Below are 55871 nucleotides of genomic sequence, written 5' to 3' on the forward strand. Positions count from 1 at the left end.
CCCGGGGGGGGGCGGGGTGGCGGCGGCCCTGGCCGGCCCAAACGGGGCGGCGCGCGGGGGGGGGGCGCCCGGGCCCCGCGGCCGGGGGCGGGCCCGGGGGGGGCGGCGCCGCCGCGTGCCTCAGGAGCTCCGCCGCAGCTCCTTCGGCGCGGCGGCGGCGCTGCGGGCCCGGCGCGTCCGCTCCTCGCGGTTCCGCCTCCGCGCGGCAGGGCCGGTCACGTCCCGCCGTGGCCGGTGCGCGCACGGTCGAGGTCCTCGGCCAGCAGGTCGGTGTTGAGGGCCGTGCCGGTCTTGAGCCCGGCGGCCGCCGCGGCCAGGACCTGGGCGTGCAGGTCCGAGACGTTGCCCGCCACGTAGACCCCCGGCACGTCCGTGCCCCCGGTGGGCGCCGAGGGCACGTAGCTGCCGACCGCGTGGCCCTTCTCCTCCTCCTGCGCCGTGTCCAGGGCCAGGGAGTCGATGAGGTCGGACCGGACCGTGAACCGGGGCACGACCACCACGGCACGGCAGGGCACCAGGTCCCCCGAGACCAGCCGCAGGCCGGTGATCCGGTCGCCGGCCACCTCGACGCCCGACACCTCCCCCGCCACGCACTCGATGCCGAGGGCTGACAGCTGCGCGCGCTCGTCGTCGTCGGGGTCCGGGGCGGTGTGCTGCACGAGCGTGACGTCGTGGCTCCACTGCCGGAACAGCTGCGCCTGCTGCACCGCCGTGGGCCCCGTGCCCAGGACCGCCAGCGGCTCGTCCCGCCACTCCCAGCCGTGGCAGTAGGGACAGTGGATGACGTCGCGCCCCCACCGCTGCGCCAGACCGGGGACGTCCGGCAGCTCGTCGGTGAGCCCGGTGGTGATCAGCACCCGTCGTGCCCGCACGGACCGGCCGTCCTCGAGCGTCAGGACGAACCGCGGGCCGTGCCCGTCCTCCCCGCCCGCCCGCGCGGAGACGACGGTGCCGTCGACGACGTCGGCGCCGTAGCCGGTGATCTCGGCGCGCCCGTCGGCCAGCAGCGCGCCCGGGGCGTCGCCGTCCCGGCCGAGGTAGTTGTGCACGTGCTCGGCGGGGTCGTTGCGCGGGGCCCCGGCGTCCACCACGAGGACCGAACGCCGGGCGCGGGCCAGGCACAGGGCGCCGGCGAGGCCGGCCGGTCCCCCGCCGACGACGACCACGTCGTAGTTCTCGTCCATGCTGCGCTCCCTCGTCCCGGGGTCGGTCTCGGCGACGGCCCTGGGCCGCCCTGCCAACCTAGCAGTGCGGAAGCCGGAGTGTAAGCCTGCTTAGTGCCTGAGGGTCTCCCACTGCCCGTCACCCGGCGTCAAAGGGTGCCGCGTCGCCACGGTCGTCACTAGCGTGATCAGCACCGGGCCGGTGCGCCCGGCCGGCCGTCCGTCCCCGACCGAGGAGCCGTTCCATGCGCCCTCCGCTCTCCCGCCGCGGCTTCCTCGGCACCGGGGCCCTGGGTCTCGCGGTCGCGGGCCTCGGGGGTCTGGCCTCGTGCGGTCGCACCGACCACCCCACGACCCGCGCGGCGGTCGGCTACGGCCCGCTGATCGCGGACCCCGACGGCGTTCTCGCCCTGCCGAGCGGGTTCTCCTACACGGTGCTCGCCCGGTCCGGCGTGAGCCCGACGTCCGACGGCACGCACCCGTCCGACCCCGACGGCATGGGGGTCTTCGGCGGCCCCGGGGGCGGCACCGTGCTGATCTGCAACCACGAGAACAACGGCACCGAGCCGCACGCGGTGCCCACGGTGGAGGGACTCGTCTACGACCCCGGCGCGTCCGGCGGCACGTCCACCCTGGTCGTCGACGCCGATGGCCGCCGGACGTCCCAGTACACGTCGCTGGCCGGGACCGTGAACAACTGCGCCGGCGGCGTCACTCCCTGGGGCACGTGGCTGAGCTGCGAGGAGACGAGCGCGCGAGCCGGCGACGACGGCCTCACCCTGGACCACGGCTACGTGTTCGAGGTCGATCCGGACAGCCGCGAGGCCAATCTCGGCAGGTCGCCGGTGCCCCTGAAGTTCCTGGGCCGCTACTCGCACGAGGCCGTGGCGGTCGACCCGTCCACCACCCGGATCTACCTGACGGAGGACGCCGGGGACCCCAGCGGGCTCTACCTCCGCTGGACGCCGCCGTCCGGGTTCGTCCCGGGGCGCCACGCGCTGCGCGAGCTCGCGGAGTCGGAGGGCGGCGACGTCGCCGGCCGGCTGCAGGCGATGCGGTGCCTCGCGGAGGGGACCGTGGTCCGGGACCTGGCGGAGGCGACCGCCGTGGGAACCCGCTACGACGTCGAGTGGATCGACGTCCCCGACCGCGACGGGCAGGACGAGTCCGTGCGCCGGCAGTTCGACGACGACGCCGTCACCCGTGCGCACAAGCTCGAGGGGCAGTGGTGGAACGACGACGGCGTCTACTTCGTCTCCAGCTACGCGGAGGCCCCGGACGGGCCGGAGGGGGACGGCGGGACCGGTCGGACCCCGGACCGGCACGTCCACAACGGTCAGGTGTGGTTCCACGATCCGGCCGCCGGGACGGTCGTCCTGACCGTGCTCTTCGGCCTCAGGGAGGACCCGGACCTCGAGATGCGCTTCGAGCGGCCCGACAACATCACGATCTCCCCGCAGGGCGGACTCGTGCTCGCCGAGGACGGGAACGGCACCAGCCACCTGGTCGGGGTGACCGAGCGGGGACGTGCCTACGCCCTGGCCCGCAACGACCTCGACGACTCGGAGTTCTGCGGCCCCGTGTTCTCGCAGGACGGTGTCCACCTGTTCGTCAACCTGCAGCAGGCCGGCCTCACCCTGGCGATCAGGGGCCCGTGGGCGAGCCCGTCGCACCAGCCGGCCGGCTGATCGCGGCCGGCGCCGGCGCACGGTCCGGAACGGGTGGGGCCAGGAGGGCCGGCCGCCCCGGGGACGGGCTGCGCCAGGAGAGCCGGCCGGCCCGGGGACGGGCCGTGCCAGGAGGTCGGCCCGGGGACGACGAAGCCCCCCGGACCGTGTGGTCCGGGGGGCTTCGTCCGTGGTGACCCCAGCGGGATTCGAACCCGCGTTACCGCCGTGAGAGGGCGGCGTACTAGGCCGCTATACGATGGGGCCCTGCCGAGCCGGACCGCGGTTCCCCGCGACCGGCCTCGTACACTGTACCAGGTCCGGCGACCCGTTGCGGACGCCGGTCAGCGCACCGGAGCACGGGCCCCGGAGCGCGCAGACGGGAACACCCCCGGACCGTGTGGTCCAGGGGTGTTCCGCGGTGGTGACCCCAGCGGGATTCGAACCCGCGTTACCGCCGTGAGAGGGCGGCGTACTAGGCCGCTATACGATGGGGCCGTACTGTTCCGATGGAGCAGCGCTGGGATACCAGGACTCGAACCTAGAATGACGGTACCAGAAACCGTAGTGTTGCCAATTACACCATATCCCACTGTCGTCCCCGGCCCGGCGGTTTCCCGCGTCGACCGGCGCAACGCAAGAAAACTATACCGGCCTTCCGGCGGGGCGGCAAATCGGGATCAGCGGCAGTAGCGCTCCTCGAGCTCGCGGTCGATCCCCCGGCGGCGGGCGATCCCCGCCAGCGCCCGGAGGACGGGCCCGAGCCAGCGGTAGATCCCCGGCAGGTTGATGTCCGTCCACTGGATGAGCAGGGCCGTGCGCAGCAGGCTCCTCGGCCGGCCGTCCGGGCGGGCCTGTCCGTCCCGGGCGAGCCCGTACAGGGCCGCCAGGCCCTTCTCGAAGCCCTCGTGGGCGGGGCGCACCTCGAGCACGAACCGGGCCGGGGTCCCGGCCGGGTTCTTCCAGCGGAACAGGTGCTCCTCGGGCACCTCGGCCTCTCCCCCGGCGCCGAGGTCCCGCACGACGTGGCCGACCTGGACCCGCAGCGTGCCCTCGAGGACGCGCAGTCGCATCCCGGACCGGCGGTGGTAGTGGGGGCGCACCTCGCCGCCGGGCTCCACCTCGACGTGCAGCAGGGCGTGCTCACCGCCCGTCGCGGCCCCGGTCCGCAGCCACGTGACGGTGTCCCGCTGCACCGGGTTGCGGTGCTGCGGGCGTCCCGCGCGCAGCGCCTCGATCTGGTCGTCGGTCGGTTCCATCGTGATCGCCCCCGTGCTCCAGGCTACGCCGGAGGCGCGGGGTGCGCGCAGATGACGACGACGGTCCGGGCCACCGTCCGCGGAGGGTGACCCGGACCGTCGTCGCCGGGCGGACGGGCGTTCAGCCGAGCTGGGCGGCGAGCGCGCGCAGACGGGTCAGGGAGGAGTCCTTGCCGAGGATCTCGAGGGACTCGAACAGCGGCGGGGAGATCCGCCGCCCGGACACCGCGATGCGGACCGGCCCGAAGGCCAGCCGGGGCTTGATGCCCAGTCCGTCCACGATGGCCTCGCGCAGCGCGGCCTCGAGCGCGGCGGCGCTCCAGTCCTCGAGGGGCTCCAGGGCGGCGAGCGCCGCCCGGAGCACGTCGCCGGCGGAGTCCTTGAGCTGCTTGCGGGCGTCGTCGGCCACCTCGATCTCGTCGTCGCCGGCGAAGAGGAAGGACAGCAGCTCGGGGGCCTCGCCGAGCAGGTTCATCCGCTCCTGGACCAGGGGCGCCGCCCGGTCGAGGATCTCCCGGCGACGCTCGTCCAGGGGCTCCCCCAGCACGCCGCCGGCCTGCAGGTACGGGATCAGCCGGTCGCGGAAGTCCTCCGGGTCGAGCCGGCGGACGTGGGTGCCGTTGATGGCGGTGGCCTTCTTGAGGTCGAACCGTGCGGGGTTGGCCAGGACGTCGTGGACGTCGAAGTGCTCCACGAGCTGCTCCACGGTGAAGACGTCCTCGTCCGCGGACAGGGACCAGCCGAGCAGGGCCAGGTAGTTGAGCAGGCCCTCGGGGATGAACCCGCTGTCCTTGAGGTGGAAGAGGCTGGACTCGGGGTCGCGCTTCGACAGCTTCTTGTTGCCCTCGCCCATGACGTAGGGCAGGTGGCCGTACTCGGGCACGTACTTCGCGAAGCCGATCTCCACCAGCACCCGGAACAGCGCGATCTGGCGCGGCGTCGAGGAGAGCAGGTCCTCGCCGCGCAGCACGTGGGTGATCTCCATGAGGGCGTCGTCCACGGGGTTGGTGAGCGTGTACAGCGGCTGGCCGTTGGCGCGCACCACCACGTAGTCCGGGATGGACCCGGCCCGGAAGACGATCTCGCCGCGGATCATGTCCTGGAGCACGATGTCCTCGTCCGGCATCCGCAGCCGCAGCACGGGCTCCCGGCCCTCGGCGCGGAACGCCGCGATCTGCTCCTCGGTGAGGTCGCGGTCGAAGTTGTCGTAGCCGAGCTTGGGGTCGCGCCCGGCCGCGCGGTGCCGGGCCTCGACCTCCTCCGGGGTGGAGTACGCCTCGTAGACGGCTCCGTGCTCGCGGAGCCGGTCCGCCACCTGCCGGTAGACGTCCAGGCGCTGCGACTGCCGGTACGGCGCGTGCGGGCCGCCGGTCTCGACGCCCTCGTCCCAGTCGATCCCCAGCCAGGCCAGCGCCTCGAGCAGCTGCTGGTAGCTCTCCTCCGAGTCCCGCTCGGTGTCGGTGTCCTCGACGCGGAAGACCATGGTGCCGCCGGTGTGCCGGGCGTGGGCCCAGTTGAACAGCGCGGTGCGGATCAGCCCCACGTGCGGGGTGCCCGTCGGGGACGGGCAGAAGCGCACGCGCACGGGCGAGGACGGGGCGGAGGAGGTGGCCGGGGCGGTGGGCGTGTCGGTCATGGCTCTTTCGTGGATCGGTCGGGGTGCGGGCGGGCTCGTGCGGTGGTGCGGGCGGGGCTCAGCGGCGCAGGACGGTCGGCAGGACGCCGATGCCCTCGACCTCCACCTCGATCCGGTCGCCCTCGTCGACGATGCCGACGCCGGCGGGCGTGCCGGTGAGGATGACGTCGCCGGGCAGGAGCGTGAACGCCTGGGAGACGTAGGAGACGAGGAACGGGACGTCGAAGACCATGTCCCGGGTGTTGCCGTCCTGCTTGGTCTCGCCGTTGACGCGGCTGCGCACGGCGAGGGCGGAGGTGTCGAGGTCCGTCTCGATCCAGGGTCCGAGCGGGCAGGCCCCGTCGAAGCCCTTGGCGCGCGCCCACTGGCCGTCGGTCCTCTGCACGTCACGGCCGGTGAGGTCGTTGGCGGCGGTGTAGCCGAAGACCACCTCGGGCACGCGCTCCACCGGGACGTCCTTGCACATCCGCCCGACGACGACGGCGAGCTCGCCCTCGTAGGAGACCTGCTCGGTCCACGGGGGGAGGGTCACAGGGTCGCCGGGACCGGCGACGGAGGTGTTGGGCTTGAAGAACAGCATCGGGGAGGTGGGCAGCTCGTTGCCCAGCTCCGCCGCGTGGTCGGCGTAGTTGCGCCCGACGCACACGATCTTGGAGCGCGGGATCACGGGGGCCAGGAGACGGACGTCGGCGATGTCGTGGCGCTGCTGGGTGGGATTGATCCCGGTGTAGAAGGGGTCGCCCGCGAGGACGGTGACCGTCTCCTCGCCGGCGGCGCCCTGCACCGCGCCGAAGTGGATCTCGTTGTCGACCGTGAACCTGGCAATTCGCATGGGACCAGGCTATCCCACGGCCTGCGGGCGGGCGCGCGGCCCCCGGCGCCGGCGCCGGGGGCCGCGGGGGCTCAGACCAGGCGGGTCAGCCAGCCGTGCGGGTCCTCCGCGCGGCCCGTCTGGATCTCGAGCAGCTGCCGGCGGATGTCCATGGTGACCTCGCCGGGCCGGGCCGCCTCGTCGCCGATGGTCTCCTCGGCCGAGAGGAGCCTGCCGATGGGCGTGATCACGGCCGCGGTCCCGCACGCGAACGCCTCGGTGATGGTCCCGGCCTGCCAGCCCTCGCGCCACTCGTCCAGGGTGAAGCGGCGCTCCTCGACGCGCATCCCGCGGTCCTCCGCGAGCTGGATGATCGAGCGGCGCGTGACGCCCTCGAGGATCGTGCCGGTGAGCTCGGGCGTCACCAGGCGGCCGTCCTCGTAGACGAAGAACACGTTCATTCCGCCCAGCTCCTCGACCGCGTCCCCGCGGTCGCGGTCCAGGAACATGACCTGCTGGCACCCGTGGGCGTCGCCCTCCATCTGGGCCACCAGGGAGGCCGCGTAGTTGCCGCCGCACTTGGCCGCCCCCGTGCCGCCGCGCCCGGCCCGGGCGTAGTCCCGGGAGAGCCAGATGTCCACGGGCTTGACCGGACCGCCGAAGTAGTTCCCCGCCGGGGAGGCGATCACCGAGTACAGCACCTGCCGGGACGGGCGCACCCCCAGGAACGCCTCCGTGGCGATCATGAACGGGCGCAGGTACAGGGACTCGCCGTCCCCGTCCGGGATCCACTGCTCGTCCACCGAGACGAGCTCCCGCAGCGAGTCCAGGAACATCTGCTCCGGCAGCTCCGGCAGCGCCAGCCGGCGGGCGGACCGGTTCAGCCGGGCGGCGTTGGCGTCGGCCCGGAACGTCCACACGGAGCCGTCCGCGTGCCGGTAGGCCTTGAGCCCCTCGAAGATCTCCTGGCCGTAGTGCAGCACGGCCGCGGCGGGGTCGAGCACCAGCGGTCCGTACGGCTCGATCCTGGGGTCGCTCCAGCGCCCCGTGCCCTTCTCGACGTCCCCGAACCAGTCGATCTTCACCATGTGGTCGGTGAAGTTCGTGCCGAAGCCCGGATCGGCGAGGATGGCGGCCCGCACCTCCTCCGGGACCGGGTCCTGGCTGAGGCGGTGGGCGAAGGTGGTGGGCTGTGTGGTCACTGCGTCTCCCTGCGAGGTCGACCCCGTGGCGACCGGCACGCGGGGCTCAGCTGTTGTTTCCGTGCCCCAGCCTATCCCCGGAGGACGGGCGGGCCCGCTCAGGCGAGGGCGTCGAGCACGCCGTCCCCCACCTGGGCGGTGGTGCGGGTCTCGTTGCCGTGCGCGGCGAGGTCCTGCTCGACCGCGGTCTCGATCCGGGCGGCCGGTCCGGGGTGGCCGAGGTGCTCCAGCATCATGGCGGTCGCGAGGATCGCCGCCACGGGGTTCGCCCTCTGCTGTCCCGCGATGTCCGGGGCGGAGCCGTGGACGGGCTCGAACATCGAGGGCGCGGTGCGGTCCGCGTTGATGTTGCCGGCCGGGGCCAGGCCGATGCCGCCCGTCACCGCCCCGGCGAGGTCGGTGAGGATGTCCCCGAAGAGGTTGTCGGTGACGATGACGTCGAAGCGTGCCGGGTCGGTCGTGAGGAAGATCGTGGCCGCGTCCACGTGCAGGTAGTCGACGGCGACGTCGGGGAACTCGGCGCCGATCTCCTCGACGAGGCGGGCGTAGAGCCGGCCCGCGTGGACGAGCACGTTGTGCTTGTGCACGAGGGTCAGCCGCTTGCGCTCGCGGGCGGCGGCGAGCTCGAAGGCGTAGCGCACCAGCCGGCGGACGCCGTACGCGGTGTTGAGCGAGACCTCCGTGGCGATCTCGGCGTCGGTGCCGCCCCGCAGCACCCCGCCGTTGCCCGCGTAGGGGCCCTCGGTGCCCTCGCGCACCACCACGAAGTCGATGTCCCCCGGGTCGGAGAGCGGGCTGGTGGTGCCCGGGAAGAGCTTGGACGGGCGGAGGTTGACGAAGTGGTCGAGGCTGAAGCGCATCCTCAGCAGCACGTCGCGCTCGATGATCCCGGACGGGACCCGCCGGTCGCCGGGGGCGGCGCCGACGGCGCCGAACAGGATGGCGTCGTAGGCCCGCAGCTCGGCCAGCGTCCGGCCGGTGAGGGTCTCCCCCGTCTCCAGCCAGTGCTGGGCGCCGAGACCGAACTCCCGCTTCTCCACGGTGACGCCGGCCGCGGCGGTGACGGCGTCGAGGACCTTCTCCGCCTCGGCCACGACCTCGGGGCCGATGCCGTCACCGGGCACGAGGGCGATCTTCAGGTGGGCGGGGGCTGCTGCGGGCGTCGGCTGGCTCATGGCCCCAGGATAGGAGCACGACGACCCGTCCGACCACGGAGTGGACGGACGTCTCACATGGTGGACGGACGGGCCGGCTCAGGCCTGCAGCGCCGCGGGCTCCTCGTAGCGCGGGAACACCGGGACGGGCCGGGGCAGCTCCGTGCCGGCGGCCAGGGGCGTGCCCAGGGCGGTGAACAGGCGGGCCTCGCCCTCCTCCTGGCCGAGCACGTCGAGCAGCCGGGCGGCGGCGTCCGGCATCACGGGCTGCACGAGGACGCCGACCACGCGCACCACCTCGAGCGTCACCCACAGCACGGTGGCCATCCGCTCGGCGTCGGTCTTGCGCAGCTTCCAGGGCTCCATGGCCGTGAAGTACCGGTTGGCCTCGGCGACCACCCGCCAGATCCGCTCGAGCGCCCGGTGGAACTGCTGCTCGTCGAACTCGGCGCGCACCGGCGCGTAGAGCCCGGCCGCGGCGGCGAGCATGGCGTGGTCCTCGGGGGTGAGCTCCCCCGGCACGGGGACCCGGCCCTCGCAGTTCTTGGCGACCATCGACAGCGAGCGCTGGGCGAGGTTGCCGAGGTCGTTGGCGAGGTCGGAGTTGATCCGGCTCTTGATCCCGTCGTGCGAGTAGCTGCCGTCCTGGCCGAACGGCACCTCGCGCAGCAGGAAGAAGCGCAGCGGGTCGAGGCCGTACTCGGCCACGAGGGCGTGCGGGTCGATGACGTTGCCCACGGACTTGGACATCTTCTCGCCCTGGTTGAAGAGGAAGCCGTGGGCGAAGACGCGCCGGGGCAGCGGCAGTCCGGCGGACATCAGGAACGCCGGCCAGTACACGGCGTGGAAGCGGGCGATGTCCTTGCCGATCACGTGGGCGTCGGCCGGCCAGTACCGCCGGAACGTCTCGGCGTCGGTCTCCGGGAAGCCCACCCCGGTGAGGTAGTTGGTGAGGGCGTCCACCCACACGTACATGACGTGGTCCGGGTCGCCGGGCACGGGCACGCCCCAGTCGAAGGTGGTGCGGGAGATCGAGAGGTCCTCCAGCCCCGAGCGCACGAACGAGGCGACCTCGTTGCGGCGGGTCTCGGGGAAGACGAAGCCCTCCTGCTCGTAGAGGGCCAGCAGCCGGTCCTGGTAGGCGGAGAGGCGGAAGAAGTAGGACTCCTCCTCGGTCCAGGTGACCTCCGTGCCGGTGCCCGTCGAGCACCGCACCCCGTCCTCCCGGACCTCGGTCTCGTCCTCGCCGTAGAACGCCTCGTCGCGCACGGAGTACCAGCCGGCGTACTTGCCGAGGTAGATGTCCCCCGCCTCCTCCATCCGCCGCCAGATGGCCGCCGACGCCGCGTAGTGGTCGGCGTCCGTGGTGCGGATGAAGCGGTCGTAGGAGATGTTCAGGGCGTCGTCCATCTCCCGGAAGCGCGCCGAGTTGCGGTCCGCGAGCTCCCGGGCCGTGAGGCCCTCCTTCTCCGCGGTCTGCTGCATCTTCTGGCCGTGCTCGTCGGTGCCGGTCAGGAAGCGGACGTCGTAGCCGTCCAGCCGCTTGAACCGGGCCATGACGTCGGTCGCGATGACCTCGTAGGCGTGCCCGATGTGCGGGGTGCCGTTGGGGTACGCGATGGCCGTGGTGATGTAGTACGGGGTGCGGTGGGAGGAAGTCACGGCCTCCACTCTACCGACCTCCGGGAGGGTGCGGGCCCGGGCCGCCGGTGCCACGATGGTGGGGACAGCGAGCACCGAGCACCCCGGGAGGCCACCGTGCGCAGCGAGCTCTTCGCCCAGGACCACTTCGAGCAGCAGAGCCGGGAGCGCTGGACACGGCAGTCCGACCGGATGCTGCGCGTGGGCCTGGGCCCCGACGTCGTCGCCACCAAGGGCGCCATGGTCGCCTACCAGGGCCGGATGAGCTTCCGGCACGAGGGCGCCGGCTCCATCGGCAAGCTCATGAAGAAGGTGCTGACCAGCGAGGACGCCCCCATGATGCGGGTCTCGGGCGAGGGCGAGGTGTTCTTCGCCCGGAAGGCGCGCCACGTGTTCACCGTCCTGCTCGAGGGCGAGGCCATCAGTGTCGGCAGCGCGTCCCTGCTGGCCTTCGACGACACCCTGGCCTGGGACATCCGGCGGGTGGGCGGGGCGGGGCTGATGGCCGGCGGGCTGTTCAACCTGGAGCTCTCCGGCCACGGCGTGCTCGCCCTGTGCTCGGACGGCCCGCCCATGATCCTCGACTGCTCCGGGCAGCCCACGTTCGTGGACCCGCAGGCCGCGGTGGCGTGGTCGGCGAACCTCGTGCCCGGGATCCAGAACGACCTGTCGATGGGCTCGCTGCTGCGCGGGGGCTCCGGCGAGTCGTTCCAGCTCGCCTTCTCCGGCCCGGGCTTCGTCGTCGTCCAGCCCTCCGAGGGCGTGCCGGTCGTGCGGCAGGGCTGAGCCCGGTCACCGCCCGGGGCGCGCGGCGGCCGCTTCCGCCCTCGGGGCAGGGCCCGGACGCGGCGAGGGGCCGCGTCCGCACGGAGTGCTCGGCGCATTCCGTGCGGTCGCGGCCCCTCGGCCGGTGTCCCGGCACCGCTCGCGGCGGCGGGGCGGGCGCGGATCAGCGGGCGGCGGTGCCCTCGACGTAGTCGGCGTCCGGGGAGGTCCACGCGAAGAGCTTGCGCAGCTCCCGGCCGGTGACCTCGATCGGGTGGGACTCCTCCTTCTCGCGCAGCTTCTTGAACTCGGCGCCCCCGTTGTCCTGGTCCTCGATGAAGCGCTTGGCGAAGGTGCCGTCCTGGATGTCGGCCAGCACGGCCTTCATGTTCTCCTTGACCGCGGGGTTGATCACCCGGGGGCCGGAGACGTAGTCGCCGTACTCGGCGGTGTCCGAGATGGACCAGCGCTGCTTGGCGATGCCGCCCTCGACCATGAGGTCCACGATGAGCTTGAGCTCGTGCAGCACCTCGAAGTAGGCGATCTCGGGCTGGTAGCCGGCCTCGGTCAGCGTCTCGAAGCCGTACTGGACCAGGTGCGACATGCCGCCGCACAGGACCGCCTGCTCGCCGAACAGGTCCGACTCGGTCTCCTCGGTGAACGTCGTCTTGATGACGCCCGCACGGGTGCCGCCGATGCCCTTGGCGTAGGACAGGCCCAGCTCGAGGGCCTTGCCGGAGGCGTCCTTCTCCACGGCCACGAGGGCGGGCACGGCACGGCCGGCCTCGAACTCGCGGCGCACGGTGTGGCCCGGGCCCTTCGGGGCGACCATGACCACGTCGACGCCCTCCGGGGCCTCGATGTAGCCGAAGCGGATGTTGAAGCCGTGGGCGAAGAACAGGGCGTCGCCCTGCTCCAGGTTCGGGGCGATGGACTCGGCGTAGACGTGGCGCTGGACCTGGTCGGGGGTCAGGATCATGATGACGTCGGCTTCCTTGACGGCGTCCGCGACGGTGAGCACCCGCAGGCCCTCGGCCTCGGCCTTGGCCCGGGACCGCGAGCCCTCGGCGAGGCCGATGCGCACGTCCACGCCGGAGTCGCGCAGGTTCAGCGCGTGGGCGTGGCCCTGGGAGCCGTAGCCGATGACGGCCACGGAGCGGTCCTGGATGATCGAGAGGTCGGCGTCGTCGTCGTAGAAGATCTCTGCCATGGGATTGTCTCCTTGAAGCATGGGTGGGCGCGGCGGTTGCGCCGCCGCGAGGTGGTTGGGGTGTCTGTGGGCCGGGCGCCCGCGTCCACCGCCGCCCGGGGGCGTCAGTGGCGCAGGGCGCGGTCGCTCATCGACTTGGGACCACGTCCGAGGGCCAGCGTACCGGCCCGGACGATCTCGCGGACGCCGAACGGCTCCAGGATGTCCAGCAGCGCCCGGAGCTTCTCCGGGGCGCCGGTGGCCTCGATGACGAGCGACTCGGTGGAGACGTCGACAACGGTGGCCCGGAACAGGTCCGCGGCTTGGGTGACCTGCAGACGGGTTGCGGCGTCGGCGCGGACCTTGACCATGATGTGGTCGCGCTGCACCGACGACTCGGGGGTCAGCTCGACGATCTTGATGACGTTGATGAGCTTGTTCAGCTGCTTGGTGACCTGTTCGAGCAGCTCGCCCTCGGCGTCCACCACCACGGTGATGCGGGAGACGCCGTCGAGCTCCGTGGGTCCCACGGCGAGCGAGTCGATGTTGAAGGCGCGGCGCGCGAACAGTCCGGCCACCCGGGTCAGCACGCCCGGCTTGTCCTCGACCAGCACGGAGAGGGTGTGTCGGCTCATGGTCAGTCCTCCTCGTCCCAGTCGGGGGTCATGTTGCGGGCGATCTGGATCTGGTCGTTGGACACGCCGGAGGGCACCATCGGCCACACCATCGCGTCCGCGGAGACCACGAAGTCGATCACCACGGGGCGGTCGTTGATCTCGAGGGCCTGCCGGATGACGTCGTCGACGTCCTCGTCGCGGGTGCAGCGCAGGGCGGCGCACCCGTAGGCGTCGGCGAGCTTGACGAAGTCCGGCACCATGATGCTGTCGTGGCCGGTGTTCAGGTCGGTGTTGGAGTACCGGCCGTCGTAGAACAGCGTCTGCCACTGGCGCACCATGCCCAGCGAGGAGTTGTTGATGACCGCCACCTTGATCGGGATCTTGTTGATCGTGCAGGTGGCGAGCTCCTGGTTGGTCATCTGGAAGCAGCCGTCGCCGTCGATCGCCCAGACCACGCGGTCGGGCTGGGAGACCTTGGCGCCCATCGCGGCCGGCACGGCGAAGCCCATGGTCCCCAGCCCGGCGGAGTTCAGCCACTGGCGGGGGCGCTCGTACTGCACGAAGTGCGAGCTCCACATCTGGTGCTGGCCCACGCCGGAGACGTAGACGGCCTCGGGCCCGGTCAGGGCGGAGATCCGCTCGATCACGTGCTGCGGCGAGCCCAGGCCGTCGGCCGGCTTGGGGTAGCCCAGCGGATAGGTCGCCTGCAGGCTGCTCAGCGCGGTCCACCACGCGGAGAGGTCGGGGCTGCCGCTGCGCTCGAACTCCTGGCGCACGGCGACCACGAGGTCCGGCAGGATCTCCTTGACGTCGCCCACGATCGGGACGTCGGCGGTGCGGTTCTTGGAGATCTCGGCGGGGTCGATGTCCGCGTGGATGATCTTGGCCGTGGGCGCGAAGGTCTCCAGGTGGCCGGTGACGCGGTCGTCGAAGCGCGCGCCGAGGGTCACGAGCAGGTCGGCCTGCTGCATCGAGTACACGGCCGGGACGGTGCCGTGCATGCCGGGCATCCCGAGGTTCTGCTCGTGGGAGTCCGGGAACACGCCCCGTGCCGTCAGCGTGGTCACCACGGGCGCGCCGGTCAGCTCGGCCAGCTCCATGAGCTCGGCGGCCGCGTCGGCGCGCATCGTCCCGCCGCCCACGTACAGCACGGGCCGCTGGGCGGCCGCGATGAGCTTCGCGGCCTCCCGGATCTGCTTCGCGTGCCCGCGGGTCACGGGCCGGTAGCCGGGCAGGTCCATCCGGGGCGGCCAGGAGAACGTCATGGTGTCCTGCTGCGCGTCCTTGGCGATGTCCACCAGCACCGGGCCGGGGCGGCCGGTCGAGGCCAGGTGGAAGGCCTCGGCGAGCACGCGGGGGATGTCCTCGGCGTGGGTCACCAGGTAGGAGTGCTTGGTCACCGGCATCGTCATCCCGACGATGTCCGCCTCCTGGAAGGCGTCGGAGCCGATCACCTTGGACGAGACCTGCCCGGTGATCGCGACCATGGGGATCGAGTCCATGTGCGCATCCGCGAGGGCGGTGACGAGATTCGTGGCGCCGGGCCCGGACGTCGCGATGCACACGCCCACGCGGCCCGAGGCGAGGGCGTAGCCCTCAGCGGCGTGCCCGGCGCCCTGCTCGTGGCGGACCAGGATGTGGTTGATCCTGTCCGTGTCCATGAGCGGGTCGTAGGTGGGCAGGATGGCGCCGCCGGGCAGGCCGAAGACGTCGGTCACGCCGAGCTCCTCGAGCGCCCGGATCACGGCCTGGGAGCCGGTCATCTCCGTGGGAGCCACCGTGTTGCTGGGGCCCATGACGGACGGGACCGCGGGGACGGACTTCTCCGGGGCCCCGGGGGGCCGGTGGTCGGCGGCGGTCTCCGCGCGCTTGGTGGCCATCAGCGCTGGGCTGATCGGCTGTCCCTTGCTCATGTCAGCAGTCCTTCTGGTCTGGGTGGTTCTGTTCCGGCGGGGACGTCGCTCCGCCGTGGGCGCCGGGCAAGAAAAAGGGCCCTCGCGGCACCGGGAGGTGCGACAGGGCCCGTGCGCTCGACCGGTCGTCGGCTCAGGCCCCGCGTCCGACGAGGACGCGTACCGTGAGCTGGACGACACCGTGGCTGAGTTGCATGCTCCCATGCTCTGCCGCCCGCCCGAGTGTGTCAATCTTCGGACTCCGTGTCCCACGATGTGAGACACGGCACGTCCGGGCTACCGGTTCCCGGGCGCCGGGACGTCGAGCCGGCCCTCCTGCTGCAGGAAGAGGGGCCGCTCCCCCGCGGCGATCCGCTCGAGCTGGGTCCGCAGCAGCCGCCGCACGCGAGGGCGGTACGAGGTGCAGGAACCACCGGTGTGCGGGGTGAGGACGGCCCCGGGGGCGCGGAACAGCGGGTGGTCGCCGGGGAGGGGCTCGGGCTCGACGACGTCCAGCGCGCAGCGGAGCCGCCCGGACACCACCTCCTCGGTGAGCGCGGGGGTGTCCACCACGCGGCCGCGGCCCACGTTGACCACCAGGGCGTCGTCGGGGAGCAGGGACAGCACGCGGGCGTCGACGAGCCCGTCCGTCGCCGGGCTCGCGGGCAGGGCCAGCACGAGCACGTCCGTGTCCGGCAGCAGCCCGGGCAGCTCGTCGGCCCCGTGCACGGGGCCGCGCTCGTCGGTGCGGGCCCGGGAGGCCACGCGCGTCACCTCGACCTCGAAGGGGAGCAGCCGGTCGACCACGGCGGAGCCGATCTCGCCCACGCCCAGCACCAGGACGCGGCTGTCGGCCAGGCTGCGGGTCGCGAAGCGGCGCCAGACGCCGTCGTGCTGCTGCAGCACGGCGCGGTCGAGCTCACGCTGGGCGGCGAGGATCAGGCCCAGGGCCAGCTCGGCGGTGCCGGCCGCGTGCACCCAGCCCGCGCTCGAGATCGCGAGGCCGGGGCCGACGGCCTCCGGCACGCCGTCGAAGCCTGTGGTCTGCAGCTGCACGAGGCGCAGGCGCGTCGCGGCCGGGAGGGCCTCGATCCAGGGACCGGCGACGGGGGCCACCGCCACGTCGATCTCGTCGGCGCGGGCCCCGACCGGGTCGCCGGCCATGTCCCAGAGGACGCAGCGGAAGCCCGGCACACGGGCGCTCAGGTGGTCCACGAGCTCCTGCTCGGGGAGGGAGACCACGCGCAGCGCGGAGAGCGGGACGGACGGGGTGGACGGCGCGGACGTCGGTGCGGAGGCCATGACGGCCATGGTAGACGCGGCGGCCGCCGGGGCCGTCGCACGGGCAGGACCCGCGGAATGGACAAGCCGGTCCGAGGTGGTAAAGTCTTCTCTCGTTGCGAGACGGGACACGGCGGACGCCGACCGGCGCGATTCGGCCCCCGGGCCGCGGACGTGCTACTGTTCTTGCCGCACCACCAGCGCCTCTAGCTCAATTGGCAGAGCAATTGACTCTTAATCAATGGGTTCTCGGTTCGAGTCCGAGGGGGCGCACCATGGAAGGGCCCCACCGCGCAGCAGCGCGGTGGGGCCCTTCGTCGTCCCCGGCCGGTGGCCCGCCCCTCCCCCGGAAGTGGGCCGCTGCGCCGGGCCACGCCCTTCACCGCCCGGCGTCCCGCGAGCCGCCCGCCCTGCCCGCGGCACGGGCGACGGGCACGAAAAAACCGGGGTCCTCGACGTGCCCCGGTGCTCCCCGCGGGGGTCACCACCTCGTGGCCCCGCGCGCGCTCTCGCCGGGGACCATGGGCCCCGCCGGCGATCCGGCCCCGCCCCGGGGACCGTGGTGCGGCCGGATCAGGGAACGGCGTCCTCCTGGCTGCCGGCCTCGGCGATCTCGCGCGACTCCTCGGGAGTGGTCGCGTCGGCGGAACCGGCGTCGGTGACCGTCCCGTCCGGCTGGACCCGCAGCTTCCAGCGGGCGCCGCCGAGCGTGGTGATGATGTCGGCCAGGGTGCGGCGCAGGTTCTCGTCCGTGAGCAGCCCGTGGTCCACCAGCTCGTCCTCGAGCTGGGTGGCGGCCTCGAGGATGCGCTTGCCCTCCGGGGTGATCGAGACGAGGTGGCTGCGGCGGTCCCGGACGTTCTTGGACCGGGTGACGTGGCCGTGCAGCTCGAGCCGGTGCAGCGTCTTGCCCATGGTCTGGGCCTGCACCCGGACCCGGTGCGCCAGCTGGGCCTGGGTCATGCTCCCCGCCGTCTTCAGCACGTCCAGGGCCATGACGCCCGCGTGGGTCACACCGAGCGTGGCCAGGCGCTCGTTCCACGCGTGCTCCACGAGCCGGGCCGCGGTCGAGAGCAATCGGTTGGTCGGCCATTGAGTGGTGAAAGGCATGCAAAGCAGTCTACCGACCCGGAACCCCGAATACAGCACCATGCTAAGCAAACTTATGAGCATTTCTCTGCGCGTGAACGCGCGACGGGCCGGAACGGGCTCCGGCGGAGCGCGGGATCCCGGCGCGGGCGACGGTAGTGTTCGTGGTCCGCGGCCGTCCCGCGGCACCCGCGCCGCGGCCGGCACCACAGCACCGACACGACGGAGGAGCACCCCCATGGCAGCACGCCTCGAACCGGGCCGGAAGGCCCCCGACTTCGCCCTGCCCGACGCCGACGGCCGGACCGTCTCGCTCGCCGACCACCGCGGGCGGCGCGTGGTCGTCTACTTCTACCCGAAGGCGTCCACCCCCGGCTGCACCACGCAGGCGTGCGACTTCCGGGACAGCCTGGAGCGCTTCGCCGCGGACGGGTTCACCGTGCTCGGCATCTCCCCCGACGGGCCGGAGGCCCTGGCGCGGTTCGCCGAGAAGGAGTCCCTCCCCTTCCCCCTGCTCTCCGACGCCGACCACCGGGTCGCCGAGGCCTACGGGGCCTGGGGCGAGAAGAAGAACTACGGGAAGACCTACGAGGGCCTGATCCGCTCCACCGTGGTGGTCGGCCCCGACGGCGACGTGGAGCTCGCGCAGTACAACGTGCGCGCCACGGGCCACGTGGCGAAGCTGCGCCGCGACCTCGGCCTGGCGGGCTGAGGCTAGGATGGCCGAGGGGCCCGGACGGGCCCCTCGGCGCGAGTGGTGGAACTGGCAGACACGCAGGATTTAGGTTCCTGTGCCCTGACCGGCGTGCGGGTTCGAGTCCCGCCTCGCGCACCCGACGGTCCCCGGGCCCCGCCCGGAACCGGCCCACGACGACATCCACGACCGATCCCGCGAGGCAGCGAAGGACCCATGGCGCCCAGGCGAACCCCCCGCACCGCGGCAGCGCTCGCGCTCGTCGCGGGGCTCCTCGCCGTCGGGGGGTGCGCTCCGGGGGACGGCGGCGCACCCGGCGCCCCGGCCGCCTCCCGCCCCGTGCCGAGCGCGGAGTTCGTCTTCGCCAACGCCGCCGCCGCGCCCACCCTGGACCCGGCCACGGTCAACATCCTGGAGACCTCCCGGATCGGGGCCCAGATGCTGGAGGGGCTCGTCTCCGCCGACCCCTCCACGGGAGAGGCGGTGCCGGCCCTCGCCAGGTCGTGGAAGCGCGCCGAGGACGGGCTCTCCTACACCTTCGCCCTCCGCGAGGACGTCCGCTTCCACGACGGCACCGAGCTCGACGCGGAGGCGGTGTGCGCGAACTTCGAGCGCTGGGAGGCCCTCGCCGCCGACGGGGCGCGGACCCCGTTCGCCACCGTCTTCCGCACCGCGGCCCCCGGGACCCCGTCCCGCTACGCGGGGTGCGCGGCGACCTCGGCCTCCTCCGTGGAGCTCTCGCTGACGGCGCCGCACACCCCCCTGCTCCGGGCGCTGACGCAGCCGGCGTTCGGGATCGCGTCCCCCGCGGCCCTGGCGGCCGGCACGCACGAGACCCACCCCGTGGGCACCGGCCCGTTCCGGTACGAGTCGGGGGACGGGACCAACGTGGTGCTCAGCGCGAACCCCGACTACTGGGGCCGGCTCGGGGACATCGGCCGCCTCGAGTTCCGCACGATCCCCGAGCCCGAGCTGCGCTACGTGGCGCTGCGCCTGGGCCAGGTGGACGGCTACGACCAGGTGGGCCTGGACTCCTTCGCCCCGCTCGCCCGCGAGGGCGTGCAGGTGCTCCAGCGCGACCCGTACTCGGTGTCCTACCTCGGCATCAACCAGGACGTGGCACCCCTGGACGACCCGGACGTGCGGGCCGCCATCGCCGCCGCCGTGGACCGCGGCGCGATCGTGCGCGAGCACTACCCCGACGGCACCCGGGTGGCCGACCAGTTCCTGCCCGCCCGCTTCGCGATGGACGGGACCGACCTCCAGGTCCCGTCCTACAACCCGCAGCGGGCGCAGGAGCTGCTGGAGGCCTCGTCCTACGCCGGTGAGCCGCTGCGGTTCTACTATCCGCGCAACACCTCCCGCACGTACATGCAGGAGCCCGAGAAGATCTACGCCGACATCGCGGCCCAGCTCGTCCGGGCGGGGTTCGTGGTCGAGCCCGTCCCGGTGGAGTGGTCGGACGGCTACGTGGCGCAGGTCCAGGACCCGGACGGCGACCACGCCCTGCACCTGCTGGGGCTCAACGGCGGCTACCGCGACCCGGACTACTTCATGGCCGCGCTGTTCGGCGCTCCCCGCGGCGAGTTCGGGGTGGACGCCGCGTCCCTGTTCCGCGCGGTCAACCGCGCGCCGTCCCTGCCCGACGGCGAGGACCGGGCGAGCGCGTACTCCTCCCTCAACAACCGGATCTCCCGCCTGCTGCCCGCCGTCCCGCTGGCCCACCCCATCTCGGCGGTCGCCGTCGGCGACTCCGTGACGTCCTTCCCCCTGAGCTCGACCGGCTACGAGGCCTTCAACCGGGTCCGGCTCGACACCGCCGGCTGAGCTCGCGACCCGGCACCCCGGCCGCATTCGGGGTTCGTCCGGGCGTGGCGATAGTCTGATCCCGACCATTCACCGGCACGGCGCCGGGCGTTCAACGGGAGCATCGACTGTGACATCACCTCAGACAACGGAATCGACCGACGTCCTCCTGATCGGCGGAGGCATCATGAGCGCCACCCTCGGCGTGTTCCTCAAGGAGCTCGAGCCGCAGTGGGACATCACGATGCTGGAGCGCCTCGACCAGGTCGGCGCGGAGAGCTCCAACGTCTGGAACAACGCCGGCACCGGCCACTCCGCGCTCTGCGAGCTCAACTACGCCCCCCAGGCCGCCGACGGCTCGGTGAGCCCCGAGAAGTCGCTCGGCATCAACGAGCAGTTCCAGCTCTCCCGCCAGTTCTGGGCCTCCCTCGTGGCCGAGGGCAAGCTCCAGGAGCCCGGCACCTTCATCAACCCGGTGCCGCACATGTCCCTCGTCTTCGGCGACGCCCACAGCGACTACCTGCGCCGCCGCTGGGAGGCGCTCCAGCCGAACAAGCTCTTCGAGCGCATGGAGTACACCGAGGACCGCGAGAAGATCGCCGAGTGGGCGCCGCTGACCATGCACGGCCGCGGCGCCGGGCGCGTCGCGGCGTCCTGGTCCCCCGAGGGCACCGACGTCGACTTCGGGGAGCTGACCCGGCAGCAGGTCGCCCACCTCCGGGCCCGGGGCGGAGAGGTGCGCTACGGCCAGCAGGTCGTGGACCTCGACCGCCAGGGCGACGGCACCTGGGTCGCGAAGGTCAAGAACCGCCTCAACACCGAGGGCGACCGGCTCGTGCGCGCCAAGTTCGTCTTCGTGGGGGCCGGGGGCGGCGCGCTGCCGCTGCTGCAGAAGTCCGGCATCCGGGAGGCCAAGGGCTACGGCGGGTTCCCGGTCTCCGGCCTGTGGCTGCGCAACTCCGACGAGAACGTCGCCGCCCAGCACAACGCCAAGGTCTACGGCCAGGCCTCCGTGGGCGCCCCGCCCATGTCCGTCCCGCACCTGGACACCCGCTACGAGCACGGGCGGCGCGCGCTGCTGTTCGGCCCCTACGGCGGGTTCAAGCCCAACTTCCTGAAGCAGGGCTCCTTCCTCGACCTGCCGCTGTCCGTGCGCCCGCACAACATCTACCCGATGACCCGCGCGGGCCTGGCCAACCTGGACCTGGTGAAGTACCTGGTGAGCGAGCTGGCCAAGACCAAGGGCCAGCGGGTCGAGGCGCTGCAGCAGTTCTACCCGACCGCCGACGGCTCGCAGTGGGAGCTGGTCGAGGCGGGGCAGCGCGTGCAGGTCATGAAGCGGGACAAGCACAAGGGCGGGGTGCTGCAGTTCGGCACCGAGCTCATCGCCGCCGCGGACGGCTCCATCGCCGGGCTGCTGGGCGCCTCCCCGGGCGCCTCGACCGCGGTGCCCATCATGCTCAACCTCCTGGCGAAGTCCTTCCCCGCGCGGATGTCCGGGTGGGAGCCGCGGCTCAAGGAGCTCATCCCCTCCTACGGCGTGAAGCTCAACGACAACCCGCAGCTCGCGGACGAGGTCATGGGCCGCACCGCTCAGGTGCTCGGCATCAACTGACACCGCGACGCCCGGCACGGCCCCGGCCGGCCGGGCGCCCGCGGGACGGGGCCCGGACCGGTCGCCGGTCCGGGCCCCGTCGCCGTCCGCGCCCCGGGCGGCCCGGCCCCGGAGCCCCGGTGACCTGTCAGTGCCCCGGTGACCTGTCAGTAGGCGGCGGTACCCTGGGGGCCGTGCGCCCCGGTCCCGGCCGCGACGCCCTCGACCTTCCCTCCTCTAGGAGCACGAGTGTTTCTCCTCGCCCGCGCATCGATGGCCAACCGAGCCCTGATCGTGCTCATCACGCTGTTCGTGGCCCTCTTCGGGGTGCTCAGCATGCGCTCCATGAAGCAGGAGCTCATCCCGTCCCTGGAGATCCCCGCCATCAGCGTGGTCTCGGCGATGCCCGGGGCGTCCGCGGAGGTCGTCGACGAGCAGGTGGGCCGGCCCCTCGAGCGGGCGCTCAACATCGTGGAGGGCCTGGAGAGCTCGACGTCCACCTCGCGCGGCGGGCTCTCCAACATCCAGCTCGGCTTCGAGTACGGCACCGACCTGGACCGGGCCCGGAACCAGGTGGAGCGGGCGATCTCCAACGTGCGCACGCAGCTGCCCGACGACGTCGAGCCCACCGCGTTCGCCGGCTCCGTGGCGGACTTCCCCATCGTGTTCCTGGCCGTCTCCTCCGACGAGGAGCTCAGCCCGCTCGCGGCCGACCTGGAACGGCTGACGGTCCCGGACCTGCAGCAGATCGAGGGCGTGCGCTCCGCCGAGGTGAGCGGCGCCCCCGATCAGGTGGTCTCGATCCTGCCGGACCGGGCGGACCTCGCCCGGGCCGGCGCCACGCCCGCCGACATCCGCACGGCCCTGGAGGAGAGCGGCGGCCTGGTGCCCGTGGGCACCGTGGACGACGGCGCCACGACCCTGCCCGTCCAGGCCGGCTCCCCCCTCGACTCCCTCGAGGCCGTGGAGAACGTCCCGCTGCCCCTCCCGGAGGACGCGCCCGAGGGCGCCGAGCCCACCACCGTCGGCGACGTGGCCACCGTGGAGCTCACCGAGCAGGAGCAGACCTCGATCACCCGCACCAACGGGGAGCCGACCCTCGCACTGTCCGTGACCAAGACCCCGGACGGGGACACCGTGGGGATCTCGCAGGCCGTCGAGGAGATGATCCCGGAGCTCGAGGAGGACCTCGGCAACGGCGCCGAGATCACCGTGGTCTTCGACCAGGCCCCCTACATCGAGCAGTCGATCGAGGACCTCACGGTCGAGGGCCTGCTCGGGCTCGCGTTCGCCGTGCTCGTCATCCTGGTGTTCCTCGCGTCGCTGCGCTCCACGCTGGTCACGGCGATCTCCATCCCCCTGTCCCTGCTCGCCACGTTCATCGGGATCAACGCCCTGGGCTACTCGCTGAACCTGCTGACCCTGGCAGCGATCACCCTGTCCGTGGGACGGGTCGTGGACGACTCCATCGTGGTGATCGAGAACATCAAGCGCCACTACGGGACGGTGGACCTGCGCACCGACCCCGCGAACGCGAAGCGCCGGGCCATCCTCACCGCCGTGCGCGAGGTCGCGGGGGCGATCACCGCCTCCACCCTCATCACGGTGGCGGTGTTCGTGCCCATCGCGTTCGTCGGCGACGTGACCGGCGAGCTGTTCCGCCCGTTCGCGCTGACCACGACCATCGCGCTGCTGTCCTCGCTCGTGGTGTCCCTGACCATCGTGCCCGTCCTCGCGTACTGGTTCCTGCGGGACCCCCGGCTGGCCCGGCGCGGCCGGCCGGCGGACCGCGCCGCCCCCTGGGCCGCCCCGACCGCGAGCGGCACCGCGGCCGGGGCGCCCACGCGGCTGGCGCAGGGCTACCTGCCGGTCCTGCGCGGCACGCAGCGCCACCCGTGGGCCACCCTCGCGGTGAGCGTCCTGGTCCTGGGCGGGACGGCCGCCCTGCTGCCCGTGCTGCCGACCAACCTGCTCGGGGACACGGGGCAGAACACCATGACGATCGAGCAGGACCTGCCGCCCGGCACCGCGCTCGCGGTGACCTCCGAGCAGGCGAGCCGCACCGAGGAGGTGCTCGACTGGACCGAGGGCATCGAGGACGTGCAGGTCACCATGGGCCCCGGCAGCGGCTTCTCCGCGTTCCTGCCCGGCAGCGGCACCAACAGCGCCACGTTCTCCGTGACGACGGACGCCGGGGTGGACCAGGAACGGCTGCGCCGCACCGTCGGCGAGCGCCTGGACCGGCTGGACGGCGCCGGGGAGTTCTCGGTGCAGGGCGCCCAGGGCTTCACCAGCAACGACGTCGAGATCTCCGTCACCGGCACGGACCAGCCGACGCTCGCGGAGGCCGACGAGGCCGTGGTCCGGGCCATGCGCGAGCTCGGCTCCGCCGGGCAGGTCACGAGCAACCTGGCCGCGACCCAGCCCACCGTCGTCGTCACCGTCGACCGGGCGGCCGCCGCCGCGCGCGGACTGAGCGAGGAGCAGGTCACGGGGGCCCTCGCCGGCACCGTGAACCCCCTCCCGGCCGGGTCCATCGACCTGGACGCCGACTCGGTGGCCGTGACCATCGGCGAGGGCCGCGCCGTCGAGGACGTCGGGGCGCTGCGGGCCCTGCCGGTGCCGGCGGCGGGCGGGTCCGTCCGGCTCGACGAGCTGGCCGAGGTCGAGGAGGCGCTCACGGTCGAGACCATCACGTCCAGCAACGACCAGCGCACCGCCACCGTGGCCGTCACCCCCGCCGGCGACGACCTCGGCGCCACCAGCGCCGAGGTCCGGGAGGCGCTCGCGGACCTCGACCTGCCGCAGGGCGCCTCCGCCGAGCTGGGCGGGGCCGCCACGGAGCAGGAGACCACGTTCCGGCAGCTGGGGCTCGCCGTGCTGGCCGCGATCGCGATCGTCTACGTGGTGCTGGTGGCCACCTTCAAGTCGCTCGTCCAGCCGCTGATCCTGCTGATCTCGATCCCCTTCGCCGCCACGGGCGCGGTCCTCGCGCTGCTAGCCTCCGGGGTGCCGCTGGGCCTCGCGTCGCTGGTCGGGGTGCTGATGCTCGTGGGCATCGTGGTGACCAACGCGGTGGTGCTGATCGACCTGATCAACCAGTACCGGGGCGGCGGGCACCGGATGGTCCTCGAGGAGGCCATCGAGAAGGGGGCGACCCGCCGGCTGCGCCCCATCGTGATGACGGCCCTGGCGACCATCCTGGCGATGACGCCCATGGCGCTGGGGATCACGGGCCAGGGCAGCTTCATCTCCCAGCCGCTGGCCGTGGTGGTGATCGGCGGGCTGATCTCCTCCACCCTGCTGACCCTGGTGCTCGTGCCGGTGCTGTACCGGCTCGTCGAGGCGCGCAAGGAGGCGAGGCACCGTCGCCGGGAGGAGCGGATCGCGGCGCTGACCGGGTCCGGGGCGGGAGCGGCTCGTCCGCAGCGCGGAGCGTGACACCGGTCACCGTGCGCTCTTTCGTGGACGTTTGCAATAGAAAATACCTGCGGCCGCCTCGGCCCCGGCTGCGCAGGGGAGCGCCGCGCGCTATCATTCCCGCAGGTCACACCGGCAATGGGTCTCCTCCCGCGGCCGGCGCCCCCGGCAGACCGGCGCAGCGTCCCCCGAAAGGGGGGACACCGGGGCGCCGGACGCCGATGTAACCGGGTCGTAGCATTAACGTGTGCCCCGCAGAGAAACAGATCGTGTGCAGAACAGCGCCGACGCCTGGGAGGCCCTCTTCAGGGCCCAGGTGACGGTCATGCGGCGCCTCCAGCGCCAACCCGAGTTCGCGGAGCTGTCCGCCCGCGAGTACGACGTCCTGTTCAACCTCTCCCGCTCCGACGAGGCCGGCATGCGCCTCAACGAGCTCAACGAGTACGTGCTGCTCACCCAGTCCAGCCTCAGCCGGATGCTCGAGCGCCTCGAGCTCAAGGGGCTGGTGCACCGCTGGCAGGACCCGCAGGACCTGCGGGGGCTGCGCATCCGGCTGACCGACCGGGGCCGGCAGATGCAGGTGCAGATCGCCGAGCAGTTCCGGGTGCACGTGCACGAGCTGATGTCCGCGGGCCTGGACCCGGAGGAGCTGCGCATCCTCACCCGTCTCGCCGACCGCCTGCGGGACGCCGTCAACGACCTGTGACGCCGGGCCCTCGGCCGCCCGGCAGCGGGAGCACGACCCTGGCCTCCGGGTCCTCGGTCCCGGGCGCGGAGGACTCCGCGGACACCCGCATCTCCCCCAGGGTGATCTCGCCCCCGAGGGTGGTCAGGAACGCCGTCTCGGACGCGTCCGCGCCCGTGGCGATGCGCACGAACTCCGTGCGCGGCGCGAGGCCCGTGGCGTCGAGGACGTACCAGGTCCCGTCGTGCCACGCCTCGACCACCGCGTGGAAGTCCATGGGGGACAGCCCCGGCGCGTAGACCGACACGAGCCGCGCCGGGACCCCGAGACCCCGGAGCAGGGTGATGAGCAGGTGCGCGTAGTCCCGGCAGACGCCCCGCCGGGTGAGGAAGGTGTGCACGGCGGTGTCGGTGGCCGTCGAGGACCCGGCCACGTAGTCCAGGTGCTCGTGCACCCAGTCCCGCACCCGCTGGAGCGTCCCGTAGCCGCCGCCCCGGGCCCCGGGGAAGAGGGCGTCCGCGGTGCCGGCCATCTCGTCGAACGGGCAGAACCGGCTCGGGCGGGTGTAGCGGACGAAGTCCACGCTCTCCGCCGGCGGCGGGGAGCCCGCGCCGCCGTCCAGCTCCAGGGCGTAGGACACCGTGCACTGCGTGCCGCCCGGCACCCGGGCCAGGTGCAGCCGGGTGCCGTGCAGGTCCTCCGCCTCCTCCAGCTCGGCCTCGACCCCGTCGACGCGCAGGCTCAGCCGCTCGGCGGGACGGCCGCCGCCGGCGCGGGCGGCCGCGACGGAGAGCACCGCCAGGTGGTCGGTCTCTGCCGCGAAGGCGACCTCCGCCGAGACGGTGCGCCGGGTGGTGGGCACGGAGGGCCTCCTGGTGTGCTGGACTGTGCGGCGGACCGGCGGCCCACCTCGTCCATTGTCGCCCACCGGCATGATCGTCAGTACACTGATGCACGAGACATCCCCCACACGCCGCCGCCGGCCGGGGTCCGCGCACCGCACCCGGCGGCCGACCGCGAAGGACGCAGCATGGCCCAGGACACCACCCAGGACAGCCGCTCCAAGGAGCGCACCGCCCCGGAGCCCGAGGACTCCCGCAAGCCGGACAGCCCCACCGAGATCAGCAAGCCCTCGTGGGGCTACGTCTTCAAGCGCGCGGCCTCCGAGTTCTCCAAGGACGACTGCACCGACCTCGCCGCGTCGCTGACGTACTTCGCGGTGCTCTCCCTCTTCCCGGCGCTGCTGGCCATCGTCTCCCTGCTCGGCGTGTTCGGCCAGGGAGAGGCCACCACCCGGGCGATCACGGACTTCCTCGGTCAGTACGCACCGGCCGAGCTCGTGACCCTGCTCGAGGGCCCCATCAACAACCTCACCACCAGCACGGGCGCCGGGCTCGCACTGTTCACCGGTCTGCTCGGCGCCCTGTGGACCGCCTCCGGCTACACGGGGGCCTTCGGCCGCGCCATGAACCGCATCTACGAGGTCGAGGAGGGCCGGCCCGTCTGGAAGCTCCGGCCGATGAACATCCTCGTGACGCTGATGCTGGTCCTCATCGTGGTCCTGATCATGCTCATGGTGCTGCTGTCCGGCGGCATCGCCCAGTGGGTGGGCGACCTCGTGGGCCTCGGCAGCACGGCCGTGACGGTGTGGAACATCGCCAAGTGGCCGGTCGTCGTGGCCTTCGCGATCGTGCTCATCGCGGTGCTCTACTACTTCACCCCCAACGTGCAGCAGCCGAAGTTCCGCTGGATCAGCATGGGCTCGATCGTCGCGCTGCTGGTGGCGGCCCTGGCGGCCGCGGCGTTCACCTGGTACGTGATCAACTTCGCCACCTACAACGCGACCTACGGCATCATCGGCTCCGTCATCATCCTGCTGCTCGGCCTGTGGATCATCAACAACGTGCTCCTGCTGGGCGCGGAGATCGACGCCGAGGTCGAGCGCGGCCGCCAGCTGCAGGGCGGGATCAAGGCCGAGGAGACCATCCAGCTCCCGCCGCGCGACACCCGGCAGGTCGACAAGAAGGAGAAGAAGGAGGAGAAGCTCGTCGACCAGGGCCGCAAGCTGCGCCTGGAGCACGAGCACCTCGACTACTCCTCCGGCGACTCCGACAAGAGCTCCGACAAGAGCTCCGACGAGAGCTCCGGCCAGGACGCGGACCGGGACTCCCGCACGGCCTCCGGCAGGAGCTGAGGACCGTCCCCGGATCCGGGCGACCGGCTCCATGGAGCTCCTGGAGCTCGGCGGGGACCCCGGCGGCGAGCCCGTGGTGCTGATCCACGGGCTCGCCGCCTCGGCGTGCTCGGGATGGGTGCGCACCGGCTGGGTGCGCGCCCTCGGGCGCGCGGGCTTCCGTGCCCTCGGGGTTGACCTGCCCGGACACGGGCGGAACGCCCTGCCCGCGCCGCCGGGCACCACGCGCACCGGGCTCGTCGACCGGATCGGCGAGCTCGTCCGCGGGCTGGACGCCGCCCGCCCCGTGCCCCTGGTGGGCTACTCCCTGGGTGCCCAGCTGGCGTGGTCGGCGGCCGCCCGCAGCCCGGGGATCGGCGCCCTGGTGCTGGGCGGTCTCGGCCCGGTGGACCGGCTCCCGGAGCTCGGGCGCGCCCTCGCCCACGACGGCGCGGTGGACCCGTCCGCGCGCGAGCTCGCGGCCGCCCTCGCCGCGACCGGCGACGCGGGCGACCGCGGGCGCGCCGAGCGCTGGTCCGCGTTCGCGCGGCAGACCGGGGCCGAGCCCTTCGCCCCGGCGGCCGGGGTGCCCGCCCAGCCCCTGCTGCTGTTCGCCGGCGGCCGTGACCCCTGGGCGGACCCGGCGGCGATGGCCCGGCTCCGTGCCCCGGGGCGGGCCTCCACCGAGCTGCTCGTGGTGCCGGAGCGCGACCACGTCGACGTCCTCACGTCGCGGGCGGCGCGGGAGGGCGCCGCCGCGTTCCTCCGCCGCTGCTCCCTCCCGCGCGCCTGCGGCGACCTTCCCTAGACTGGGGAGCGGTGTTCCGGACCGGAACCGTCACGTCGTCCGAAGGAGAGGTCACACTCATGCACGAGGTCAGAGCCGTCGTCGTCACGGCGAAGAACGCACCAGCCACCCTCGAGACGATCCTCGTCCCGGACCCGGGACCCGGGGAGGCGCTCGTGGACGTGGTCACGTGCGGGGTCTGCCAGACGGACCTGCACTACAAGCAGGGCGCGGTGGGCGACGAGTACCCCTATCTGCTGGGCCACGAGGCCTCCGGCGTGGTCGCCGCGGTCGGCGAGGGCGTGACCGAGATCGCCGTCGGGGACAAGGTCATCCTGAACTGGCGGGCGGTGTGCGGCGAGTGCCGGGCCTGCCGCAAGGGCGAGCCCTGGTACTGCTTCGCCTCCCACAACGCCACCCAGAAGATGACCCTGGCCGACGGCACCGAGCTCTCCCCCGCCCTGGGCATCGGCGCGTTCGCCGAGAAGACCCTGGTGGCCGCCGGGCAGTGCACCAAGATCGAGGGCGAGCTCGAGGACCACCAGTACGCCGCCGTCGGGCTGCTCGGCTGCGGGGTGATGGCCGGCATCGGCGCCGTCCTCAACACCGGGGCCGTCCAGCGCGGGGAGTCCGTGGCCGTGATCGGCTGCGGGGGCGTCGGCACCGCCGCGATCGCCGGGGCCGCCCTGGCCGGGGCCACCACGATCGTCGCCGTGGACCTCGACGACGAGAAGCTGGCCACCGCGCAGAAGTTCGGCGCCACCCACACCGTCAACTCCCGGAACTCCGACCCGGTGGAGGCGATCCGGGAGCTCACCGGCGGGTTCGGCGCCGACGTCGTGGTCGACGCGGTGGGCATCGCGCCGACCTTCCAGCAGGCCTTCGAGGCCCGCGACCTCGCCGGGCGGATGGTCCTGGTCGGGGTGCCCGATCCGGGGACCACGTGGGAGATCCCGCTGGACCAGGTCTTCGGCCGGGGCGGTTCGATCAAGTCCGCGTGGTACGGCGACACCCTGCCGTCGAGGGACTTCCCGATGCTGGTGGACCAGTACCGGCTGGGCCGGCTGGACCTGGACGGGTTCGTCACCGAGCGCATCGGGATCGAGGACGTCGAGCCCGCGTTCGAGAAGATGACCGCCGGCAAGGTCCTGCGCTCCGTCGTGGAGATCGGACGATGAGCCCCGTCGACGGCCACGACGGCGAGGCGCTGCCCGACCGGGAGCGCGCCCACCCCGCGGACCACGGCGCCGTCCCGGCCCGGCGGTCCGCCGGCGCCGGCCGGGCCCGCATCGACCACCTGGTCACCGCCGGGACGTTCTCCCTCGACGGAGGGACCTGGGAGGTCGAGAACAACGTGTGGATCGTGGGCGACGACGACGAGTGCGTCGTGATCGACCCGGCCCACGACCCCCGGGCCGTGGTGGAGGCCGTCGCCGGGCGGACGGTGACCGCCGTCCTGCTCACCCACGGCCACGACGACCACATCCGGTCCGTCAAGGAGGTGGCGGGCCAGGTGGGCGGCAGGATCCACCTGCACCCGGAGGACACGGTGCTGTGGGAGCAGGTCTATCCGGCCACGCCCTTCGACGCCGGGATCGCCGACGGTCAGGAGTTCTCCGTGGCCGGGACGACGCTGACCGCGCTGCACACCCCGGGCCACTCGCCCGGCTCGGTGTGCTTCTGGGCCCCGGAGCTGGGCGAGAACGGGGTGCTGTTCTCCGGGGACACGCTCTTCCAGGGCGGCCCCGGCGCCACGGGCCGGTCCTGGTCGGACTTCCCCACGATCATCGCCTCCATCCGCGACCGGCTGCTCGTCCTGCCGGAGTCGGCGGAGGTGCTCACCGGCCACGGGGACGCCACCACGATCGGTGCGGAGGCGCCCCACCTGCAGGAGTGGGTCGACCGGGGCCACTGACCGGTCCGCCGGCACCCGCCGGGCCCAGGGCCGGCCGGGCCCAGGGCCCGGCGGGCGCCGCGCTCAGAGATCGCCGAGGTCGATGCGCCGCCAGCGGTGCACGAAGGCCAGGGCGGTGGCCAGCAGGGCGGCCGCCGCCACCACGGGCACCAGCGCCGCGCTCCGGTAGCCCCAGGACTCCCCCAACCACCCGGACAGGGCCAGGCCCCCGGTCAGCCCCACGCTCATCATGGCGGTCATCACCGTGGTCAGGGCCGTGACCCGGGCGCTCGGGGCCACGAGCCGCGCGATCTCGTAGACCGCCACCAGGCACGGGCCCGTGGTCAGCCCGGCGAGCGCCAGCACCACCACCATCCCCACGGAGTCGTCCGGGATGGTCAGGAGCATCGCGGCGAGCACGGCACCGGAGGCCGCCGCCACCCAGCGGTTCCACAGCCGGAGCTCCTCGCTGCGGGCGGACGCGGCCACCGCCGCCAGGGCCGACGTGAGCCCGGAGACCGCGTACAGCCAGCTGACCGAGATCACCGCGTCCACGGCGGTCGCGAAGACCACGACCGCGCCGAGGGTCGAGCCCACGAGGCAGCCCAGCGCGCCCATGCCCAGCACGGGGAGCAGCCGGATCCGGCGCGCCCTGCGACGTCGCCGGCGGACCGCCCGGGTCGGCGCGGACGGGGCGGAGGGCCGGAAGCTGATGAGCCCCCGCGGCAGCCGGGCGGAGCAGTGCAGCAGGAACACCGTGGTGCCCACGAGCGTGAGCGTGGCCGCGAGCACCAGCACGGCGAGCGGCCCTAGGGTCACGGCCACGAGGCCGGTCAGCGCGGCGGCGAGGACGGTGGCCACGGAGTCCATGACGCTCTCGTGGCGCAGCGCGGTGTCGAAGAGGTCCTCCCGGGAGTCCCGGGCCAGCAGGGACCACCAGCGCAGCCGGCACGCGACGCCCATCTGCGGCAGCACGAGGCCGGCGAGCAGGCACGGCAGGACCAGCTGGGCCGGGGCGGCGCCGCTGTCGGCGGCCAGGTCCGGCAGCCGGCGCACGAGCCACCACACCGCGAGCGGATTGACGAGGGTGAGCAGCACCAGGCCCAGCTGCCGCCGGCGCCAGGACGCGGCCGCCCCCATGGCGAGTCCGCACAGGGCCGAGCCGAACGTCACGGCGGCGGCGCACAGCGTGCCCAGGGCCGGGGAGCCGGAGATCAGCGCCACCGTGGTCAGCACGCCGAGCGGCACCATGGTCTGGGGCAGCCGCACGAGCAGGGTCAGCACGGGGTACAGGGCCCCGCTGACGGCGGCCAGCTCCCGGGAGTCCGCCAGGGGTGAGCGGGAGGCCGTGCTGAAGCCTCCCAGGGGCTCGGCGGCGCGCACACTGCTCACGAGGGTCCTCCGCTTCCTGCCGACGGCGGCCGGGCAGGACCCAGACTAGCCCCGCCGGCGGGTCGATGACGGAAAGCGTCGGTCCCCGCCGCGGCCGGTGGGTCCCGCGGCCCGGCCGGACCCGGGCCGGCCGGGCCCGGCGGGTCCCCGGCTCAGCGCTCCGGGTCCGTGGGACGAGGCGCAGCCGGTGCCGGGGCGGGCGCGGTGGGCGCGGCGGGCCCGTCGGCGCCCCGGTGCGGCCGGGACAGGTCCGCCGAGCGGTGGACGAGACCGGCCACGAGGCCGCCGAGCAGCGGGGCGGCCCAGAAGAGCCACAGCTGGCCCAGGTGCGCGGCCCCGCCGACCACGGCGGCGCCCGTCGAGCGGGCGGGGTTCAGCGATCCGCCGTCGAACGGCGCGGTGATCGTGAGCAGGAAGGCGAAGGCCGCTCCGATGGCCACGGGGGCGAGGACCGCGTTGGCCCGCGGCGCGGTGGAGCCCAGGACCACGAGGGCGAACAGGGCGGTCGCCACGAACTCGACGAGCAGCACGGTGGTCCACCCGGCCTGGGAGGTGGAGTTCTCCCCGAAGCCGTTGGAGACCGCGCCGAGGACCTGCGCCGTGGTCGAGGAGTCGAGCAGCGTCACGAGCACCGCCCACAGCACGCCCGCGGCGGCCAGTGCGCCGAGCACCTGCGCCACCACGTAGCCGAGCGCGGATCTCGCGGGGGTGCGCCCGGCCACGACCGCGGCGAGGGTGACCGCCGGGTTGAAGTGGCCCCCGGAGACGTGCCCGAAGGCGACGATCGCGGCGAGCAGCCCGAGGCCGAAGCCGAGCGCGGAGTCGATGACCTCGGTCGCGAACATGCCCGTGCCCAGGCCCGCGAAGACCAGCAGCGCCGTGCCGGCGAACTCGGCCGCCCACCGGGCGGGCGCGGACGCGGCGTCCGCGGCGCCGGCGGGCACGGTCTGTTTCCGTGCGGCGACGGGCACGGGCCCCGCGAGGCCCTCCGTGCCGGGGCCGGCGGGCCCGTCGTCGTGGACGGCGCTGTCGTGAACGGTGTCGTCGTGGACAGTGCTGTCGCGGACGGTGTCGTCGCGGACAGTGCTGTCGTGGACGGTGTCGTCGCGGACGGCCGGCGGGGTCGTGCCGGGAACGTGCTGGCTCATGGAGCTCTCCTCGTGGGTGGGGGCGGCACGGCGGGGGATGCCGTGCCGGTGGGGCGCGGGGCGCCCGTGCCATGCAAGCACAGCCGGTTGAAGGGCGGCTGAACCCGCCCCGGGACGTGCCGGGCCCCGACTACACTGACCGCATGCCCGCTCCCCTGCTCTTCCCCGACGCCGGCCTCGACCCCGCCTGGCCCGAGTACGCCGACTCGGTGCGGGCCGCCCTGCTGGGCGGCGCCCTCGGGGACGCGGTCGGCGCCCGCGCGCGCGCCGACCGGGGCGTGCACCCCGGGGCGGCCGCTCCGGCGGACCCGGACGGCTCCGACGTGCTGCGGATCTCCGCCGGCACCCAGCTGACGCTCTACACCCTGGACGCCCTGCAGGAGGTCGTCGAGTGGGCCAACCAGGGCCACGCCGCCGACGAGACCGCGTGCCTGTGGCTGGCCTACCTGCGCTGGCTGCACGCCCAGGGCGAGCCCCACCCGGCCGGGGCGCCGCGACCGCTGCCCCGCCGGATCGACGAGGAGGACGTCCTGCACGCCGTGCGGCAGCCCGACGGGACGGTGCTGGAGGCGCTCCGGACCGGCCGGATGGGCGAGGTCGAGCGTCCCGTGCTGCCGGACGCCGAGGGCGCCGGGGCGGTGCTGCGCTCCGCCCCGTTCGGCCTCCTCCCCCACATCGGCTGGCGCACGCTCGTTCCGCTGGCCGTCAACGGTGCCGCGCTCACCCACGGGCACCCCGAGGCGCAGACGGCGGCGGCCGTCCACGGCCTCGTGGTCCACGCCGCCGTGCGGGCCCGCCGGGAGGGCCTGCCGCGGCCGGTCGCCGCGGCCGTGGCCGCCGCCCGCGGGACGGCGGAGAACCTCACGCGCCCGGTGGCCGAGACCCTCGCCCGGATCGACGACGCCGTGCGCGCCGCCGGGCGGGAGGACCCCGTCCCGGGGACGCGCCCGGGTCCGCTCGGCGCCGGCCGGTCGGCCCCGGAGGTCCTGGCGGGCGGGCTCTCGGCGGCCCTGCGCGCGGAGGCCGGGGCCCCGGGCGCCCCGGACCCGCGGGCCGTGCTGCGTTTCGCGGTGGAGCTGGGCACCGCCCACGACGGCGACCCCGCGGCCGCCGCGGCGATCGCCGGTGGGGTCACGGGGGCGGCGCTGGGGACGGCCGCGCTGCCGCCCGAGGAGGTCGCCCGGCTGGACGCCGGGCGCGCGCTCTCGGGGGCGGCGGAGCGCTGGCTCAGGGAAGTGGGGGCGCCGCCAGCCGCTTGACGTCCAGGCCCGCGCCGGCGAGCAGCTCCCGGACGCTGCGCGCGCCGGCCCGGCGGACCAGGTCCAGCACGATCCCCGCGCACGCCCGGGCGTCCTCGAGGGCGTCGTGGTGCCGGCGCAGCGGCACCCCGGCGGCCTCGGCCGCCCGGGGCAGCGCGTAGGACGGCAGGTCGTAGCCGCGCCGTGCCAGCGCCAGGCTGCACGCGTAGGCCAGCGGGGCGTGCCGCGTGTCCGTCTCCGCGCACGCGGCGCGGATCACCCCCATGTCGAAGGCCGCGTTGTGCGCGACCACGAGCTCGTCGGGATCCTCCGCGAGGATCCACTCCTCGATCCGCGGCCACAGCTCGGCGAAGCCGGGGCGGCCCGCGACGGTCCGCTCGGTGATCCCGTGGATGCGCGTGTTGCCGGGGTCGAAGGCCGCGCGCGTGCGCGGCGGGCGCATGTACGCGGAGCGCTCCTCCACCACCCGGCCGCCGCGGACCCGCACCAGGCCCACGGCGCACGGGGAGCCGATGAAGCGGTTGGCGGTCTCGAAGTCGATGGCGGTGAAGGCGAGGGACGAGGGGTCCGCGGCGGAGGGTGCGGTGGTCGTGGCGGGGTTCGTGGCGGGGGAAGCGGGGAACGGCACCGGACCAGCCTACTGCGCCGGCTCAGGCGCAGATGCCGCGCAGGTTGGTCTCGATCCAGTCGTCGGCCCGCGCGATGGACTGGTTGACCTGGGCGGTGTCGAGGTCGTGGTGCAGGGCGTACGCGACGGCCTGCAGCGGGAAGGTGCGCGCGTGCAGCCGGGCCCGCTCGTAGACGGTCTCCGAGACGGCGGCGCGCAGGGTGTCCCAGCCGTACCACAGCCCCAGGGACGCGGCGTCGTGCGCGGGGTCGGACAGGCAGGCGTGGTCCCAGTCGATGACGCCCGTGAGCTCCTCCCCGTCCCACAGCATGTTGTGCCCCATGAGGTCCCCGTGCACCAGGGTCGGCACCACGGTGGGCAGCGCGGCGAGCTCGGCGACGGCCCGCCGCGCGGCCTCCTGGTTGCGGGGCAGCAGCCGCGGGATGACCTCGTCGAGGAGCACGTGCCGCCGCCGGTGGCCGCCCCAGTGCTGACCGGGACGGTCGAGGTACCGCGCGAAGCCCGTGGTGTCGACCTCGGCCAGCTCGGTCAGCACCCGGTGCAGCACGGCCGGGTCGCCGTGCCCGGGCGGGTGGGGGTCACCGGGGCACCACGTCAGGCCCACCCCGGTGTAGCCGTGGGAGACCACCACATCGGTGAGCGGCCGCGGGGTCGCGAAGGAGAAGCGCGGCAGCCGCCGCAGCACCTCCGTGCGGCGCTGGACGTGCTCGCAGACCGTGGCGTTCTTGGCGATCCGCACGGAGATCACGTGCCCCACGTTCACCACCACGTGGGCGGACCCGCCGGCGTGCACCTCCCACTGGCTCGGGTCGGCGCTCGGATCGGCGCTCATCCCGGCCTCCCGCAGGACGTCCTCGACGGCGCCGGCGAACGGCAGGTGGTGGAGCTGCGACCAGGGCATGGGCAACTTCCTCGGTTCGGACGGGCTCAGTCGGGGACGGCGGCGCGGCCGAGGGCGGCGAGCAGGTGCGGGAGCAGGGCCCGCATGGCGCGCCCGCGGTGGCTGACGGCGTTCTTCTCCGCGCGCGTGAGCTCGGCGCAGGTCCGGTCGAGCCCGTCGGGGCGCAGCACGGGGTCGTAGCCGAAGCCGCCGTCCCCGGCCGGTTCGCGCAGCAGCGTCCCGCGCAGCACGCCGGTCTCGACGTGCTCCTCCCCGTCCGGGGTCACGAGGGCCGCGGCGCACACGAACTGCGCGCCGCGGTGGGCGTCGGGGACGTCCGAGAGCTGGGCGAGCAGCAGCCGCAGGTTCGCGGCGTCGTCGCCGTGCCGCCCGGACCACCGTGCCGAGAAGATCCCGGGGGCCCCGCCCAGGACGTCCACGGCCAGGCCGGAGTCGTCGGCGACGGCGACGAGGCCGGTCGCGGCGGCGGCGGCGCGGGCCTTGAGCAGGGCGTTGGCCGCGAAGCTCGTGCCGTCCTCCACGACGTCCGGGGCGCCGGCCGTGCCGGCGTCCACCACGAGGCGTTCCACGTCCGTGCCGGGCAGCGCCTCCGCGAGCAGGTCCCGCAGCTCCACGAGCTTGCCCGCGTTGTGGGTGGCCAGGACCACCCGTGCGCCGTCGTGCTCACCCATCGTCGCCCTCGCGCAGGGTCTCGACCTGGATCTGGGTGAGCTGGGCGCACCCGGCCAGCGCGAGGTCGAGCAGGGCGTCGAGCTCGGCCCGGTCGAACGGGGCGCCCTCGGCGGTCCCCTGCACCTCGACGAAGTCGCCGGACCCGGTGACCACCACGTTCATGTCCGTCTCGGCCCGGACGTCCTCGACGTACGGGAGGTCGAGCATCGGGACGCCGTCGATGATGCCCACGGACACGGCGGCCACGGTGTCGGTGAGCGGCTGGGCGCGGCGGGCGACGAGCCCCTCGGCCCGGGCCCAGCTGATGGCCTCGGCGAGGGCCACGTAGGCGCCGGTGATGGCCGCGGTGCGGGTGCCGCCGTCGGCCTGCAGGACGTCGCAGTCGAGGACCACGGTGTTCTCCCCCAGGGCGGAGAGGTCGATGACCGAGCGCAGGGAGCGCCCGATGAGCCGGGAGATCTCGTGGGTGCGCCCACCGATCTTGCCCTTCACGGACTCGCGCGCGGACCGGGTGGAGGTGGCCCGCGGGAGCATCGCGTACTCGGCGGTCACCCAGCCGCGGCCCTCCCCCTTGAGCCAGCGCGGCACGCCCTCGGTCACGGACGCCGTGCACAGCACCCGCGTGCTGCCGAACTCGATGAGGGCGGAGCCCTCCGCCTGCTGGGACCAGCCGCGGGTGATGGTGATGGGCCGCAGCTCGCCGGGCGAGCGGCCGTCCGACCGGGTCACCCCCGGGGTCGAGGGGGCCGGTGCGCTCTGGTCGACGGGGGAATCCATGGGCTCCACCTTACCCCTCGGTCCCGGCCCCCCGGCCCGGCCGCCGGAGGTGGTGCTCACGGTCCGACGGCGGCCGCGGGACGGCCGCTGCCGCGGCGGACGATCCGGTAGGTGTAGGCGGGCTCCGCCACCCCGATGGGCCCCTCGAAGACCTCCTGCGCCTCCTCGACGGCCCGGGTCGGCGAGTTCCAGACCGGCAGGTGCGTCAGCAGCAGCTTGCGCACCCCGGCGTCCCGGGCGGCCTCCGCGGCGCGCCGGCCGGTGAGGTGGATGCCGCGCAGCGCGTCGTCCCGGCCCTCGTGGTAGGCGGCCTCGCACAGGAAGACGTCGGCGTCCCGGGCGGCGCGCACGAGGCCCTCGCACGCGTCGGTGTCCCCCGAGTAGGCCAGGGTGCTCGGACCCATGACCCCGTCGTAGTCGATGCGCAGGGCGTACGGCTCAGGGGTGGGGTGCTCCACGAGGAACGGCGTGATCGTGAACGGTCCCACCCGCACGGGCTGCTCGGGGGCCCAGGTGTGGAAGTCGAACTCCCCGTGCATCCCGGGCTCCGCCGGGAGCCCGTGGGTGCTGCTGAGGTACTCGTGCAGGCCGGTGGGCGCCCACAGCGGGATCGGGGCGCGGCCCCAGCCCCGCGGGTCCCACTTGATCGCCACGTGCAGCCCGGCCAGGTCGATGCAGTGGTCGGGGTGCAGGTGGCTGACGAGCACCGCGTCGATGTCGTGCAGGTCCATGTGGCGCTGCAGCACGCCGAGGGCGCCGTTGCCCATGTCCAGCAGGATGCGCCAGGTCCGCCCCTCCTCGTCCTCGCCGCTGACGAGGTAGCAGGAGGCCGGGGAGTTCGGCCCCGCGAAGGAGCCGGTGCATCCGACGATGGTGAGTTTCATGGAGCGTGTGCCTTCCAGGGAGGACCGGTGGGACGGCGGCCGCACCGGCCGCGGGGCTGCTCAGGGAGCGGACGGGCCGGTTCCCCCGATCATCTCCGGGGTGATCCGCGCGAGCGAGCCCGTGGGGTACTGCTCCGCCACGGAGCTGGTGTGCCGGACGCGGGCGACCTCCGGCCCCAGGAACCGCCGGGCGAGGACCTCGAACGAGGCGGCGTCCCCGGTGGCGAGGAACTCGTGGTGGGCGGGCAGGCTCGGGTCCCGCTCGAGCCCGTGGCCGACCAGCGCCCGGTAGACGTCCTTGGCGGTCTCCTCCGCGCTCGAGACCAGGGTGACGGCGTCGCCCATCACGTAGGAGATCACGCCGGTGAGCAGGGGGTAGTGGGTGCAGCCAAGGACCAGGGTGTCCACGTCGGCGGCCCGGAGCGGGTCCAGGTAGGACTGCGCCGTGGCCAGGAGACCGGGCCCCGTGGTGACCCCCGCCTCCACGTAGTCGACGAACGCCGGGCAGGCCACCGAGTCGATGCGCAGGTGGGGGGCCGCCGCGAACGTGTCGTCGTAGGCGCGGGAGCCGACGGTCGCCTCCGTGCCGATGACCCCGATCCGGCCGTTGCGGGTCGAGGCCACCGCCCGGCGCACCGCCGGCTGGATGACCTCCACCACGGGGATCCCGTAGACCCGGGTGTAGCGCTCCCTGGCGTCGCGGAGCACTGCGGCGGACGCCGTGTTGCAGGCGATCACCAGCAGCTTGACGCCCGAGTCCACGAGCTCGTCCATGATGCGCAGGGCGTGCGCCCGGACCTCGGCGATCGGCAGCGGCCCGTAGGGCCCGTGCGCGGTGTCCCCCACGTAGACGATCTCCTCGTGGGGCAGCTGGTCGATGATGGCGCGGGCCACGGTGAGGCCGCCCACCCCGGAGTCGAACACGCCGATGGGTGAACCGGGGTTGGGGCGCCGCGCGGTGCGTCCGCCGGGCCCGAAGACGTCGTCATCCTGCATATCGTCAAGAGCGTAGTCCCGGGCGTGCCGCCGCCCCAAACCGCGCCGCGGCCGCGCCGCCGTGATGCGCGTCACCCTCCGGCCGGGCGGAGGCCTCCCGGGGCGTCGTGGCCGGTCAGTCGCGGGGCAGCTCGTGGAGCAGCGCCTCCATGAGGGTCTCCTGCAGCCACGAGACGAAGTTGTACAGCAGCGACATGTACGTCTCGACGTCCTCGATGGCGGTCCAGTCGTCGTAGCGCCCCACCCGCTCGGCGTCCTCCTCGCTCCGGATCCCGAGGCGGTCCGCCAGCACCAGCCGCACGTCGTTGAGGGCCCGGCCGAAGGCCTGGGCCTGCTCCGGGTCCAGCCGCACGGGCTGCGCCTCCAGCGCCAGGGCGGCCTGCTTGAGCACGCCCCGCTTCGTCTCCCGCAGTCCCCGCTCCGTGTACCGGCGGAACTCGGCGGCGCGCTCGGGGTCCAGGCTGCCGTCGGGCAGCAGCCGCCGCAGCGCGGAGTCGTCGGGGACGGTGGCGTCCCCGGACACGCCGAGCATCCGCTCGAGCGAGTCCTCGGAGGCCGGCTCCTCGGGCGCGAGCGCCTGGGCCACGTCCGCGAACAGCTTCTGCAGCAGCTCCTTCTCGGCGTCCTCGAAGCGGGCGGTGATGCCCCGGCGGCTGGACCGGAAGCCCTGCGCCATCAGTGGCCCCCCGCCTGCTCGAAGGTGGCCCAGAGCCCGAAGCCGTGCATCGCCGCGGTGTGGGTCTCCGCCTCCTCGAGGGATCCGCTGGCCACCACGGAGCGCCCGTGGTGGTGGACCTCCAGCATCAGGGAGCGGGCCTTCTCCTCCGGGTAGCCGAAGTAGGAGCGGAACACGTACGTGACGTAGCTCATGAGGTTGACGGGGTCGTCCCACACGACCACGTTCCACGGGGTCTCGGTCGCCGCGGCCACGGACGCGGCGCCGGCGGGCCGGGTGCCGGTCTCCGGGGTGGCGGTGGCCGCGGGACGGGCGGCGGCGGGAGCAGTGCAGTGCATGGTCCGCCCATCGTAGCGAGTGCCGGAGCCCGGGCGCACCGGCGGCGTCGCTAGAGTGGTCCCCGTGAACCAGCGCAGCCACCGGTGGGCCCCGCCGCCCACGTCCCTGATGACCGACCACTACGAGCTGACCATGCTGCAGGCCGCCCTGCACGCCGGCACCGCGCAGCGGCGCAGCGTGTTCGAGGTCTTCGCCCGGCGGCTGCCGGCCGGCCGCCGCTACGGCGTGGTGGCGGGCACCGGGCGCCTGCTCGAGGGGCTCGACAGCTTCCGCTTCGGCGACGACCAGCTGCGCTTCCTCGCGGACACCGGCGTGGTCAACCGCGCCACCCTGGACTACCTGGCGGACTTCCGGTTCACCGGGTCGATCTCCGGCTACGCGGAGGGCGAGGCCTACTTCCCCTCCTCGCCGCTGCTCGTGGTCGAGGCCACGTTCGCCGAGGCGTGCGTGCTCGAGACGTACTTCCTGTCGGTGCTCAACTACGACAGCGCCGTGGCCTCGGCCGCCTCCCGCATGGTGGGGGCCGCGGCAGGACGTCCGTGCATCGAGATGGGCTCCCGGCGCGCCCACGAGGAGGCGGCGGTCGCGGCCGCGCGGGCGGCGGTCATCGGCGGGTTCGACTCGACGTCGAACCTCGAGGCCGGGCACCGCTACGGGATCCGGACCGTCGGGACCGCGGCCCACTCGTTCACGCTCCTGCACGACTCGGAGGAGGACGCCTTCCGCGCCCAGCTCCAGTCCATGGGCCGGGACACCACCCTGCTCGTCGACACCTACGACGTCGAGTCCGCGGTCCGGAAGGCCGTGGAGCTCGCCGGCCCGGAGCTGGGCGGCGTGCGCCTGGACTCGGGCGACCTCGTGACCCAGGCCGCCTGGGTGCGGGGGCTCCTCGACGAGCTCGGCAACCCGGGCACCCGCATCACCGTCACCTCGGACCTGGACGAGTACGCGATCGCGGCCCTGAACGCCGCGCCCGTGGACGCGTTCGGCGTGGGCACCCGCGTGGTCACCGGCTCGGGCGCGCCGACGTCGTCCATGGTCTACAAGCTGGTGGCCCGCGAGGACTCCTCCGGAGAGCTGCGGCCCGTGGCGAAGGCCGCCAAGGGCAAGGTGTCCGTGGGCGGGCGCAAGCACGCCCTGCGGCGCCGGGACGAGCAGGGCACGGCGACCCACGAGGTGGTCGGCATCGGGCGGCTGCCCGACGACGACGGCGACGACCGGCCGCTGCTCGAGGAGTTCGTCCGCGACGGTGAGCGGCTGGACGGCTGGACCGGGCCCGCCGGGGTCCGGCGGGCCCGCGAGCGGCACGCGGCGTCCGTGGCGGAGCTGCCCCGCTCGGCCCGGCGGCTCAGCGAGGGCGACCCCGTCATCCCGACCGTGCTGGGCCCGGACGCCCCGGTCTGAGCCGCCGTCCGGGCGCACCGGGACGAGGACCACCGAACGAGACCCACCGAGCGGAAACCACCGAGCGAGAACCGTCGAACAGAGGGAGGAACACCATGAGGACCGCACTGATCGTCGTCGACGTGCAGAACGACTTCTGCGAGGGCGGGTCGCTGGCCGTCACCGGGGGCGCGGCGGTGGCGGCCGCCGTGTCGGAGCACCTCGAGGACCACCACGGCGACTACGCGGCCGTGGCGGCCACGCAGGACTGGCACGTCGACCCCGGGGCGCACTTCTCCGACGAGCCGGACTACGTGGACTCCTGGCCCGTGCACTGCGTCGCCGAGTCCCGCGGGGCCCACGTCCACCCCGACCTGGACACGGACTGGATCCAGGCGTGGTTCCGCAAGGGCGAGCACTCCGCCGCCTACTCCGCGTTCGAGGGCCTGCTGGCCCCGGACGCGGACGTCCCGATGGGCGACGACGAGGACGTCGACGACGAGCCCGACGTGAGCCTCGACGACTGGCTGCGGGAGCACGAGGTCGAGGCCGTGGACATCGTGGGCCTCGCGACCGACCACTGCGTGCGGGCGACCGCCCTGGACGCCGTCGAGGCCGGCTACGACACCCGGGTGCTGGTGGACCTCACCGCGGGCGTCGCCGAGGAGAGCACCGAGCGCGCCCTGCGGCAGATGGCCGAGGCCGGGGTCGAGGTCGTCCGGTCCTGACCGGCCCGGCCGCGGCCCGGGCGGGCCGCGGCCGGGCGCGGCTCACTTGCGGCCGATGAACCAGTCCTGCAGCTTCTTGACGCGCGCCTGCAGCTGCGCCTCGTTGGCCTGCGCCACCGCGGGGCCCCCGCACACGCGGCGCAGCTCGTTGTGCACCACGCCGTGCGGGGTGCCGGTGCGCGAGGCCCAGGCCGAGACGTTCTTGGACAGGGTGGCGCGCAGCTCCTTGAGCCGCCGGTGGTCGGGCACCGCCGGCTCCGGGGCCCGGGCGGCACCCGGGCGCCGGCGGGCGTGCTGGGACTGCCGCTCCCGCAGCAGCGCCGAGACCTGGTCGGCCTCGAGCAGGCCCGGGATGCCGAGGAAGTCCGCCTCCTCCTCCGAGCCCACCGCCACGCCGCCGCCGAAGGCGCCGCCGTCGAAGAGCACCCCGTGGAAGGACGCGTCCGAGCCGATGGCCTCGAAGCGGCCCTGGGCGAGCGCCGCGGAGGCCTTCTCCTCGCGGTTGGCCTCCTCGAGCAGATCGTCGTCCCAGCCCTCCTCGAGCGGGTCCGCGGGCAGGCCGGTCTCCTCCGCGGCGGGCTTGTCCAGGGCGTGGTCCCGCTCGGCCTCCATCTCGTTGGCGAGCTGCATCAGCGCCGGCACGGACGGCAGGAAGACGGAGGCCGTCTCCCCGCGCTTGCGGGCGCGCACGAAGCGGCCGACCGCCTGCGCGAAGAACAGCGGCGTGGAGGTCGACGTCGCGTAGACCCCCACGGCGAGCCGCGGGACGTCGACGCCCTCGGAGACCATGCGCACGGCCACCATCCACCGGCTGTCCCCGGCCGAGAACTCGTCGATCCGGTCCGAGGCGCCCTTGTCGTCGGAGAGGACCACGGTGGGGCTCTCCCCGGTGATCCGGCGCAGCTGCGCCGCGTAGGCCTTCGCGTCCTGGTGGTCGGTCGCGATGACCATCGCCCCGGCGTCGGGCACGGTGCGCCGCACCTCCGTGAGCCGCTGGTCCGCGGCCTGGAGCACCGACGGGATCCACTGCCCGTTCGGGTCCAGCGCCGTGCGCCAGGCGTGGGCGGTGATGTCCTTCGTGAAGCCCTCGCCGAGCTCCGCGGCCATCTCCTCGCCCGCGCTCGTGCGCCAGCGCATCTGCCCCGAGTAGGCGAGGAAGATCACGGGCCGGACCACGTGGTCCTTGAGGGCGTCGCCGTAGCCGTAGGTGTAGTCGGAGCTCGAGCGGCGGATGCCGTCCCCGTCCTCCACGTAGCGCACGAACGGGATCGGCGCGGTGTCCGAGCGGAAGGGGGTGCCGGTCAGGGCGAGCCGGCGGGCCGCGGGGTCGAAGGCCTCCTGCAGCCCGTCGCCCCACGTGAGGGAGTCCCCGGCGTGGTGGATCTCGTCCATGATCACCAGCGTCCGGCCGGCCTCCGTGCGGGCCCGGTGCAGGAGCGGCTTCATCGCCACCTGCGAGTAGGTCACGGCCGCGCCCAGGTAGTCCCGGCCGTGGGAGCCGTCCGCGTTCTTGAAGTTCGGGTCGATGGCCAGGCCCACGCGAGCCGCGGCGTCCGCCCACTGCCGCTTGAGGTGGTCCGTGGGCGTCACCACCGTGATCCGGTTGACGGTGCCGCGGTCGAAGAGCTCCTTGGCCACCCGCAGCGCGAAGGTCGTCTTGCCGGCGCCGGGGGTCGCGACGGCCATGTAGTCCCGGGGCTGGGTCTCGAAGTAGCGCCGCAGCGCCTCCGCCTGCCAGGCGCGCAGCTTGGGGGCGGTGCCCCACGCGGCGCGGTCGGGGTAGGCCGGGGGGAGGTCGGCGGCGGCAGCGCCGAACAAGGACAGCTGGTCGTCCTGGGACACTCTGGCGACGTCCTTTCGCTCGTGGTCCCGCGGCCTCGTGGTCGCGGTGGCTGGCAGGGGGCGCGGCGGCGGGCCACGCAAAAGCGCCCGCCGGCGGCGGGCGCTTGCTCGACGGGCGGTGCTCAGCCCTGGTCGTCGCCCTGGTCGTTCGGGGGGCGCAGGCCGTCGTAGATCTCCTTGCAGGTGGGGCACACGGGGAACCGCTGCGGGTCGCGGCCCGGGACCCAGACCTTGCCGCACAGGGCGATCACCGGCTCGCCCGAGAGGGCGGACTCCATGATCTTCTCCTTGCGCACGTAGTGCGCGAAGCGCTCGTGGTCGCCCGGCTCCTGGAGCTCCCGGGTCTCCTCGCGCTCGATCGTGGAGGTGCCCCCGGCCGGCTGCGCCGGGTCGGTGCCGTAGGGGCTGTCGTCCAGGCCGTTCGTCGGGGTGCCGGTGGTCGCCGCTGAGACATGCATGGGCGCCACTTTACCCCGTTCCCGCCGGCCCCGCGTGCCCCGGCGGGCTCCCGCACCGGCCCGGCTCAGCGGAACTGGGCGACCTCCAGGAGCAGCTCGGGGGCCCGCCGGTCGTACCAGCGCCCGCCGAGGACGATCCCGCCCCAGCACAGCAGCGGACCGAGCACCGCCCCGGCGGCCAGCGCGCCCCAGCCCCAGACGGGGTCGCCGGTGAACAGCTGCACGAGCAGGAGGACGGCGGCGGGCAGCATGAGCACGACGACGAGCCCCAGCGCCACGAACTGCACCAGGACGTTGAGGACGGTGAAGCCCTGCGGCGTCTTCAGCGGCGACGCTCCCGGTGGGGCCACCGGATAGGTGTACCGGGCGGACATCACCGAGGACAGGCCCGCCCCGCCCAGCAGCGCCAGCAGCGCGGTGCCCGCGATCCCGGGCAGCAGCTGCCAGCGGCCCTCGACCGCGAACGGCAGCAGCAGCCCGAGGGCCGTCAGCGGCACGGCGATCACGAGCAGCGCGAGCACCCGGCCCGCGCGGTCGTGCACGCCCCGCACCCCCGAGAGGACGTGCAGGTGCAGGGCGGTGTTGTCGTAGGACACGTCGCCCGAGATCTGGTAGGCGAGCAGCGCCGCGATCATCGGCCCCAGGCCGTAGAGGAGGACGCTGCCGCCACCGGGGTCCCGGGAGAACCACAGGAGCACGGCGAGGGCGGGGATGACCAGCAGCCCGGCGGCGTAGCGGGGGTCCCGGACCCAGTAGACCAGGCACCGCGCGGCGACGGCCGCCCACGGGCGTCGGGGCACCCGGTCGAACAGCCCCGCGCCCGCGGCCCCCTCGCGCGGGGCCGCGGCCCGCCCGCCGGCCGCGCTGGTCAGCGCCCGCTCCTGGGCCGTCCGCCAGACCAGCACGAGCAGGACGGTGGTCAGCGCGGTGACGGCCAGCCGGGCGGCGGCCGGACCCCACCGGCCCGCGGCGACGTCCGCGGGCACCGCCCACACGGCGCCGACGGGGGTCCACGCCAGCACGCCGGCGTACTGCGGCAGCCGGTCCCACAGCCGCTCGAGCCCGCTCAGGAGGCCCGTGAGGATCGGGCCGAGCAGCACCAGCAGCACGAGCGCCGCCAGCGAGACCAGCTCCGTGAGCCGCCGCCGGCGGCCGAGACCGACGGCGAGGGCCGTGACGCAGCGGGAGCCCGCGACCAGGAGGGCGAGCGCCGCGGGCACGCACACGAGGGCCGCGAGCAGCGCGGCCGGGGACGAGCGCCAGGCGCTCGCCGCCGCGAGGAGCGCCACGGTGGTGAGCGCGCCCGGCACGCCGACGAGCGCGCCGAGCGCCTGGCCCCACTGGACCTGGCCCACGGAGAGGGGGAACAGGGCGAGGCGGGCGGGGTCCAGCGTGGCGTCGGCGCGCGCGGCGAGGACGGGCAGCAGCCACCAGGCCAGCACGGCCGCCGTCCCGGCCAGCACGAGCACGGTGCGCACCAGGGACAGCTCCTGGCGGCCGAGGAGGAACAGCGCGACCACGGCGAGGCCCAGCAGGAACAGGAAGTAGGCCGCGCCGAGCACGGTCCCCACGAGCACCCAGGTGCTGCGGGTCAGGGTGTTGACGAGGATCCTCGCCTTCAGGCCCACGAGACGGCCGGCCAGGACGGCCGTGCCCGCCCGGGCGGGGGCGAGGCCCCCCGGGGACGGGGCGAGGTCGGGGCTCACTCCGGGCGCAGCCACGAGAGCCCCTCCCCCGTCTCCCGGCGCCCGCCGACCAGCTCCACGAACCGGTCCTCGAGCGTGGCCCCGGCCCGGACCTCGTCGACCGTCCCGGCGGCCAGCACCCGGCCGCCGTCCATGACGGCGACGTGGTCGCACATCCGCTGCACGAGGTCCATGACGTGGCTGGAGACGACCACGGTCCCGCCGGCGGCCACGAAGCCGTGCAGGATCTCGCGGATGTTGGCGGCCGAGACGGGGTCGACCGACTCGAACGGCTCGTCGAGGACCAGCAGGCTCGGGGCGTGGATGAGGGCCCCGGCCAGCGCGATCTTCTTGGTCATGCCGGCGGAGTAGTCCTGGACCTGCGTCCCGGCGTCGGGGACCAGGTCCATGACGCGCAGCAGGTCCTCGGTGCGCTCGGCCACGACCGCACGGTCCATGCCGCGCAGCAGACCGGAGTAGGTGACGAGCTGACGTCCCGTGAGCCGGTCGAACAGGTGCAGGCCGTCCGGCAGCACCCCCATGAGCTGCTTGGCCCGCCGGGGCTCGGCCCAGACGTCGACACCGGCCACCCGGGCCGTGCCCGCCGTCGGGCGGAGGAGGCCGGTGGCCATGGACAGCATCGTGGTCTTGCCGGCGCCGTTGCGCCCCACGAGCCCGAAGAAGGAGCCGCGGGGGACGTCGAGGTCCACGCGGTCCACCGCGACCTTGGCCTCGGGGGTGCCCGGGCGGCCGAAGACCCGCACGAGGCCGCGCACGCTCAGGGCCGGCGGCCCTCCGGACGGTGGCACGGACGCGGCCGGGGCGCCGGCCCGGTCCGGGGCGGTCTGCGGGAGGTGCTGGTGGCTCATGCGTTCAGCGTAGGCAGGCGGGGACCCGGCACGCCTCCGGCGCGCGGCGGAGCCCGGCCGGGGCGGGTGCTCCGCCGCGCGGTGGACGAGGGGCGGCGGCACCGCGCCCGGACCCGCCGGGCGGCCTCAGCAGGCCGTCCCGGCGGACGGGGGCGCGGAGGGCCGAGGGCTCAGAAGAGGGCCCGCATCAGCGCGCCCCGGGCGGTCACCACGCGCGGGTCCTCGGCGCCGACCACGTCGAAGAGCTCGAGCAGGCGCAGCCGGACGGTGTCGCGCTCGTCCCCCGCGGTGCGCCGCACCAGCGCCAGCAGCCGCCGGAAGGCGTCCTCCACGTGGCCGCCCGAGACGTCGAGGTCGGCGACGGCCAGCTGGGCCGCCACGTCGTCCGGGGCGGCGGCGGCCTCCGCCCGCACCGTCGCGGCGTCGAGGGGCAGCACGCGCTGGAGCAGGTGCACCTGGGCGAGGGCGAGCTTCGCCTCCCGGTCCCCGGGGTTCTCGGCGATCGCCTTCCGGTACGCCGCCTCGGCGGCGTCGACGTCCCCCGCCTCGAGGGCGTCCACGGCCTCCTGGTGCAGCGGGGGCAGAGGCTCCGGCTCGTCGGTGCGCACGGGCTCCACGGTGCCCGTGATCCCGTTCTGCTCGGCGAGCGCGAGCAGCTCGTCGAGGAACTGGGCGACCTGCTCGGGCGGGACCGTGGAGTTGAACAGCGGGACGGGCCGGCCGCCGAGCAGCGCCACCACGGTGGGCACGGACTGCGCCTGGAACATCTGGGCGATCTCGGGGGCGGCCTCGGCGTCCACGGAGGCCAGCAGGATCCGGCCCCGGTAGCGGTCGACGACCTGCTCCAGGGTGTCGGTGAACGCCACCGACTGCTCGCTGAAGCGGGCCCACAGGGCGAAGACCACGGGGACCTGGGCGGAGAGCTGGGCGACCTCCTGGACGTCGGCCGCCGTCACCTCCCGGCGGTATCCGCCCGGCCGGTCCCCGTCCGCGGGCGGGGCACCGGGCGCGGCGGCGGGTGCGGCGCCCAGGTCCACCGCTCCGCGCACCGACGAGGGGAGCTCGGTCTCCTGCGCCGGCGGGGCGCTCTCTGCGGTGCTGCGGGGCTGCTGGTGCTGGAACTCGTTCACGGGGCGTCTCCTGGGTTCTCGACGACGGGCCCGGCGGTCCGCTCGGCCGTCGGGGCGCTGGTCCGGTGGCCGGCGGTCCGCGCCGGCCGGCCGGGTGGGCGGTCTGGGTGGGCGGTCGGGGCCGACCGCGGGACGGCGCCCGGCGGGCGCCGCGGGTCCTCCCCGATTATCGGCCCGGCCGGGGCTGCTCGGCCACCGGGGCGGCGCTGTGTCCGCTCCCGGCGTGACGCCGGCCGGGCCCGCTGCGGGGGCCGGCGTGACGGCCTCCGGGGACAGCCGCGGGTGGTCGGCGTCGCGGCGGGCGGGGGCTCAGCGGCCGGTGCGGGTTCAGCGGCGGGCGGGGGCTCAGCGCCCGGTGCGGGTTCAGCGGCGGGTGCGCCAGCAGCGCTCGTGCCAGTGGCGGCGGTCCTCGAAGGCGCTGCGCGCGCCCAGCAGGGAGTCCTGCTGCCAGACGACCAGGTGCGCGGTCCCCGGCGGGACGGGCCGGCCGCAGCCGGGGCAGGTGTAGGTCTTGACCGCGTTGGCGGGCCGGACGTGGCGGACCATCCAGTCCCCGTCCGCCGAGCGCTCCACCGTGGGCGCCGGCTCCAGGACCCGCTCGACCGACCAGGGCTCCTGCGCGGCGCCGCGCTGCCACTTGCTGGCGCGCGGGCCGGGCCCGGGCCCGCCGCGGCGGCGGCGCGAGGAGTGGTTGGAGCGTGGCACGGCGTCATCCTCTCACACGGTCCGCCGCGGCCCCGGTCCGGACCGTCCCGCGCGGACCGCTAGGCTGGTCCGCGTGCGTCTCGTCATTGCCGATTGCTCCGTCGACTACGAAGGGCGTCTGCGCGCCCACCTGCCCGCCGCCCGGCGTCTTCTGCTCGTGAAGGCCGACGGCTCCGTGCTCGTGCACTCGGACGGCGGCAGCTACAAGCCCCTGAACTGGATGAGCCCGCCCGCGCGCCTGCACGTCGGCGAGCCCGAGGCGGAGCTCGCGGCCGAGGGCGTGCTGCAGACGTGGACCGTCCAGGCCGCCAAGAGCGACGACCGCCTGGTCATCCAGGTGTTCGCGATCCACGAGGACGTCTCCCACGAGCTGGGCACCGACCCCGGGCTCGTGAAGGACGGGGTCGAGGCCGACCTCCAGCGGCTGCTGGCCGAGCAGATCCACCGGCTGGGCTCGGGGCACACGCTCGTCCGGCGCGAGTACCCCACCGCGATCGGCCCGGTCGACATCCTGGCCCGCGACGCCGCCGGCGCCACCGTGGCGGTCGAGCTCAAGCGCCGCGGGGACATCGACGGCGTGGAGCAGCTCACCCGGTATCTCGAGCTCCTCAACCGCGATCCCCTGCTGGCGCCCGTGCGCGGGGTGTACGCCGCCCAGCTCATCAGGCCCCAGGCCCGGGTGCTCGCCGAGGACCGGGGCATCGCGTGCCTGACCCTCGACTACGACGAGATGCGCGGGCTCGACGACAGCGACTCGCGCCTCTTCTGAGCCCGGCCCGGACGCACGCGCCGGGCACAGGGCCCGCAACACGCGATGATCAGCAGGCGAACAACGTTGACCGCCCCCGGGGAGTGTGTGAAGCTGAACGTGTTCTTCGTTCCATGTTTTGCATGCTCGCAGAACGGGTAAGCGAGCGTGATGTTCGACCCTGACCCTGGTCCCCGCCCCTCGGGTGCGGAGCCCTCGGCCCTCGGCTCATCTCGTCCTACCGCCCTTCCGTGCACGACCTGTGCACACGTTTCGCACCATCTCGCAAGGAGAGATCTTCATGGCCCAGGGCACCGTCAAGTGGTTCAACGCTGAAAAGGGCTTCGGCTTCATCACCCCCGACGACTCCGACTCGGACGTCTTCGTCCACTACTCGGAGATCCAGTCGGGCGGCTTCCGCACCCTCGAGGAGAACCAGCGCGTCGAGTTCGAGATCGGCCAGGGCCAGAAGGGCCCGCAGGCCACCGGCGTCACGCTCATCTGATCCGCTTCCCGCGCACCGGCTGAGCACGGAGCCCCGCCCCCGTCCCGGGAGCGGGGCTCCGTCGTGCCCGCCCCGCTCAGTACGCGGTGCCCACCAGGTGCCGTTCGACGGCGGCCCCCGCCGCCCCGAGCTGCTCCACGAAGTGCTCGTAGCCGCGGTCCACGTGCTGGACGCCGCTGACGTCCGTGGTCCCGACCGCGGCCATCCCCGCGATCACCAGGGCGGCGCCCGCCCGGATGTCCATCGCCTCCACCGGCGCGCCGGAGAGCACGGACACCCCGGCCACCAGGGCGTGGTGGCCGTCCAGGCGCACGCTGGCGCCCAGCCGCTCCAGCTCGGCCGTGAAGCCCCAGCGGGCCTCGAAGACGTTCTCGGTGACCATGCCGGAGCCCTCGGCCACCGCGTTGAGGGCCACCACGAACGGCTGCAGATCGGTGGGGAACCCCGGGTACGGCAGCGTGGACACGTTGATCGCGCGCGGGCGCGGCGGCCCGGCGACCACGAAGCGGCCCCCGTCCGTGTCCACGCGGCAGCCCGCGGAGCGCAGCTTGTCCAGCACCACGGTCAGGTGGTCCGGCTCGGCGCCCTCGATCTCCACCGTCCCCCCGGTCACGGCGGCGGCGAACGCCCACGTGCCCGCCACGATCCGGTCCGGCACCGTCCGGTGCTCGACCGGGCGCAGGGAGTCCACCCCGGTGACCGTGACGGTGCTCGTGCCGAGCCCCTCGATCCGGGCGCCCATCGCCTGCAGCATCCGGCCGATGTCCACGATCTCCGGCTCGCGGGCCGCGTTGTCGACGACGGTGGTGCCCTCGGCCAGGGTCCCGGCCATCATGAGGTTCTCCGTGGCGCCCACCGAGGGGTAGTCGAGGCGGAAGTGCGTTCCGCGCAGGCTCCGGGGCACGGACGCCACGAGGTAGCCGCGCTCGATCTGCAGCACCGCCCCCATGGCCTCGAGGCCCGCCCGGTGCATGTCCAGTCCGCGGGAGCCGATGGCGTCCCCGCCGGGCAGGGCGACCTCGGCCACGTGGCACCGGGCGACCAGCGGGCCGAGCACGGAGATCGACGCGCGCATCGCCCGCACCAGGTCGTAGTCCGCCTGGTGGTGCAGCACCGCCGGCACGTCGATCCGCACCGTCCGCTCGGCGCGGTCGTAGGTCACGGCGCAGCCGAGCCGGCGCAGCAGCTCCGCCATGATGGTCACGTCGTGGATCTCGGGGACGTTCGTGATGGTCGACTCGCCCTCGGCCAGCAGCGCGGCCGCCATCAGCTTCAGCACGCTGTTCTTGGCCCCCGAGACGCGCAGGGTGCCGTTGACCGCGGTGGGTCCGTGCACGACGATCTTCTCTTCCATCCACTCTCCTGGGCGGTCTCGCCGGGGCGGGGCCCCGGATACGGCTGCGGCCTCCGCACCGGTGGTGCGGAGGCCGCAGCTGTGGTCGGCGCGCGGGGCCGGGCCCCGCGCGGACGGGCGGGATCAGGCGGCCGCGGCTCCGGACAGCTCCACGTTGTCCGCCACGATCGTCACCCGGTCGTGGTCCACGAAGACGAAGCCGGCGTCGATCGTGCCCTCGACCCGGGCGCCGTCCGCGGGGTCCACCGCGAAGTCACCGGGCTTGAGGATGCCGGCCACGGCCTCGTGGCCGGGCAGGATACCGATGTCGCCCTCGGACGTGCGGACCCGGACCATCCGGGCCGTGCCGGTCCACACGGACTCCTCGAGGGAGACGATTTCGACGATCATCTCGGCCATGACTACTTGCCGCCGGTCCGGGACTTGATCTCGTCCCACTTCTGCATGACGTCCTCCAGGCCGCCGACGTTGTAGAACGCCTGCTCCGGCACGTGGTCGAACTCGCCCTCGGTGATCTTCCCGAACGCCTCGATGGTCTCCGCGAGCGGGACCGTGGAGCCCTCGACACCGGTGAACTGCTTGGCGGTGTAGGTGTTCTGGGAGAGGAACTGCTCGATCCGGCGGGCGCGCGAGACGACCACCTTCTGCTCCTCGGAGAGCTCCTCGACGCCGAGGATCGCGATGATGTCCTGCAGCTCCTTGTTCTCCTGCAGGATCGACCGGACGCGGATCGCGACGTCGTAGTGCTCCTGGCCCACGATCTGCGGGTCGAGGATGCGCGAGGTCGAGGTCAGCGGGTCGATCGCCGGGTACAGACCACGGGAGGCGATGTCGCGGGAGAGCTCCGTGGTCGCGTCCAGGTGGGCGAACGTCGTGGCCGGGGCCGGGTCGGTGTAGTCGTCGGCGGGCACGTAGATCGCCTGCATCGAGGTGATCGAGTGGCCGCGGGTCGAGGTGATCCGCTCCTGCAGCACGCCCATCTCGTCCGCCAGCGTCGGCTGGTAGCCCACGGCGGAGGGGATGCGGCCCAGCAGGGTCGAGACCTCGGAGCCGGCCTGGGTGAAGCGGAAGATGTTGTCGATGAACAGCAGCACGTCCTGGTTCTGCACGTCGCGGAAGTACTCCGCCATCGTGAGACCCGTCAGGGCCACGCGCAGACGCGTTCCGGGCGGCTCGTCCATCTGGCCGAACACGAGGGCGGTGTCCTTGAGGACGCCCGCCTCCTCCATCTCGACCCAGAGGTCGTTGCCCTCACGGGTGCGCTCGCCCACGCCGGCGAAGACCGAGGTGCCGCCGAAGTTGCGGGCCACACGCGTGATCATCTCCTGGATGAGCACGGTCTTGCCCACGCCCGCGCCGCCGAACAGGCCGATCTTGCCGCCCTTGATGTAGGGGGTCAGCAGGTCGATCGACTTGATGCCGGTCTCCATCATCTCCGTGGAGCCCTCGAGCTCCGCGAAGGACGGCGCCTTGCGGTGGATCGGCCACCGCTCGGTGATCTCCAGGGCGGAGGTCTCGACGTCGAGGGCCTCGCCGAGCACGTTGAAGATGTGGCCCTTGACCACGTCGCCCACGGGCACGGAGATCGGCCCGCCGGAGTCCTTGACCTCGGTGCCGCGCACCAGGCCGTCGGTCTGCTGCAGGGAGATCGCGCGGATCATGTTGTCGCCCAGGTGCTGGGCCGTCTCGAACGTGATCGTCCGCATCTCGCCGTTGAGCTCGTACCGGGCGGTCAGGGCGTTGTAGATCCCGGGCACCGCGTGCTCGGGGAACTGGACGTCGACGACCGGCCCGATGACCCGGGCGATGCGGCCCGTGGCGCCGCCCGAGACCGGCTGCCCGGCCTGTTCGCTGATGGTGGCAGTCATTTCTCTCACTTCACTTGTTCGTGGTGGTCAGTTGCTGGATCGCCGGGACGGCCCGTCAGAGGGCCTCGGCGCCGCTCACGATCTCGGTGAGCTCGGTGGTGATCTCGGCCTGGCGGGCGTTGTTCATCAGGCGCGTGTACTTCTTGATGAGCTCGTCGGCGTTGTCGCCGGCCGCCTTCATGGCCTTCTGCCGGGCCGCGAGCTCGCTCGTGGCGGCGTGGGCCAGGCTCGCGAACAGCCGGGCGTCGATGTACCGCGGCAGGACCGCGTCGAGGAACTCCTCGGGGTTCGGCTCGAACTCGAAGGTGCTGTCCGGCTCCTCCAGCTCGTCGAACTCCTGGGCGACCTCGTCGGTCAGCGCGTTGGCGTCCACGACCTCCAGCGGCAGCAGCCGCAGCACCCGGGGCTCCTGGACGACCATCGACTTGAACGTCGTGTAGACGAGGTGGATCTCGTCGACGCCGCCGCTCTCGTACGGGGTCTCCAGGTCCTCGATCAGCACCTTGCGCAGCTCGCGCGCCCGGTCCGGCTGGGCGTTGTCCGTGTCCCCGGTCCAGTTCCGCTCGTACGGGCGGCTGCGGAAGTCGAAGTACGCCTGGGCCTTGCGGCCGATCAGGTAGACCTTGGTCTCCTTGCCCTCCCCGTGCAGCAGCTCGAGCAGGCCCTCGGCCTCCTTGAGCACGTTGGACGAGTAGGACCCGGCCAGACCGCGGTCCGAGGTCATGATCACCACGGCCGACCGGCGCACCTCGTCGGCCCGCGTGGTCAGGACATGGGAGACGTTGTGCTGGGTGGCGACCTGTGAGACCGCCCGGGTCAGCGCGTTCGCGTACGGACGCGCCGCCTGCAGACCCTGTCGGGACTTGTTGATGCGCGAGGTCGCGATCATCTCCATGGCCTTGAAGATCTTCTTCATGGACTTGGTCGACGCGATCTTGTTCCGGTAGACCCGAATCTGCGCTCCCATGTGACTTCCTTTCGTCACCGTGCCCGGTGCGCGGCCGAGGCCGCGCACCGGACCGACCGGTTACTTCCTGACGATCCGTTCCTGCTCGACCTCGGACGCCTCGAGGGGCTCGTGCTCCTCGTGGCCCGGCTCGATCCCGTGCTTGGTGCCCCGGAAGTCCCGCTTGACCTCGGCGACGGCGGTCTCCAGGGCGGCGACGGCGTCGTCCTCGAGCTTGCCGGTGCCGACGATGGAGTCCATCACGTTCGTGGTGCGGCGCACGTGCTCGAGCAGGGCCTGCTCGAAGTCGAGCACGTCGGCGACCTCCACCTCGTCCAGGTGGCCGTTGGTGCCGGCCCAGATCGACACGACCTGGTCCTCGACCGGGTACGGGGTGTACTGCTTCTGCTTCAGCAGCTCCATCAGCCGCGCGCCGCGGGTCAGCTGCTGACGGGACGCCGGGTCCAGGTCGGAGGCGAACATCGCGAACGCCTGCATCGAGCGGTAGGACGCCAGCTCGAGCTTCAGCGTGCCGGAGACCTTCTTCATGGCCTTGACCTGGGCGGCGCCGCCGACGCGGGACACCGAGATGCCCACGTCCACGGCCGGGCGCTGGTTGGCGTTGAACAGGTCCGACTGCAGGAAGATCTGGCCGTCGGTGATGGAGATCACGTTGGTGGGGATGAAGGCCGAGACGTCGTTGGCCTTCGTCTCGATCATCGGCAGACCGGTCATCGACCCGGCGCCCAGCTCGTCGGAGAGCTTCGCGCAGCGCTCCAGGAGGCGGGAGTGCAGGTAGAAGACGTCGCCGGGGTAGGCCTCGCGCCCCGGCGGGCGGCGCAGCAGCAGCGAGACCGCACGGTAGGCCTCGGCCTGCTTGGACAGGTCGTCGAAGACGATGAGGACGTGCTTGCCGCCGTACATCCAGTGCTGGCCGATGGCCGAGCCGGAGTAGGGGGCGAGGTACTTGATGCCCGCGGCGTCGGAGGCCGGAGCCGCGACGATCGTCGTGTACTCCAGGGCGCCGTTGTCCTCGAGGGTCTGGCGCACGCCGGCGATGGTCGAGGCCTTCTGGCCGACCGCCACGTAGATGCAGCGCACCTGCTTGTTGACGTCGCCGGACTCCCAGTTCGCGCGCTGGTTGAGGATGGCGTCGACGGCGATCGCCGTCTTGCCGGTCTGGCGGTCGCCGATGAGCAGCTGGCGCTGGCCGCGGCCGATCGGGATCATCGCGTCGATGGCCTTGATGCCGGTCTGCAGGGGCTCGTGCACCGACTTGCGCATGGTCACGCCCGGGGCCTGGAGCTCCAGGGCCCGGCGGCCCTCGGCCTCGATCGGGCCGAGGTCGTCGAGGGGCGCGCCCAGCGGGTCGACCACGCGGCCGAGGAACGCGTCGCCCACCGGCACGGAGAGGACCTCCCCGGTGCGCTGGACCTCCTGGCCCTCCTCGATGCCGCGGAAGTCGCCGAGGATCACGACGCCGATGTCGCGGACGTCGAGGTTCTGGGCGAGACCGAGCACGCCGTTCTCGAAGCGCAGCAGCTCGTTGGCCATGACCG

General features: G+C 73.7%; 50 protein-coding genes and 5 tRNA genes (1 of these 55 running past the window's edge). 18 read left to right on the forward strand and 37 right to left on the reverse strand.

Going from position 1 to position 55871, the window contains the following annotated elements:
• Positions 1-215: 215 nt before the first annotated feature.
• A complete protein-coding gene (locus ACPYN7_RS14695; protein ID WP_424348160.1) occupies positions 216-1184 on the reverse strand; it encodes an NAD(P)/FAD-dependent oxidoreductase in 969 nt (322 codons plus the stop codon).
• A gap of 224 nt (positions 1185-1408) precedes the next feature.
• Between ACPYN7_RS14695 and ACPYN7_RS14700 the strand changes: the two genes are divergently transcribed.
• Complete coding sequence (locus ACPYN7_RS14700; protein ID WP_424348161.1) at positions 1409-2851, forward strand: alkaline phosphatase PhoX; 1443 nt, start codon at positions 1409-1411, stop codon at positions 2849-2851.
• 170 nt (positions 2852-3021) lie between these two features.
• Here ACPYN7_RS14700 and ACPYN7_RS14705 read toward each other — a convergent pair.
• The 9 genes from ACPYN7_RS14705 to metG form a co-directional block, all read right to left on the reverse strand.
• Positions 3022-3097, reverse strand: a tRNA-Glu gene (locus tag ACPYN7_RS14705).
• Between the two features lie 155 nt (positions 3098-3252).
• A tRNA-Glu gene (locus tag ACPYN7_RS14710) sits at positions 3253-3328 on the reverse strand.
• 22 nt (positions 3329-3350) lie between these two features.
• A tRNA-Gln gene (locus tag ACPYN7_RS14715) sits at positions 3351-3422 on the reverse strand.
• Between the two features lie 88 nt (positions 3423-3510).
• Positions 3511-4089, reverse strand: coding sequence for a cupin domain-containing protein (locus tag ACPYN7_RS14720; RefSeq protein ID WP_424348162.1), 579 nt, complete (start codon positions 4087-4089; stop codon positions 3511-3513).
• Positions 4090-4210: 121 nt separating this feature from the next.
• Positions 4211-5725, reverse strand: a complete 1515-nt coding sequence (gene gltX, locus ACPYN7_RS14725; RefSeq protein ID WP_424348163.1) for a glutamate--tRNA ligase — start codon at positions 5723-5725, stop codon at positions 4211-4213.
• A 58-nt stretch (positions 5726-5783) separates the two neighbouring features.
• Positions 5784-6557, reverse strand: a complete 774-nt coding sequence (locus ACPYN7_RS14730) for a fumarylacetoacetate hydrolase family protein (protein WP_058874667.1) — start codon at positions 6555-6557, stop codon at positions 5784-5786.
• 71 nt (positions 6558-6628) lie between these two features.
• Complete coding sequence (locus ACPYN7_RS14735; protein WP_424348164.1) at positions 6629-7738, reverse strand: branched-chain amino acid aminotransferase; 1110 nt, start codon at positions 7736-7738, stop codon at positions 6629-6631.
• 98 nt (positions 7739-7836) lie between these two features.
• Positions 7837-8913, reverse strand: coding sequence for a 3-isopropylmalate dehydrogenase (locus ACPYN7_RS14740; protein ID WP_058874669.1), 1077 nt, complete (start codon positions 8911-8913; stop codon positions 7837-7839).
• Positions 8914-8991: 78 nt separating this feature from the next.
• Positions 8992-10554, reverse strand: a complete 1563-nt coding sequence (gene metG, locus ACPYN7_RS14745) for a methionine--tRNA ligase (protein WP_058874827.1) — start codon at positions 10552-10554, stop codon at positions 8992-8994.
• A gap of 96 nt (positions 10555-10650) precedes the next feature.
• On the opposite strand from metG, the gene ACPYN7_RS14750 reads away from it, so the two are divergent.
• Positions 10651-11319, forward strand: a complete 669-nt coding sequence (locus ACPYN7_RS14750; protein WP_424348165.1) for an AIM24 family protein — start codon at positions 10651-10653, stop codon at positions 11317-11319.
• A 163-nt stretch (positions 11320-11482) separates the two neighbouring features.
• Here ACPYN7_RS14750 and ilvC read toward each other — a convergent pair whose 3' ends face one another.
• The 4 genes from ilvC to ACPYN7_RS14770 all read right to left on the reverse strand — a co-directional run bounded on the left by ilvC (position 11483) and on the right by ACPYN7_RS14770 (position 16307).
• Positions 11483-12508, reverse strand: a complete 1026-nt coding sequence (gene ilvC / locus ACPYN7_RS14755; protein ID WP_424348166.1) for a ketol-acid reductoisomerase — start codon at positions 12506-12508, stop codon at positions 11483-11485.
• Between the two features lie 104 nt (positions 12509-12612).
• A complete protein-coding gene (gene ilvN / locus ACPYN7_RS14760) occupies positions 12613-13122 on the reverse strand; it encodes an acetolactate synthase small subunit (protein ID WP_058874672.1) in 510 nt (169 codons plus the stop codon).
• A 2-nt stretch (positions 13123-13124) separates the two neighbouring features.
• Entirely contained in the window at positions 13125-15017 is a 1893-nt protein-coding gene (locus ACPYN7_RS14765) for an acetolactate synthase large subunit (protein ID WP_058874673.1), read from the reverse strand.
• Between the two features lie 276 nt (positions 15018-15293).
• Positions 15294-16307 (reverse strand): NAD(P)-dependent oxidoreductase, encoded by a 1014-nt coding sequence (locus ACPYN7_RS14770; RefSeq protein WP_082697138.1) that lies wholly within the window; start codon positions 16305-16307, stop codon positions 15294-15296.
• A gap of 170 nt (positions 16308-16477) precedes the next feature.
• Between ACPYN7_RS14770 and ACPYN7_RS14775 the strand changes: the two genes are divergently transcribed.
• Positions 16478-16553: transfer RNA gene (locus ACPYN7_RS14775), tRNA-Lys, on the forward strand.
• 297 nt (positions 16554-16850) lie between these two features.
• Here ACPYN7_RS14775 and ACPYN7_RS14780 read toward each other — a convergent pair.
• Positions 16851-17387, reverse strand: a complete 537-nt coding sequence (locus ACPYN7_RS14780) for a MarR family winged helix-turn-helix transcriptional regulator (RefSeq protein ID WP_058874674.1) — start codon at positions 17385-17387, stop codon at positions 16851-16853.
• 217 nt (positions 17388-17604) lie between these two features.
• On the opposite strand from ACPYN7_RS14780, the gene bcp reads away from it, so the two are divergent.
• From bcp to ACPYN7_RS14810, 6 genes are all read left to right on the forward strand, one after another.
• A complete protein-coding gene (bcp, locus tag ACPYN7_RS14785; RefSeq protein WP_424348167.1) occupies positions 17605-18078 on the forward strand; it encodes a thioredoxin-dependent thiol peroxidase in 474 nt (157 codons plus the stop codon).
• A 36-nt stretch (positions 18079-18114) separates the two neighbouring features.
• Positions 18115-18198: transfer RNA gene (locus ACPYN7_RS14790), tRNA-Leu, on the forward strand.
• Positions 18199-18276: 78 nt separating this feature from the next.
• Positions 18277-19887 carry an ABC transporter substrate-binding protein gene (locus ACPYN7_RS14795; RefSeq protein WP_058874676.1) on the forward strand — a complete coding sequence of 537 codons (1611 nt, stop codon included), beginning with the start codon at positions 18277-18279 and terminating at the stop codon, positions 19885-19887.
• A 109-nt stretch (positions 19888-19996) separates the two neighbouring features.
• Positions 19997-21481 carry a malate:quinone oxidoreductase gene (locus ACPYN7_RS14800; RefSeq protein WP_082697139.1) on the forward strand — a complete coding sequence of 495 codons (1485 nt, stop codon included), beginning with the start codon at positions 19997-19999 and terminating at the stop codon, positions 21479-21481.
• A 252-nt stretch (positions 21482-21733) separates the two neighbouring features.
• Positions 21734-24901 carry an efflux RND transporter permease subunit gene (locus ACPYN7_RS14805; protein ID WP_424348168.1) on the forward strand — a complete coding sequence of 1056 codons (3168 nt, stop codon included), beginning with the start codon at positions 21734-21736 and terminating at the stop codon, positions 24899-24901.
• Positions 24902-25151: 250 nt separating this feature from the next.
• A complete protein-coding gene (locus tag ACPYN7_RS14810) occupies positions 25152-25586 on the forward strand; it encodes a MarR family winged helix-turn-helix transcriptional regulator (RefSeq protein WP_058874679.1) in 435 nt (144 codons plus the stop codon).
• On the opposite strand, the gene ACPYN7_RS14815 is transcribed toward ACPYN7_RS14810, so the two are convergent.
• Positions 25573-26427, reverse strand: coding sequence for a transglutaminase-like domain-containing protein (locus ACPYN7_RS14815; RefSeq protein ID WP_231738409.1), 855 nt, complete (start codon positions 26425-26427; stop codon positions 25573-25575). The genes ACPYN7_RS14810 and ACPYN7_RS14815 overlap by 14 nt on opposite strands.
• Positions 26428-26595: 168 nt before the next feature.
• Here ACPYN7_RS14815 and ACPYN7_RS14820 point away from each other — a divergent pair, with 168 nt between their 5' ends.
• From ACPYN7_RS14820 to ACPYN7_RS14835, 4 genes are read left to right on the forward strand one after another with little or no spacing between them, the layout of a single operon-like run.
• Complete coding sequence (locus ACPYN7_RS14820) at positions 26596-27759, forward strand: YihY/virulence factor BrkB family protein (protein WP_058874680.1); 1164 nt, start codon at positions 26596-26598, stop codon at positions 27757-27759.
• Between the two features lie 31 nt (positions 27760-27790).
• Positions 27791-28546: an alpha/beta fold hydrolase gene (locus tag ACPYN7_RS14825; RefSeq protein WP_058874681.1), complete on the forward strand. Its 756-nt coding sequence runs from the start codon at positions 27791-27793 to the stop codon at positions 28544-28546.
• 59 nt (positions 28547-28605) lie between these two features.
• Positions 28606-29703: an S-(hydroxymethyl)mycothiol dehydrogenase gene (locus ACPYN7_RS14830; protein ID WP_424348169.1), complete on the forward strand. Its 1098-nt coding sequence runs from the start codon at positions 28606-28608 to the stop codon at positions 29701-29703.
• Positions 29700-30440, forward strand: a complete 741-nt coding sequence (locus ACPYN7_RS14835; protein WP_082697141.1) for an MBL fold metallo-hydrolase — start codon at positions 29700-29702, stop codon at positions 30438-30440. Before ACPYN7_RS14830 ends, ACPYN7_RS14835 begins: the two co-directional genes overlap by 4 nt.
• A 63-nt stretch (positions 30441-30503) precedes the next feature.
• Here ACPYN7_RS14835 and ACPYN7_RS14840 read toward each other — a convergent pair whose 3' ends face one another.
• Positions 30504-31811 carry a hypothetical protein gene (locus tag ACPYN7_RS14840; RefSeq protein ID WP_157571418.1) on the reverse strand — a complete coding sequence of 436 codons (1308 nt, stop codon included), beginning with the start codon at positions 31809-31811 and terminating at the stop codon, positions 30504-30506.
• A gap of 152 nt (positions 31812-31963) precedes the next feature.
• Positions 31964-32959: an MIP/aquaporin family protein gene (locus ACPYN7_RS14845; protein WP_424348170.1), complete on the reverse strand. Its 996-nt coding sequence runs from the start codon at positions 32957-32959 to the stop codon at positions 31964-31966.
• A 143-nt stretch (positions 32960-33102) separates the two neighbouring features.
• On the opposite strand from ACPYN7_RS14845, the gene ACPYN7_RS14850 reads away from it, so the two are divergent.
• On the forward strand, positions 33103-34218 hold the full coding sequence (locus tag ACPYN7_RS14850; protein ID WP_424348171.1) for an ADP-ribosylglycohydrolase family protein: 1116 nt from the start codon (positions 33103-33105) through the stop codon (positions 34216-34218).
• Here the strand turns inward: ACPYN7_RS14850 and ACPYN7_RS14855 are convergent.
• From ACPYN7_RS14855 to clpS, 8 genes are all read right to left on the reverse strand, one after another.
• Positions 34187-34846 carry a 3'-5' exonuclease gene (locus ACPYN7_RS14855; RefSeq protein WP_082697142.1) on the reverse strand — a complete coding sequence of 220 codons (660 nt, stop codon included), beginning with the start codon at positions 34844-34846 and terminating at the stop codon, positions 34187-34189. The genes ACPYN7_RS14850 and ACPYN7_RS14855 overlap by 32 nt on opposite strands.
• Before the next feature lie 22 nt (positions 34847-34868).
• A complete protein-coding gene (locus ACPYN7_RS14860) occupies positions 34869-35747 on the reverse strand; it encodes a phosphotransferase family protein (RefSeq protein WP_058874686.1) in 879 nt (292 codons plus the stop codon).
• Positions 35748-35773: 26 nt separating this feature from the next.
• Positions 35774-36418 carry an RdgB/HAM1 family non-canonical purine NTP pyrophosphatase gene (gene rdgB / locus ACPYN7_RS14865; RefSeq protein ID WP_424348172.1) on the reverse strand — a complete coding sequence of 215 codons (645 nt, stop codon included), beginning with the start codon at positions 36416-36418 and terminating at the stop codon, positions 35774-35776.
• Positions 36411-37196 carry a ribonuclease PH gene (rph, locus tag ACPYN7_RS14870; RefSeq protein ID WP_424348173.1) on the reverse strand — a complete coding sequence of 262 codons (786 nt, stop codon included), beginning with the start codon at positions 37194-37196 and terminating at the stop codon, positions 36411-36413. The genes rdgB and rph overlap by 8 nt, the downstream gene beginning before the upstream one ends.
• 56 nt (positions 37197-37252) lie before the next feature.
• Positions 37253-38080 carry an MBL fold metallo-hydrolase gene (locus tag ACPYN7_RS14875; RefSeq protein ID WP_424348174.1) on the reverse strand — a complete coding sequence of 276 codons (828 nt, stop codon included), beginning with the start codon at positions 38078-38080 and terminating at the stop codon, positions 37253-37255.
• Positions 38081-38140: 60 nt separating this feature from the next.
• Entirely contained in the window at positions 38141-39076 is a 936-nt protein-coding gene (gene murI, locus ACPYN7_RS14880; RefSeq protein ID WP_424348175.1) for a glutamate racemase, read from the reverse strand.
• Positions 39077-39191: 115 nt separating this feature from the next.
• The gene (locus ACPYN7_RS14885; RefSeq protein WP_058874691.1) at positions 39192-39752 is read right to left on the reverse strand and encodes a DUF2017 domain-containing protein; all 561 of its coding nucleotides are present in this window, start codon (positions 39750-39752) and stop codon (positions 39192-39194) included.
• Positions 39752-40090, reverse strand: a complete 339-nt coding sequence (gene clpS, locus ACPYN7_RS14890; RefSeq protein WP_058874692.1) for an ATP-dependent Clp protease adapter ClpS — start codon at positions 40088-40090, stop codon at positions 39752-39754. Before clpS ends, ACPYN7_RS14885 begins: the two co-directional genes overlap by 1 nt.
• A 55-nt stretch (positions 40091-40145) precedes the next feature.
• On the opposite strand from clpS, the gene ACPYN7_RS14895 reads away from it, so the two are divergent.
• Positions 40146-41495: a nicotinate phosphoribosyltransferase gene (locus ACPYN7_RS14895; protein WP_424348183.1), complete on the forward strand. Its 1350-nt coding sequence runs from the start codon at positions 40146-40148 to the stop codon at positions 41493-41495.
• 95 nt (positions 41496-41590) lie between these two features.
• Positions 41591-42202, forward strand: a complete 612-nt coding sequence (locus tag ACPYN7_RS14900) for an isochorismatase family protein (RefSeq protein WP_058874693.1) — start codon at positions 41591-41593, stop codon at positions 42200-42202.
• Positions 42203-42244: 42 nt separating this feature from the next.
• On the opposite strand, the gene ACPYN7_RS14905 is transcribed toward ACPYN7_RS14900, so the two are convergent.
• From ACPYN7_RS14905 to ACPYN7_RS14930, 6 genes are all read right to left on the reverse strand, one after another.
• Positions 42245-44044 (reverse strand): DEAD/DEAH box helicase, encoded by a 1800-nt coding sequence (locus ACPYN7_RS14905; RefSeq protein ID WP_058874694.1) that lies wholly within the window; start codon positions 44042-44044, stop codon positions 42245-42247.
• A gap of 122 nt (positions 44045-44166) precedes the next feature.
• Positions 44167-44502: a DUF3039 domain-containing protein gene (locus tag ACPYN7_RS14910; protein ID WP_157571420.1), complete on the reverse strand. Its 336-nt coding sequence runs from the start codon at positions 44500-44502 to the stop codon at positions 44167-44169.
• Positions 44503-44567: 65 nt separating this feature from the next.
• Positions 44568-46223, reverse strand: coding sequence for a hypothetical protein (locus ACPYN7_RS14915; protein ID WP_231738410.1), 1656 nt, complete (start codon positions 46221-46223; stop codon positions 44568-44570).
• Complete coding sequence (locus tag ACPYN7_RS14920) at positions 46205-47056, reverse strand: ABC transporter ATP-binding protein (protein ID WP_058874696.1); 852 nt, start codon at positions 47054-47056, stop codon at positions 46205-46207. Before ACPYN7_RS14920 ends, ACPYN7_RS14915 begins: the two co-directional genes overlap by 19 nt.
• A gap of 170 nt (positions 47057-47226) precedes the next feature.
• Positions 47227-48186 carry a tetratricopeptide repeat protein gene (locus tag ACPYN7_RS14925; RefSeq protein WP_424348176.1) on the reverse strand — a complete coding sequence of 320 codons (960 nt, stop codon included), beginning with the start codon at positions 48184-48186 and terminating at the stop codon, positions 47227-47229.
• A 363-nt stretch (positions 48187-48549) separates the two neighbouring features.
• Entirely contained in the window at positions 48550-48891 is a 342-nt protein-coding gene (locus ACPYN7_RS14930) for a hypothetical protein (RefSeq protein WP_058874698.1), read from the reverse strand.
• A 73-nt stretch (positions 48892-48964) separates the two neighbouring features.
• Here ACPYN7_RS14930 and nucS point away from each other — a divergent pair, with 73 nt between their 5' ends.
• Both nucS and ACPYN7_RS14940 read left to right on the forward strand, forming a co-directional pair.
• A complete protein-coding gene (gene nucS / locus ACPYN7_RS14935) occupies positions 48965-49660 on the forward strand; it encodes an endonuclease NucS (RefSeq protein WP_058874699.1) in 696 nt (231 codons plus the stop codon).
• A 280-nt stretch (positions 49661-49940) separates the two neighbouring features.
• Positions 49941-50144: a cold-shock protein gene (locus ACPYN7_RS14940; RefSeq protein ID WP_017833253.1), complete on the forward strand. Its 204-nt coding sequence runs from the start codon at positions 49941-49943 to the stop codon at positions 50142-50144.
• Between the two features lie 76 nt (positions 50145-50220).
• On the opposite strand, the gene murA is transcribed toward ACPYN7_RS14940, so the two are convergent.
• The 5 genes from murA to atpA all read right to left on the reverse strand — a co-directional run.
• The gene (murA, locus tag ACPYN7_RS14945; protein WP_058874700.1) at positions 50221-51498 is read right to left on the reverse strand and encodes a UDP-N-acetylglucosamine 1-carboxyvinyltransferase; all 1278 of its coding nucleotides are present in this window, start codon (positions 51496-51498) and stop codon (positions 50221-50223) included.
• A 123-nt stretch (positions 51499-51621) separates the two neighbouring features.
• A complete protein-coding gene (locus tag ACPYN7_RS14950; RefSeq protein ID WP_058874701.1) occupies positions 51622-51897 on the reverse strand; it encodes a F0F1 ATP synthase subunit epsilon in 276 nt (91 codons plus the stop codon).
• 2 nt (positions 51898-51899) lie between these two features.
• Positions 51900-53366, reverse strand: a complete 1467-nt coding sequence (gene atpD / locus ACPYN7_RS14955; protein ID WP_058874702.1) for a F0F1 ATP synthase subunit beta — start codon at positions 53364-53366, stop codon at positions 51900-51902.
• Between the two features lie 55 nt (positions 53367-53421).
• Positions 53422-54333 carry a F0F1 ATP synthase subunit gamma gene (locus ACPYN7_RS14960; protein ID WP_058874703.1) on the reverse strand — a complete coding sequence of 304 codons (912 nt, stop codon included), beginning with the start codon at positions 54331-54333 and terminating at the stop codon, positions 53422-53424.
• Between the two features lie 60 nt (positions 54334-54393).
• Positions 54394-55871, reverse strand: partial view of a F0F1 ATP synthase subunit alpha gene (gene atpA, locus ACPYN7_RS14965; RefSeq protein ID WP_058874704.1) — the 3' portion only. Its footprint extends 148 nt past the window's final position; 1478 of the gene's 1626 nt are visible here — the last part of the coding sequence; its start codon lies beyond the right edge, outside the window; its stop codon occupies positions 54394-54396.

It is taken from the genome of Kocuria sp. CH-021, assembly GCF_049716185.1.
Classification (GTDB): domain Bacteria; phylum Actinomycetota; class Actinomycetes; order Actinomycetales; family Micrococcaceae; genus Kocuria; species Kocuria cellulosilytica.

Coding starts and splice junctions, on each gene's coding strand:
- ilvN (WP_058874672.1), bottom strand. CDS start 13,122: ATGAGCCGACACACCCTCTCCGTGCTGGTCGAGGACAAGCCGGGCGTG.
- ACPYN7_RS14835 (WP_082697141.1), top strand. CDS start 29,700: ATGAGCCCCGTCGACGGCCACGACGGCGAGGCGCTGCCCGACCGGGAG.
- ACPYN7_RS14920 (WP_058874696.1), bottom strand. CDS start 47,056: ATGAGCCACCAGCACCTCCCGCAGACCGCCCCGGACCGGGCCGGCGCC.
- ACPYN7_RS14825 (WP_058874681.1), top strand. CDS start 27,791: ATGGAGCTCCTGGAGCTCGGCGGGGACCCCGGCGGCGAGCCCGTGGTG.
- ACPYN7_RS14700 (WP_424348161.1), top strand. CDS start 1,409: ATGCGCCCTCCGCTCTCCCGCCGCGGCTTCCTCGGCACCGGGGCCCTG.
- ACPYN7_RS14875 (WP_424348174.1), bottom strand. CDS start 38,080: ATGAAACTCACCATCGTCGGATGCACCGGCTCCTTCGCGGGGCCGAAC.
- ACPYN7_RS14730 (WP_058874667.1), bottom strand. CDS start 6,557: ATGCGAATTGCCAGGTTCACGGTCGACAACGAGATCCACTTCGGCGCG.
- ACPYN7_RS14860 (WP_058874686.1), bottom strand. CDS start 35,747: ATGCCCTGGTCGCAGCTCCACCACCTGCCGTTCGCCGGCGCCGTCGAG.
- rph (WP_424348173.1), bottom strand. CDS start 37,196: ATGGATTCCCCCGTCGACCAGAGCGCACCGGCCCCCTCGACCCCGGGG.
- ACPYN7_RS14795 (WP_058874676.1), top strand. CDS start 18,277: ATGGCGCCCAGGCGAACCCCCCGCACCGCGGCAGCGCTCGCGCTCGTC.
- ACPYN7_RS14950 (WP_058874701.1), bottom strand. CDS start 51,897: ATGGCCGAGATGATCGTCGAAATCGTCTCCCTCGAGGAGTCCGTGTGG.
- murI (WP_424348175.1), bottom strand. CDS start 39,076: ATGCAGGATGACGACGTCTTCGGGCCCGGCGGACGCACCGCGCGGCGC.
- ACPYN7_RS14850 (WP_424348171.1), top strand. CDS start 33,103: ATGCCCGCTCCCCTGCTCTTCCCCGACGCCGGCCTCGACCCCGCCTGG.
- ACPYN7_RS14845 (WP_424348170.1), bottom strand. CDS start 32,959: ATGAGCCAGCACGTTCCCGGCACGACCCCGCCGGCCGTCCGCGACGAC.
- ACPYN7_RS14960 (WP_058874703.1), bottom strand. CDS start 54,333: ATGGGAGCGCAGATTCGGGTCTACCGGAACAAGATCGCGTCGACCAAG.
- ACPYN7_RS14910 (WP_157571420.1), bottom strand. CDS start 44,502: ATGCATGTCTCAGCGGCGACCACCGGCACCCCGACGAACGGCCTGGAC.
- clpS (WP_058874692.1), bottom strand. CDS start 40,090: ATGCACTGCACTGCTCCCGCCGCCGCCCGTCCCGCGGCCACCGCCACC.
- rdgB (WP_424348172.1), bottom strand. CDS start 36,418: ATGGGTGAGCACGACGGCGCACGGGTGGTCCTGGCCACCCACAACGCG.
- ACPYN7_RS14900 (WP_058874693.1), top strand. CDS start 41,591: ATGAGGACCGCACTGATCGTCGTCGACGTGCAGAACGACTTCTGCGAG.
- ACPYN7_RS14720 (WP_424348162.1), bottom strand. CDS start 4,089: ATGGAACCGACCGACGACCAGATCGAGGCGCTGCGCGCGGGACGCCCG.
- ACPYN7_RS14740 (WP_058874669.1), bottom strand. CDS start 8,913: ATGAGCCAGCCGACGCCCGCAGCAGCCCCCGCCCACCTGAAGATCGCC.
- ACPYN7_RS14830 (WP_424348169.1), top strand. CDS start 28,606: ATGCACGAGGTCAGAGCCGTCGTCGTCACGGCGAAGAACGCACCAGCC.
- ACPYN7_RS14765 (WP_058874673.1), bottom strand. CDS start 15,017: ATGAGCAAGGGACAGCCGATCAGCCCAGCGCTGATGGCCACCAAGCGC.
- ilvC (WP_424348166.1), bottom strand. CDS start 12,508: ATGGCAGAGATCTTCTACGACGACGACGCCGACCTCTCGATCATCCAG.
- ACPYN7_RS14780 (WP_058874674.1), bottom strand. CDS start 17,387: ATGCCTTTCACCACTCAATGGCCGACCAACCGATTGCTCTCGACCGCG.
- atpD (WP_058874702.1), bottom strand. CDS start 53,366: ATGACTGCCACCATCAGCGAACAGGCCGGGCAGCCGGTCTCGGGCGGC.
- ACPYN7_RS14805 (WP_424348168.1), top strand. CDS start 21,734: ATGGCCAACCGAGCCCTGATCGTGCTCATCACGCTGTTCGTGGCCCTC.
- murA (WP_058874700.1), bottom strand. CDS start 51,498: ATGGAAGAGAAGATCGTCGTGCACGGACCCACCGCGGTCAACGGCACC.
- ACPYN7_RS14695 (WP_424348160.1), bottom strand. CDS start 1,184: ATGGACGAGAACTACGACGTGGTCGTCGTCGGCGGGGGACCGGCCGGC.
- bcp (WP_424348167.1), top strand. CDS start 17,605: ATGGCAGCACGCCTCGAACCGGGCCGGAAGGCCCCCGACTTCGCCCTG.
- ACPYN7_RS14940 (WP_017833253.1), top strand. CDS start 49,941: ATGGCCCAGGGCACCGTCAAGTGGTTCAACGCTGAAAAGGGCTTCGGC.
- gltX (WP_424348163.1), bottom strand. CDS start 5,725: ATGACCGACACGCCCACCGCCCCGGCCACCTCCTCCGCCCCGTCCTCG.
- ACPYN7_RS14770 (WP_082697138.1), bottom strand. CDS start 16,307: ATGGCCGTCATGGCCTCCGCACCGACGTCCGCGCCGTCCACCCCGTCC.
- ACPYN7_RS14820 (WP_058874680.1), top strand. CDS start 26,596: ATGGCCCAGGACACCACCCAGGACAGCCGCTCCAAGGAGCGCACCGCC.
- ACPYN7_RS14885 (WP_058874691.1), bottom strand. CDS start 39,752: ATGGCGCAGGGCTTCCGGTCCAGCCGCCGGGGCATCACCGCCCGCTTC.